Origin of the sequence: Pseudomonas sp. C1C7, assembly GCF_013359595.1 — a bacterium.
Taxonomy (GTDB): domain Bacteria; phylum Pseudomonadota; class Gammaproteobacteria; order Pseudomonadales; family Pseudomonadaceae; genus Aquipseudomonas.
Genome location: NZ_JABFMP010000019.1, coordinates 57,672 through 114,148 on the forward strand (window position 1 = coordinate 57,672; position 56,477 = coordinate 114,148).

A 56,477-nucleotide genomic window follows, 5' to 3' on the forward strand; every position below is an offset into this window, starting at 1 on the left:
AAAGGGGATCGCGTAACGCTGCCATCCGCCACACTCGCGCGATATCGCTCGCTCGTTCTCGCAACAGCAGCGGTGCATTCGCGCAGGCTTGCTCCAACGTCATCGGTCCGCTTACCAAAGCAAACGCGGCATCGATGCCATGGGCGTACAGATCCTGATAACCCTCGCCCAGAGAGCCGGCCATGACGATCACCGGCACGCCCTTTTCGCGAGCGATTTGCGCAACGCCAAACGGCGTCTTGCCACGCAAAGTCTGCGCATCGAATCGCCCTTCGCCGGTGATGACCAGATCGGCGCCTTCGACCGCTTCTGCAAGGCCCACCAGTTCAGCCACCACTTCCACCCCAGGCAAGAACTGCGCACCGAGAAACGCCTTGGCGGCAAAGCCCAACCCGCCGGCGGCACCGCTGCCCGGCTCGTCGCGCACGTCTTTGCCCAACACCTTCGCGCAGTGATCGGCGAAGTGTCCCAGCGCATGGTCCAGTCGCTGGACCTGCTCGGGCGAGGCGCCTTTTTGTGGGCCGAAAATCGCTGATGCGCCGTGGGGACCGCATAGCGGATTGTTCACATCGGCGGCAATGTCGAAACGCACATTGGCCACTCGAGGATCGATGTCGCTCAGGTCGATGCGCAACAGTTGCGTGAGCGCGAGGCCGCCCGGTGCCAGGGTCTGGCCTTGGGCATCGAGCAGTTTCACGCCCAGGGCTTGCATGGCCCCGGCGCCACCGTCATTGGTGGCGCTGCCGCCGATGGCGAGGATGATGCGTTGTGCACCGGCATCCAGTGCCGCGCTGATCAGTTCGCCGGTGCCGAAGGTGCTGCTGATGCAGGCATCGCGCCGGTCGACCGGGACCAATTGCAAGCCACTGGCTTCGGCCATTTCGATGATCGCGGTGTGACTGTGGGGCAACCAACCCCAGGCGGCTTGGACCGTCGTACCCAGCGGACCTCGCACTTGCGCATGCCGAAGCTGGCCATCGCACGCCGCCAGCACCGACTCCACCGTTCCCTCCCCGCCATCGGCCATCGGGCATTTGATCAATTGCGCATCGGGCCAGACCTCTGCCAGGCCGAGGGCAATGGCATCGGCCACGCCTTGAGCGCTGAGGCTGTCTTTGAACGAGTCAGGGGCTATCACGATTTTCATGGGAATTCTCCAGTTCCATTGCCCTCATGCTGCCAGCCGGCACGCGCAATAACGCCGGTCCGCTGCACAAGCGGCATTGAGGATTATTGTTCATTTCCACAAAACCGGAACTCACATAATCCCTGTCCCCTGTAGGAGCTGCCGAAGGCTGCGAGCTTTTGATCTTGATCCTGAAAAATCAAAAGATCGCAGCCTTCGGCAGCTCCTACAGGAAGATTTGACTACGGGACAGGGTCAGTCTGCGCAAGGAGCTGGACGCCGAGGTACAGGGCGAGCATGCCATCCAGGCGTAGTGGGTCGACGCCGCTGAGTTCGGCAATGCGCTCCATGCGATAGCGCAAACTGTTGCGGTGAATGCCCAGTGCGTCGGCGCAGGCCTGGCTCTGGCCGTCGTGGTCGCACCAGCTGCGCAGTGTCGCCAGCAACTGGCCGTTGCTGTCCTTGGCGATGACTTTGCGCAAGGGGTTGAGCAGCTCGTCCAGGGCATCGTCATTGCGGTGGCGCCAGAGCATCACCGGCAATCGATAGCGATTGAGCGACAGCAATCGTGAACGGGGCAACACTTCGCGACCGTAGGCCAGCAAGTCTGCGACTCGCCGATAGCAACGGCGCAAACCCGACAAGCCATCGGCCTGCCCACCCACCGCAATGCGCAAGATGTGCCAACCCAGGCCATCGAGTTTTTCCAGCAAGCGATCGTGCTCGATCGTCTGATGCGCCGGTCGACACCAAAGCAATGACGACGTGGCCGAACTCACGCACCAACTATCGGGGTAGCGCGATGTCAACCAGGCACTGAGTGCCTCGACCGTTTGCCCTGGCCCGTGCTCCATCCCCAATTCGAACAGATACGGCACCCGCGTCATTTGCGGCTTGAGCCCGAGCTGTTGTGCTTCATCGATCAGCCGAGGCGAATCCCCGCCCTCGCTGAGCAACAACGCCAGCAGATCATCGCAACGCTGTCGGCGCCATTGTTGTTCGGCTTGCTGGTTGCGCTGGCCCACCAGCATTTCGGCGGTCATGCGCACGAGGGCGGCGTAGGTGCGTAGCTGGTCGGGCTCGCCGGTGATGCCCAGTACGCCGATCAAACGCTGGTCGAGCATCAGCGGCAAGTTGATGCCCGGCTGCACGCCCTTGAGATGAATCGCCGTCTGCGCATCGATCTCCACCACGCGGCCGTTGGCCAGCACCAGTTGCGCACCTTCATGGCGGGTGTTGATGCGCTCCGGCTCGCCGCTGCCGAGAATCAACCCCTGGCTGTCCATGACATTGACGTTGTACGGCAGGATGGCCATCGCCCGGTCGACGATGTCCTGCGCCAGGTCGTGATCGAGTTCAAACATGGGGGAATCCTTGCAAGCGTGGTTGTTCACCCGCACAGGGCCTGGTGACAAACCCTGTGCTCAGGCACAAAGACAGCGACCACGAGGGTGGCCGAGACTCTCAGGGCGATCAACGTTACCCGTTGCATCGCAAAAAATCATAATAAAGAGAGAGCCCGCCATGTCACAGAGCGCCGCTGCTACCCAGGCCATCGTTGACGAAAAAAATGCCGTCTACAAACGCATTACCCTGCGTTTGATTCCCTTCATCTTCATCTGCTACCTGTTCAACTACCTCGACCGGGTGAACGTTGGATTTGCCAAGCTGCAGATGCTCGACGCACTGAAATTCAGCGAAACCGTGTACGGCCTCGGCGCCGGGATCTTCTTCATCGGCTACGTGCTGTGCGGCGTACCGAGCAACCTGGCCCTGACCAAATTCGGCCCGCGACGCTGGATCGCACTGATGATGATCACCTGGGGCACACTGTCGACTTGCCTGCTGTTTGTCACCACACCCACCGAGTTCTACACCTTGCGTCTGTTCACCGGCGCCGCCGAGGCCGGGTTCTTCCCCGGCGTGGTGCTTTATCTTTCGCAGTGGTTCCCGACCTTCCGCCGGGGCCGCATCATGGCGCTGTTCATGTCGGCGATCCCGGTGTCCGGTTTGCTGGGCAGCCCGTTTTCCGGCTGGATCCTCAACCACTTCGCCGCCGGCCAAGGTGGTCTGGCGGGCTGGCAGTGGATGTTTTTGCTGCAAGGCATTCCGACGGTGATCCTTGGGGCGCTGGCCTACTTCCTGCTCAGCGACAATTACGCCAACGCCAAATGGCTTACGCCGTTCGAGCGCTCGGTGCTGGAAGCCGACCACGCGCAGGACCTGGCGAACAAACCGAAAACAACCTCCGATTCACTGCTGGCGGTGTTCAAGAACCCGGCGATCTGGGCTTTCGGTCTGATCTATTTCTGCATCCAGAGTGGCGTCTACGCGATCAACTTCTGGCTGCCGTCGATCATCAAGAACCTGGGTTTCAGCGATAACCTGGTGATCGGCTGGTTGAGTGCGATTCCCTACTTGCTGGCGGCGCTGTTCATGCTGATGGTCGGCCGCTCGGCAGACCTGCGCAAGGAGCGCCGTTGGCATCTGGTAGTGCCGATGCTGATGGGCGCGCTGGGTCTGCTGATCGCGGTGAACTTCGCCGCCAACCCCGCCATCGCCATCCTCGGCCTGACCCTCGCAACCATGGGCGCCCTCACCGGCCTGCCGATGTTCTGGCCGGTGCCGACCGCCATGCTCAGCGCCGGCGCGGCGGCGGGTGGGCTGGCGTTGATCAATTCCATGGGGCAGATGGCGGGCTTTCTCAGCCCGTACCTGGTGGGTTGGGTCAAGGACAGCACCGGTTCGACCGATGCCGCGTTGTACCTGCTGGCGGGGGTGATTGTCTGCGGGAGCCTGCTGGCGCTGCGCATGACGCGCACGTTACGCAACCAGTGATGCTAAAGGGCGCCGGTCACCTGTTGTTCCGGCGCCTATTAGATCTGATAGTCGATCTGGCGTGCCCGCCCTCCTGCGCTAGCCTGAAATGTTGCGTCACAACGTTGTCGGACTCCGCTGTCTTGAATTCATGGAGATGAGCCCGAGTTTGTGAGAACTGAAATCTTCGGGCGGGAAAACAGCATGGATTTACTCACAGGCGTCGAAGCGGTTTGCAATCGGTTGGCCACCGACAACGGTTGGCACGCGCTGCTGTTGCAGCATGGACTCGACATCAAGGCTCGCCCTCTGGCGGCTGAGTTGAACAAACCTTTATCAGTGGACAGAAGCGTCAAGGGCTTCGAGGATTTTTCCTTGAATGGCCAACGCGCAATCGAGGCGCGAAGCCCTGCCCGCAGCCTTTTGTACCACGCGCTCGCATCGCCCAACGTCACCACGGCCCCGGACGGTGAACCGCTCCAGCTGTTCCCCACAGCCGGGGAAATAGAGCAGGTGTTGAACTACGTCTATGGCGTGCGACCGCCATCGCTGGCCGAGCTGCAACAGCAAGCCGGCGACGGCACGAAGCTGGCGATCGTGGTGTTCGCCGCCGAGTACCGGCCTGGGCCGGACACCGGCCATGAAAAACACGCCGACCTGTGTTTCTCCCGTACCGGAATTGCTCGCGTAGGCACGGCGCCAGCGCGTTATGACCCGGCGCGGCGCGGCTTTTTGCCTTGGCTGGAGAACGACCCGCAGGCCTTCTGCGTGACCCCGGCGCGCTATTACGCCTTTATCGCAATGGAGAAATCCGGCGCTGACCCTGGCTTTGGACCGTGGCCAGTTCAACCCGCAGATGAAGACCTGAGGTTCTGGGTGCCGCTGCACAAGTTGTTCGACGGGCCGGAATGTCTGGCTGATCTGGATCTGAAGATCGATCTGGAGACTTTTCATATCAATGAGAAAATCCGTCAGTTTCATCTCAAGTTCCCCATCGCCACCATCGGGCAGCCGGACCTCTCCAAACCCCCGTTCGTGATCACCGATGACCTCGTGCAATGGGCAGACGAACAGACTTTTGGCAAAGGCTTGTTAATGCCGGTCGTCAAGCCTCGACTGGTGGAAGAAGCCGTGCATGAAGGTCAGAGATTGTTTTTTTTCGTTCCGCCCAATCCCTCCTATGGTGGATACATCATCAACCGACGATTCAAACAGCGTGACGATGGCTCGATACAGGACCTCAATCTGGAGCCGGATGTCTTGCAGATCGTCAAGGATGGTAACTACAGGGCCCTGCATTTTATCGATTACACCGCCGAAGGTTGGGTTAGAGCGACGTGCAAACAACTCCCCGAACAGATGGACAGCGTGGCCGCTTACTCACTCGCTGCCGCACCGGATTTCTACCCTGAGTACGATCAACGGTCATTGCTTGAATGGAGCAATCGACAGTCATTTCCCCAACCTTTTTTTGGCGCAAATCCAAGGGTGCTTTCCGACAGGCGAGCGGCTGGAAATCCGGGATTGAAGGGAGACCATTTCCGGCCGGACGATAAAGGCATTACGGCCGCCGTCTCGCACGAGCTGGACAACGCGCAACCGTGCCGTCTGGATGACGTCGCGTCTACCCGCCGTCAATCATGGCTGTGTTATGCCGCGGCAGGTTTTTTCAGCCCGGGCTGGGAGATCAGTGGCAACAGTTTCAACCCCACGTTCTTCTGCGCTTATGAGTTGGGCAGCCCTTTTACCGAAGACGTCAGAATCTGCGCTTCAATCGGCGGTTATTGGCCCGCCGTATCGCCCGATAACACAAGAGCTTTTGAGCCAACCATCGGGTGGGTCCCAATCATTCCGTTGACGGATGAAGAAATCGGCGCTTGGGACGGCACCCCTCGCCCCCGCTTGCTGGAACAGCCCGATGGCAAACAAGTTGTTGAATACACCCATTACGAGTTCACCGATTTCACGAAAAGCGCGCTCGCCGGTCAGTTGTCCCTGCAACGCATCGCACAAACCAGCGACACGGATTACCAAGGGCGAATCCTGTCGATGCACAACGCATTCAAGTCGCTGGGCGCGACGACCCGACAGGAAAAAAACGCGTGGTCGGTTTTGTCCTTCAGGAAAGTCGAACGCCCCGACGCCCTCCTGGAGCAGGCAGAGTCAGCGACAGGCGCCGTGTTGCAAGCCCCCATCCATGGCTACCGAATCTATAAAAATGACATTCCTGCTACAACGACCCCACCCCATGATTTCACCAAGCGCCATGCCATCGTGGTTGAAATGGTGGAGCTGTTTCTGGATCCGACCACAGTGCTGATCAAACGTGAAGGCAGTTGCTGGCGGGTGCATCCGATTGAACCGTCATGACGCGTTGATCATCGGTGCCGGCCCGGCAGGCAGTGCGGCGGCGATTTTCTGCGCACAACAGGGTTTGAGCGTGGCGTTGCTCGAACAGTCGGCGATGTGCCGTGATCGCCCGGGTGAAACCTTGCCGCCGGGCATAGAACCGCTGTTATTGCAGTTGGGACTGGCCGATTTGCAGTCAGGCGGGTTCATTCGTCACAGCGGAAACTGGGTCCATTGGGGCGCCACGCCACGGTTCAGCGCTTTCGGGGGCCAGCCTGACGCTGCATGGCGCGGCTTTCAGATTCCTCGACGCTTGCTCGATGAGCTTTTACTCGATCGCGCCCTGGCCCTGGGTGTGTGCGTCGCAAGACCTTGCCAGGCCACCCGGATCATTTGTCGCGGCAACGCCGTGGTCGGCGTTGAATCAGACCAGGGGGTTTTCCAGGGTTTACATGTCATCGACGCCAGCGGTGCCAAGGGCTGGCTGGCGCGGCAACTGAAACTGGCGCGCCCGGCGTTTTCCGGTCCACTGTTGGCAACGTATGGCTATGGCAAGGGTGCATCGGCGGTGTGTGATGAGGCCCCCCATATCATGGCGGACGAGGACGGTTGGTGCTGGCTGGCGAAAATCGGCGCCGGCTCCTATGCCTGGACCCGACTGAACTTCACTCCCGCCCGATCCAATCTGAAACCGCCTTCACAATTTACACACTTGCATCAACTCTCCAGGGCTCGTGGCGCGGATGTGACCTGGCGGGCCTGCCATCAATGCGCCGGACCCGGGTATTTCATCGTGGGTGATGCGGCCTCAGTGCTGGATCCAGGAACCTCCCACGGCGTACTCAAGGCGATCATGTCGGGCATGATGGCCGCTCATGCCGTGGTCGAGAGCCTCACTCACCCTCACCAGCATCAAGCGATCCAGCATCAGTACAGACAATGGATGAACGATTGGTTCATGCGCGACATGAGAAAAATGCGCGAACTCTATGCCGCGCACCCCGCCCCCCCTGCATGGCTCACAGGTCTGCCCTCTGGTGCAGATAATTCATTTTGATACGCCGGACCTTTCTGGTATTTGATTGAGCCTTTCCCACAGGCAAAAGGATTTCCATATGAGCTACCGCACGCTGGGTCATTCGGGTTTGCAGGTTTCCACGCTGACCCTGGGCACCATGATGTTCGGCGAACAGACCAGCACCGAAGACTCCCTGCGGATCATCGACAAGGCCTGGGACCAGGGCATCAACTTCATCGATACCGCCGACGTTTATACGCAGGGTCGTTCCGAAGAAATCGTCGGCGAAGCGATTGCCAGTCGCCGCCACGAGTGGGTACTGGCCACCAAGGTCGGTTTCGGTCCGGTGGACGGTGTGCCCAATCGCAGTGGCCTGAGCCGCAAGCACATCTTCAATGGCATCGAGGCCAGCCTGGCGCGCCTGGGCACCGATTATCTGGACATCTACTACCTGCATCGCGAAGACCACAACACGCCGCTGGAGGTCACGGTGTCAGCAATTGGCGATCTGATTCGCCAGGGCAAGATTCGCTATTGGGGCCTGTCCAATTACCGTGGCTGGCGCATCGCCGAAGTCATCCGCGTGGCCGATGCATTGGGTGTCGACCGTCCCGTCATCAGTCAGCCGCTGTACAACATCGTCAATCGTCAGGCTGAAACCGAACAGATCACCGCCGCGCAAAACTATGGCCTGGGGGTGGTGCCTTACAGCCCGCTGGCCCGTGGCGTGCTGAGCGGCAAATACGCGCCGGATGTGAAACCTGACGCCAACAGCCGCGCCGGGCGCGCGGACAAGCGCATTCTGGAAACCGAATGGCGCGTTGAATCCCTGCGCATCGCTCAGCAGATTCAGCAGTACACGCAGGAGCGTGGCGTGGGCATCGTTGAGTTCGCGATTGCCTGGGTGCTCAACAACCGCGCTGTCACCTCGGCCATCGTCGGTCCGCGTACCGAAGCGCAGTGGGATGCCTACACTAAGGCGCGGGCGGTGAAAATCACGGCTGAGGATGAGGCGTTTATCGATTCGCTGGTGACACCGGGGCATGCTTCGACACCGGGGTTCAATGATGTGAGCCATTTCGTGTCGGGGCGTAAACCCCATCCCCTGTAGGAGTTGGCGCAGGCTGCGATCTTTTGATCCTTCCTTGAAAAAGATCGCAGCCTCGTTGCACTCGACAGCTCCTACAGAGGAAGCGATTGAAGATGTTGTAAATATTGATCATCCGGCCAATATTCAGCACAAAAACCACGTATCCTCCGCACCCCGTTTTACGTTCGACTTCGCGAGGACAGTTTGTCTAAAGGCATCGCTTTATCGGTTTCAGCCTCGGTGCTGTTTGCCGTCATGTATTACTACACCTCGCTGCTCACCCCTTTGAGCGGCGTGGAGATTTTTGGCTGGCGCATGCTGCTGACCGTGCCCTGCATGACCGTGTTCATGGTGGTGTCCGGTGAATGGCGGCGCGTGGTGGACCTGCTGCGTCGGTTCAGCGCACAGCCTAAGTTGCTTGGCATGTTGGTCGTGTCCGCGGCGTTACTGGGCGTACAGCTCTGGCTGTTCATGTGGGCGCCGCTCAATGGCTACAGCCTTGACGTGTCGCTGGGGTATTTCCTGTTGCCGTTGGCCATGGTCCTGACCGGGCGCATCGCCTACGGCGAACGGCTGTCGTACCTGCAAAAAATCGCGGTGTTCTTCGCCTGCCTGGGCGTGATCAATGAGCTGTATCAGGTCGGCGGTTTTTCCTGGGCCACGCTGGTGGTGGTCATCGGTTACCCGCTGTATTTCGTGGTACGCAAATGGCTGAAGACCGATAACCTTGGCGGGCTTTGGGTGGACATGACCCTGATGCTGCCGGTTGCGTATTGGTTTGTGCACGGCGGCGAACAGGGTTTCGGCGTGTTCGATCAGTACCCTGCCCTGACGTGGCTGATCCCCTTGCTGGGCCTGATCAGCGCCTCGGCGCTGGTGGTCTACATCATCGCCAGCCGCTTGCTGCCCTTCAGCCTGTTCGGTCTGTTGAGCTATGTGGAGCCGGTGCTGTTGCTCGGCGTGGCGTTGTTGCTGGGAGAAAGCATCAAGGCCGGGGAATGGCTGACCTACATCCCGATCTGGCTCGCGGTGGTGGTGCTGGTGTTTGAAGGGTTCAAGCATTTGATGCGGCAACGCAAACCCTGAATGTAAAAAAACCGGTCAATGACCGGTTTTTTTATTCATGCTCATTCGGCGTTCAACACACCTCGGCGAACCTGATCACGCTCGATGGATTCGAACAGCGCCTTGAAGTTGCCTTCACCGAAGCCGTCATCGCCCTTGCGCTGAATGAACTCGAAGAACACCGGCCCCATCAGGGTTTCCGAGAAAATCTGCAGCAGCAGACGCTTGTCGCCCGCGTCCGACGAACCGTCCAGCAGGATGCCGCGCGCCTGCAGTTCGCCTACCGGCTCGCCATGGTTCGGCAAGCGACCTTCGAGCATTTCGTAGTAGGTGTCCGGCGGTGCGGTCATGAAACGCATGCCGATGCTTTTCAGGTGATCCCAGGTCTTGACCAGGTCATCAGACAGGAACGCCACGTGCTGGATGCCTTCACCGTTGAACTGCATCAGGAATTCTTCGATCTGCCCCGCGCCCTTGGACGATTCTTCGTTCAGCGGAATGCGGATCATGCCGTCCGGCGCGGTCATGGCCTTGGAGGTCAGGCCGGTGTACTCGCCCTTGATGTCGAAGTAGCGAATCTCGCGGAAGTTGAACAATTTCTCGTAGAAATTCGCCCAGTAGGCCATGCGGCCGCGATACACGTTGTGGGTCAGGTGATCGATGATTTTCAGACCCGCGCCAACCGGGTGACGCTCAACGCCTTCGAGGTAAACGAAGTCGATGTCATAGATCGAGCTGCCTTCACCGAAACGGTCAATCAGGTACAGCGGCGCTCCGCCGATGCCTTTGATCGCCGGCAAGTGCAGTTCCATCGGGCCGGTTTCGATGTGAATCGGCTGGGCGCCGAGCTCCAGCGCGCGCTTGTAGGCCTTCTGCGAATCCTTGACTCGGAACGCCATGCCGCACACCGACGGACCGTGCTCGGCGGCGAAGTACGAAGCAACGCTGTGGGGTTCGTTGTTGAGGATCAGATTGATCGCGCCCTGGCGATACAGGTGCACGTCCTTGGAACGGTGGGTCGCGACTTTGGTGAAGCCCATGATCTCGAAGATCGGCTCCAGGGTGTTGGGGGTCGGCGATGCGAATTCGATGAACTCGAAGCCCATCAGGCCCATTGGGTTTTCGTATAGATCTGCCATGGTTGGCGCCTCATCATTCTGGTCAATTAACTGAAGGTTAGTTGCTGGAGATGCTGAGACCGGCGGGTGGCGCGCAGGAAATGCCCCGCACGCTGCGGGCGAGGAAATCACCGTAGATCAATTGAAACCCTAATAACTTCATGGTCGACCCAAGGCTCTTGCGGGCGAAGCTTCCGTTGCCGGAAGACGTATTCTTGTATGCGTAACCTGATTCTACACAGCGTAAATCAGTTTGTCCGCCTTCTGTATGAAATCCCCTTTTTCGACACCGAAGCAAGGGGTTTATTACACAGGAAAATCCCCAGCAGAATCAGCCCTCCTCCCAGGTACATCGCCAGGGTCAGCTGTTCGTCGAGCAACAGCGCGCCGAGGATCACCGCGGTCAGCGGGTTCAGAGCGATGAACACGCCGGAGCGGGTCGGGCCGATTTTGCGGATGCCGTCGTAATAGGCGATGTAGGCCAGCGCCGAACCCAATACGCCCAGATACAGCAGGCTCAGCCACTGTTGAGCACCAAGATTGGTGAGTGCAGTGACGCTCAACTCGCCACGAATCGCACTGGTGACCCAGAGCATCAGGGTGCCCAGCAGAATCGACCAGGTCACCGTCTGCACCGGCCCCAGGCTGTGGTTGAGCTCTCTGGAGAACAGCGAATAAACGCCCCAGCCCAGCACGCAACCGAAAATCAGCAGATCGCCGATCCAGGCATCGGCATTGTCGGCCAGCAGTTGCGGGTTGCGACTGACGATCACCACGCTCGCGCCGGCGATGCAGATTGCGATGCCGATGACTTTCGCCCGGCTCAAACGCTCCCTGAACAGCAGCCATGAAGCCAGGCCGATGACCGCCGGGTTGAGCGCCACGATCAGCGATGCCCGCGAAGCGTTGATGTAGTGCAGGCCATAAAAGAAGCAGAGGTTGTAGAAATAGATACCGAAGAAGCCGAGGATCGCCAGTTGCAGGCATTGCCGTGGGCTGGGCCGGGTCAGTGGTACGCGGGCCATCAGCAGGAACAGCAGCAAGGCCACGCTGGCCAGCAAAAACCGCAGGCTCGCGGCAAACAGCGGGCTAAGGCTGTCCGCCAGCAACCGCCCCGCGACGAAGGTGCCGCCCCAGATCATGGTGACCACCGCCAGCTTCAGATACACCGGCACATCAGAGGAACGGGTCGGGCTGTTCTCGCAAATCATCGGAAACGTCCTACATTGAAATTCCATTGGGTGACGTATGATTTGGCTAATACCCAGTCATCGTAAAATGAGTAAACACTCATGACCCTCACCCAACTGGAGATCTTCTCCACCGTCGCCGAACTCAACGGCTTCACGGCAGCGGCCCAGCGCCTGGGCATCAGCCAGTCCGCGGTGTCCCATGCGTTGAAATCCCTGGAGCGGGAATTGGGCGTGGAACTGCTGCGCCGCCATCAAACCCAGGTCGAACTGAGCGACATCGGCCAGCAGCTTCTGCTGCGTGCACGGGCCATGCTCGGCCTTGCCAACACCTTGCGCCAGGAAGCGGCGGATGCCCGGGGCATGAAGCGCGGGACGTTGCGCATCGGCTCGTTCGGCCCGACCTCGTCGATCAAATTGCTCCCATTGATTCTCAAGCAATACCGCGCTGCTCATCCCGGGATCGAAGTGCACATCGATGAAGGCCCGGACCGTCAGGTGATCCAGTGGCTGCAGGAGCGGCGTATCGACATCGGTTTTGTGGTGCTGCCTGACGAGCGCTTCGACACGGTGGCATTGCTCGAGGATCAGATGGTCGCGCTGCTGCCTGCCCATCATCCGCTGACCCACCGCGACAGCGTCAGTCTGAGCGACTTGTGTCACGACCCGTTCGTACTGACCGAAGCCGGCTCGTCGGAGCTGGTGTCACGGCTGTTCCATGGCGCGCGGCTGACGCCTAACATCCGCTTTCGCTGCTCGCAGTTGCTGAGCACGCTGGATACGGTGGGCCGTGGCGACGCCTTGACCGTGGTCGCCGAAAGCTCGCTGCCCGAGCACGACGAGCGCCGCTATGTGAAAAAACCACTCTCCCCGGTAGTCGCCCGGCAGATCGGACTGGCGGTGCTCGACCAGCGCCAGGCGTCACCGGCGGCCCTGGCCTTCATCAAACTTGCGCAACGGCTTGACTACAGATGAACGGCACAACTAACGGCGGCCAACTATCATGGCTGCAACTTGATCTCTTCATGGAGGGCGTTTTTCGCCGCCAGCATTCAAGAGCCCTACTTCATCGCCACAGGTTGCACAGATGCCACTGAAAGCAAAATCGCGCAAACGCAGCATCAGGAGGGCGGTGACCCTCGCAAGTGGATTGCTTCCGGTAGTGCTCGGTGTCGTGATTCTCTACATGCAGGCTGAACGGGCACTCAAGCACAGCGCGGAACATACGGCCGAAGAAGCGATTCAACAATTCGAACTGATGCTGGACAACACCGCCCAGTCCGCTCGCGAACTACTGCCATTGGCCGGGCAACGCTGCCTCGACGTTAATTTTGCCTTGCGTGAACAAGTCACCCGGCGTCCTTTCGTGCGCTCTACCAATCTGGTCTGGGACGACACGATTTATTGCAGCTCGCTGTTTGGCGATGTGAACGAAAAGACTTCCTCCGGCAACTACGACGGCGGCCGGCTGTTGTTGATGAAGGGCAACCCGGTCACGCCGGATACGGCTTTCCTGGTGTATCGACTGGGCGAAGGTAAACGCGGTGCGATGAGCACCCTGGACGGTTATCACCTCAGTAACGTGTTGCGCATGATCGGCAGCCATACCTTGCTGGTACTGCAAGTCGGGCCCAATTGGCTATCCGCCGACAACCAGTTTCATGAAGGCGCCCTGCCCGACTTTCCGGTTGCACAAACCCAACTTGATTCTTCGCGGTATGCCTTTGGCGTAAAGGCCGGTTTTCCCGAGGGCGAGACCTGGCGCTACATGAGCAGCGAATACCCGGCGCTGTTCAGCCTGCTGATCTTTTTCGGTGCCGTGTCCGCGCTGATCGGGCACTTGCTGCAGATGCGTTCGACGTCTCCGACCCATGAAATGAAACGCGCGATGGAGGCCATGGAGTTCGTTCCTTACTTCCAGGCCGTGGTGCATGGCGATACGAAGAAAGTCTCGGGCACCGAAGTGCTGATGCGCTGGAATCATCCCAAAGAAGGCCTGGTGCGTCCTGACCTGTTCATTCCCTTTGCCGAACATTCCGGGCTGATCGTGCCGATGACCCGCTCCCTGATGCAGCAGACGGCGGTCTTGCTCGGGCCGTTGTCTGCGTCATTCCGTGAGCCCTTTCATATCGGCATCAACATTACCGCCAGCCATTGCCAGGACCTGGAACTCATCAGCGATTGCCGGGAATTCCTCGCGCAATTCGCGCCCGGTTCCATCCATCTGGTGCTCGAGCTGACCGAACGTGAACTGATCGAACCCACTCCCCTCACCCATCAGCTTTTCGAGCAGTTGCGCGAGCTTGGGGTGAAGATCGCCATCGACGACTTCGGCACCGGTCATTCAAGCCTGGGTTACTTGCGCCAATTCAATGTGGATTATCTGAAAATCGACCAGAGCTTCGTTGCCATGATCGGAGTCGACGCGCTGTCCGGGCATATTCTGGATACCGTCATCGAACTTGCCTTAAAGCTCGACCTGGCAATGGTTGCAGAGGGTGTAGAGACCCAGGAACAAAGTGATTACCTGACCGCACATAACGTTAACTTCCTGCAAGGCTATCTGTACGGCCGTCCGATGCCTGGCGCTGAGTTCATTAGTGCATTAAGTGTCGATTAAGGGATGGACTCAAGCGACGAGACCACCATAAAACGCTCCGATTCGAATCGAAATACGGCGTCCTGTTACATGAAAAAAAAGACATGATTTACTCTGGGTGAATTAACAACTACAATTTTTTCCATGCCTGCGGTAATTTAGCGGGTAAGCGATTTAATCACAGAGTCGCTTCAAGGCTTTGGCTTATAGCTTTGTTTGCGGTTGGTTTCAGCCAAACACACTATTGGAGTAATCATATTGTCCAGACTCGCTGAATTTCGTGCAGCTGAAAAGGCCCTTCAAGAGCAGCTCAAGCAGCTTGAATCCCTGAAGAACGATGCCGGGCTCAAGAAAGAAATCGAATTCGAAGAAAAGCTCCAGAGCTTGATGAAAACCTACGGCAAGAGCCTGCGCGACATCATCGCCATTCTCGACCCGAATCCGGCCAAATCCGGTCTGCAGCAGGCCGCAGCGCCTAAAACCCGCCGTGCACGCGTGGTCAAGGTTTATCAAAACCCGCACACTGGCGAACTGATCGAAACCAAGGGCGGCAATCATCGCGGCCTGAAGGCATGGAAGGAACAATACGGTGCCGGTACCGTTGATTCCTGGCTGCGCGGCTAAATCCCCGTGCTATAAAAACAGCCCTGCGAATGCAGGGCTTTTTCATGAATACCATACAAATGCAACGATACTGGCGGATCAACTCGCTACTTGAAGATCAACTTTGTGCTTAATCCTTTTGGGTATCTAAACATTTCCCCATAGGTGCAAAGCCTGCAGCTACTAAAGTGTTTCAACTAAAGTTTCAAAGCGTTACGAGCTGTTTCTATTTCATCCTGACTCGCCTTATAAGCCTCGGCCTGCCCCGCGTACGAAAGAACGTAGGCCTTATCGGCATCCACCGCCGCCACCAAAGTTTGCGAAAGCACATGCCGACCGTTCTGAGTGATGGTGCAAGTGGTTTCCAGCGCCGATAAACGGCTCAAGGTCGCGGGATGAATGCGATTGCAGACACTTTGATAGCCGCCCTGGAAAAAGTCCTTTTGCACGGACTTGCGCATTTCCATCAAGACACCTTCAAGATTCACCTGATGTCCGCTCTGCACCTGTGTCATGGTCAACTCCATGACCATCACCGGCGTGCCACTTTGATCGTTTTTCACTGCGCGCTGGCGAGAGACCTTTGAGGCTGCGTTGTCTTGCGCTATTTCTTCAACTTGCCAGCCTGCAGGCCAGGTCATGACCGGGTCTTCAGCGTGAGCACTGACGGCGGCGAACAGCGCGCCTGCGAGAACAAAAACCGATGGAGCGAATCGAATCATTTCAATGAACACTCAGCTATTGAAGCCTGAAGTCTGAGCTCCGACCGACTGTCAGGCAATAGCCGACGGTTTTGCTTTGGTGATGCCCCAACCCTTGCGTATCATTGTCGCCATTCAATCGCCCCGCTTATTTTCGGAGGGCCCATGAGCCTGCAAGAACTGAACACCTTCCCCGGCGTAACCGCCCAGCCTGACGCCGCGACCCAGAAGTTTGTCTTCAACCACACCATGCTGCGGGTCAAGGACATCACCAAGTCCCTGGATTTCTACACGCGCATCCTCGGTTTCACCCTGGTGGAAAAGCGCGACTTCCCGGAAGCGGAATTCAGCCTGTACTTCCTGGCACTGGTCGACAAGGCACAGATCCCGGCCGACGCAACCGCCCGTACCGAGTGGATGAAGTCGATCCCCGGCATCCTCGAGCTGACCCACAACCACGGCACCGAGAACGACCCGGATTTTGCCTACCACAACGGCAACACCGACCCGCGCGGCTTTGGTCATATCTGCATTTCGGTGCCGGATATCGTTGCGGCCTGCGAGCGTTTCGAAGCGCTGGGCTGCGATTTCCAGAAGCGCCTGAGCGATGGCCGCATGAAGAGCCTGGCGTTCATCAAGGACCCGGATGCATATTGGGTTGAAATCATTCAGCCTGCACCGTTGTAACTGAAAATCAAAAGATCCACCCACAAAAAACCCCATGATCACTCATGGGGTTTTGTGTTTTTCAGCCCTGCCTTTATGCCGGCGCCGAAGTGCGGATCAGGTGATCGAACGCACTCAGCGAAGCCTTCGCACCCTCGCCCACCGCAATCACGATCTGCTTGTACGGCACAGTCGTCACGTCACCGGCGGCGAACACACCCGGCAGCGAGGTCTCGCCACGGGCATCGACGATGATCTCGCCGCGAGGCGACAGCTCGACGGTGCCTTTGAGCCAGTCGGTGTTAGGCAACAAACCGATCTGCACGAAAATGCCTTCGAGGCTGACCGTGTGGAACTCGCCCGAATCGCGATCCTTGTAGACCAGACCGCTCACCTTCTCGCCGTCACCCTTCACTTCGCTGGTCAGCGCGCTGGTGATGACATTGACGTTGGGCAGGCTGAACAGTTTGCGTTGCAGCACCGCATCGGCGCGCAGCTTGCTGTCGAATTCCAGCAGCGTGACATGGCTGACGATACCCGCCAGGTCGATCGCCGCTTCGACGCCGGAGTTGCCGCCGCCGATCACCGCCACGCGCTTGCCCTTGAACAGCGGGCCGTCGCAGTGCGGGCAGAAACATACGCCCTTGGCTTTGTATTCCTGCTCGCCCGGTACGCCCATTTCTCTCCAGCGGGCACCGGTGGCGAGAATCAGCGCCTTGGTTTTCAGGCTGGCGCCGCTTTCGAAGTGCACTTCGTGCAACTCGCCCGGGTTTTTCGCCGGGATCAGCTTGGTGGCACGCTGCAGATTCATGATGTCGACGTCGTACTGCTTGACGTGCTCTTCCAGGGCGCTGGCCAGTTTCGGCCCTTCGGTCTCCTGCACGGAGATGAAGTTTTCGATGGCCATGGTGTCCAGCACCTGACCGCCAAAACGTTCGGCCGCGACACCGGTGCGAATGCCTTTGCGAGCCGCGTAGATCGCTGCCGAAGCACCGGCCGGGCCACCGCCGACCACCAGCACGTCAAAGGCATCCTTGGCGCTGATTTTCTCGGCCTGACGCTCGGCGCCGCTGGTGTCGATCTTGGCGAGGATTTCTTCCAGGCCCATGCGGCCCTGGCCGAACACTTCGCCGTTGAGGTAAATGCTGGGCACCGCCATGATCTTGCGATCATCGACTTCGGCCTGGAACACCGCGCCGTCGATGGCGACGTGGCGAATGTTCGGATTCAGCACCGCCATCAGGTTCAGCGCCTGGACCACGTCCGGGCAGTTCTGGCAGGACAGCGAGAAGTAGGTCTCGAAGTTGAACTCGCCCTTGAGCAAGCGGATCTGTTCGATCACTTCGGCACTGGCTTTCGATGGGTGGCCGCCGACTTGCAGCAAGGCCAGCACCAGCGAGGTGAATTCGTGGCCCATCGGGATGCCGGCGAAACGCAGGCTGATGTCCTGGCCTGGGCGATTGATCGAGAACGATGGCTTGCGTGCATCGTCACCGTTATCGAGCAAGGTAATTTGGCTGGAAAGACTGGCAACGTCTTTCAACAGTTCGAGCATTTCACTGGATTTCGCACCGTCGTCGAGAGAAGCAACGATCTCGATCGGTTGGGTGACCCGTTCCAGGTACGATTTCAACTGGGCTTTAAGATTGGCGTCCAACATACGGGCGATTTCCTTTATCAAATTCTTTGCATAAAAAAACGCCCGAGCGAATCTCGCCCGGGCGTTTTCAGGGGCGGTGCAGCTTACTTAAGTAGGTGCGGTAGTCCGCCCTGTGAAGCGTGTCACTGACTTAGATCTTGCCGACCAGGTCCAGGGACGGAGCCAGAGTGGCCTCGCCTTCTTTCCACTTGGCTGGGCAAACCTGGCCTGGGTGGGCAGCGACGTACTGGGCAGCCTTGATTTTGCGCAGCAGTTCGGAAGCGTCACGGCCAACGCCGCCATCGTTCAGTTCAACGATCTTGATCTGGCCTTCAGGGTTGATCACGAAGGTGCCACGGTCAGCCAGGCCAGCTTCTTCGATCAGCACGTCGAAGTTGCGGGAGATGACGTGGGTCGGGTCGCCGATCATGGTGTACTGGATCTTGCCGATGGCTGGCGAAGTGTTGTGCCAGGCAGCGTGAGCGAAGTGAGTGTCGGTGGAAACGCTGTAGATCTCGACGCCCAGCTTCTGGAATGCGTCGTAGTTGTCAGCCAGGTCTTCCAGTTCGGTCGGGCAGACGAAGGTGAAGTCGGCTGGGTAGAAGAACACCACAGACCACTTGCCTTTCAGGTCAGCGTCCGACACTTGTACGAAGTCGCCGTTTTTGTAGGCGGTAGCTTTGAACGGTTTAACTTGGCTGTTGATGATAGGCATCGTTGACTCTCCGTCAGGGGTTGTGAAGTTGATGGCGCTCACTCTAACCACTCGACGGACGGTTGGCTCATTGGCAAACCTGATGCTGGTGATTGGGTTTCGCTATTAGCCAAGGGTATTAATAGAAGAAAACGATCTCTTCACCGGCGGACGGCGCAAACCCTGTGGGAGCGACACCAACCCCGTAGGAGCGAGGCTTGCCCGCGAATGTTGGTCAACGATGACGCGGGCAATCAGACTGTTCGCGTTTTTTCACCGAGCCTGGCCATGCCCTGGAACGGGTTGACCTCGATATAACGCATCGCCGACTTCATGTCCTTCCACCCCACATAACTCATCAGCGACTTCAAGTCCCACCCCGACTGGTGCGCCCACGAAGCAAACCCCCGACGCAGGGAGTGGCTGGTGTACTGCTCGGCGGCAATCCCTGCCCGGCTCAACGCCTGCCTCAACAGGGGAATCACACTGTTGGCATGCAACCCCTCCTCGCTCAGATTCCCCCACCGATCAATCCCGCGAAACACCGGCCCACGCACCAGCGCAGCTTCACTGACCCAATCGATATACGCCTGCACCGGACACAAACGCTGCAACGCCGGCGTCTGATAGGTCTTGCCCAGGTTCTCCCGGTCACTCTTGCTGCGCGGCAGATACAGGGTGATGCCGGTGCCGGCACTGACTTGCACATGCTCGATCTGCAAGCGGCACAACTCATCGCTACGAAAACCGCGCCAGAACCCCAGCAGGATCAGCGCGATATCACGCTTGGCGCGCAGCAGCGCGGGACGATCGTCTTCGGCCATGGCGACTTGTTTCTCCTGCTCCAACCCGTCGATCACCTGCTCCAGATGCTGAAGCTGCAACGGCTCGGCCTGCTTCTCCTGAGCCGGATGCAACGCGCGAATACCCTTGAACACCTTGCGCACCACCGGCGCCTTGGTCGGGTCGGCAAAACCCTGGCTGTTATGCCACTGCGCCAGCGCCGACAGACGCAGCTTCAAGGTGTTGATCGACAGCACGCCGGCGTGAGCGACCAGATAGCGCGCGACGCTGTCGCCGGTGGCGGGCAGGAAACCGCCCCAGGTCACCTCGAAGTGCTCGATGGCGGCTCGATAGCTGCGACGGGTGTTGTCGCGGGTTGCGGCTTGCAGGTAACGATCGAGATCGCTCATGGAAATGTCCTACAGAGGGCGTGGTGTACTGAAATGGCGTGTCAAAGACTCTGGAATCGTTATGACACGGGGTAATACCAGTATATCCCGTGTGAATAATCATCCGTATTTATCTATTTTATTTGAGTGGTACAATGTGTTTTTACGTAGTACGTACCACATGCAAAAGCAGCAGGAGAAATCATGGCCCGTGGCGGTGTAAACAAGGCGGTCGTTCAGGCTGCACGTCTGGCGATCCTCGCCCGCGGTGAAAACCCAAGCATCGATGCCGTGCGCATCGAAATGGGCAATACCGGATCGAAAACCACAATTCATCGCTATCTGAAGGAGTTGGGGGAAGACCTCAAGCCGGCGGAGGCAGAACCGGCCGAGCCCGTCGACGATGAGTTGCTGGCCCTGGTTTCACGCCTGGCGCAACGCTTGAAGGAGCAGGCTCAGGAGCCGATCGATCAGGCTCGCGAACAATTCGAGACGCAACGCAAGGCACTGGAAACCCAGCTTGAAGAAGCCCGGGAAGCCAACACCGAACTGCACCAGCAATACGAAATCCAGAGCCTGGCGCTGACCCAGGAATCCGAGGCGCTGCACGAAACCCGCGCCCTCCTCCAGGCCGAACAAACCCGCAATGCCGGACTGAATCAGGCGCTGGCCGATTTCGAATTGCGCTTGCAGGACAAGGACGAGCAGATCCGCTCGCTGGAAGAAAAGCACCTGCACGCCCGCGACGCCCTCGAGCACTACCGCAATGCCGTCAAGGAGCAGCGCGAGCAGGAACACAGTCGCCATGAAAGCCAGGTGCAGCAGTTGCAGATGGAGTTGCGCCAGGCCCAGCAAAGCGCGCTGGTGCGCCAGGATGAAATCACCCAGTTGCACCGCGACAACGAGCGCCTGCTGACTGAGAACCGCGGCACCTTGCGCGAACTGGGCTCGATGCAGGAACAGCTCAAGCAGAGCAACACCCGCCAGGATCAGTTGCTTGAGCAGATCACACGGGTCGACGGCGAACGCACCCTCCTCCAGGAACGCTTGCGCGTGGCCCTGCTGGAAAGTCAGTCGTTGAAACAGAATATCGACGAGCAGGCGCAGCTCAACAAATCACTGGAGAGCCGATTGACCAAGGCCCAGGCGGACCTCGACCAGGAAAGCGTGCGTCTGGCGGCGGCCCTTGAGGCCGCAGCGCCAGACGCAGCGAAGGACGCTTAACCGGCGACCGGCGTACGCATGGTGACGAATTCTTCGGCGGCCGTCGGGTGCACGCCGATGGTGTCGTCGAAGTGGCGCTTGGTGGCGCCGGCCTTCAAGGCGATGGCGAGGCCCTGGACAATTTCACCGGCATCCGGCCCGACCATGTGGCAACCCAGCACCTTGTCGGTCTTGGCGTCCACCACCAGCTTCATCAGCGTGCGCTCCTGGCATTCGGTCAGGGTCAGCTTCATCGGCCGGAAACGGCTTTCGAAGATCACCACCTCATGCCCGGCATCGCGCGCTTCTTCTTCGGTCAGACCGACGGTGCCGATGTTCGGCAAGCTGAACACTGCCGTCGGGATCATCTTGTAATCCACCGCACGGTACTGCTCAGGCTTGAACAGACGCCGCGCCACGGCCATGCCTTCGGCCAGGGCCACGGGTGTCAGTTGCACCCGACCGATCACGTCGCCCAATGCGAGGATCGACGGTTCGGCGGTCTGGTACTGATCGTCGACCTCGACGAAACCCTTCCTGTCGAGTTTGACCCCGGTGTTCTCAAGCCCCAGATTGTCCAGCATCGGACGCCGCCCCGTGGCGTAGAACACGCAATCGGTTTCGAGCTGACGACCATCCTTGAGCGTCACTTTCAGACTGCCATCGGCCTGTTTGTCGATACGCTCAATGTCCGCATTGAACTGCAGATCCATGCCGCGCTTGGTCAACTCTTCCTGCAGATGCTTGCGCACCGAACCGTCGAAGCCACGCAGGAACAGTTCGCCACGATAGAGCAAGGTGGTCTGGGCGCCGAGACCGTGGAAGATGCCAGCGAACTCGACCGCGATATAGCCACCGCCCACGACGAGTACGCGTTGTGGCAGTTCTTTAAGGAAAAATGCCTGGTTGGAACTGATCGCCAGTTCATGACCCGGAATCTCCGGAATCTGCGGCCAGCCACCCGTGGCGATCAGGATGTGTTTGGCGCTGTGGCGCTCGCCATTGATCTCGACAGTATGCGGATCGACGATTTTCGCGTGCCCTTCATGCAGGGTCACGCCACTGTTGACCAGCAGGTTGCGATAAATGCCGTTCAGGCGATTGATCTCGCGATCCTTGTTGGCGATCAGCGTCGCCCAGTCGAACTGCGCCTCGTCCAGGCTCCAGCCGAAACCCGAGGCCTGCTCGAAGTCTTCGGCGAAGTGCGCGCCGTAGACCAACAGCTTTTTCGGCACACAGCCGACGTTCACACAGGTGCCGCCCAGATAGCGGCTCTCGGCCACCGCCACCTTCGCACCGAAACCGGCGGCAAACCGAGCCGCCCGCACACCGCCGGAACCGGCACCAATCACATAAAGGTCAAAATCGTAGGCCATCGTCTATCTCCTCGGCAGGTGAACAGCATACCCGCAGTCGTTCACAGGGCAAGGGTTGCCAACAATATGGGCGCGGAAAATGAAAAAGCCACCCGGAGGTGGCTTTTCAGTACAAGCAAGCTGGCGCGCTATCAGTACGCCTTGCCAGTCTTGTAGAAGTTCTCGAAGCAGAAGTTGGTCGCGTCGATGTAACCTTCGGCGCCGCCGCAGTCGAAACGCTTGCCCTTGAACTTGTAGGCCATTACGCAGCCGTTCTGGGCCTGTTTCATCAGGGCGTCGGTGATCTGGATTTCACCGCCCTTGCCTGGCTCGGTCTGTTCGATCAGGTCGAAGATGTCCGGGGTCAGGATGTAGCGACCGATGATGGCCAGGTTCGATGGCGCATCTTCCGGCTTTGGCTTCTCGACCATGCTGTGAACGCGGTAGATGTCGTCGCGGATCATCTCGCCGGCGATCACGCCGTACTTGTTGGTTTCCTGCGGGTCTACTTCCTGGATGGCCACGATCGAGCAGCGGAACTGCTTGTACAGCTTGACCATCTGGGTCAGTACGCCGTCGCCTTCGAGGTTCACGCACAGGTCGTCCGCCAGCACCACGGCGAACGGCTCGTCGCCGATCAGCGGACGACCGGTCAGGATCGCGTGGCCCAGGCCTTTCATTTCGGTCTGGCGGGTGTAGGAGAACGAGCAGTTGTCGAGCAGTTTGCGGATACCGACCAGGTATTTTTCCTTGTCGGTGCCCTTGATCTGGTTTTCCAGCTCGTAGCTGATGTCGAAGTGGTCTTCCAGGGCGCGCTTGCCGCGACCGGTCACGATGGAGATTTCATTCAACCCGGCATCCAGTGCTTCTTCGACGCCGTACTGGATCAGTGGCTTGTTTACCACCGGCAGCATTTCTTTAGGCATGGCTTTAGTCGCTGGCAGGAAGCGAGTACCGTAACCGGCTGCTGGAAACAAGCATTTCTTGATCATATAAGTCCTTGAAAGGGCTGTGTGTACGAGTTCGGCGCAGTCTAATCAGGCGGCGTGCACCTTACAATGCCCGCGCTGGCTAACCGATGCCATCATAGGAGAAATATTTGGGCGGATAGTTCCGCCAAGGTGAAGTTCCTCCGTCAGCAACCTGTTAGTGATAGCAGAGACCGGCAGGATTGCACGCTTGTCGCCTGAACAGGTTGGGGCATTAAACGCTATGATTGCGACAATTCAACCAGCCAACGAGGCAGATAGATGTCGGCAGCAAAAATCGTCAACGGGTACCTGATCAACAAGACCAACGACGGCCAATGGTCGATCAACAGCGCGGCTGGCGAGAAAATCGCCGGGCCATTCCCCACCGAAGCCATGGCGGTGGAAGTGGCGGCGGTGCTGGAGCTTGAGCATCCGGAACCGAAGAAGCGCGGCAAGGACAAAAACTGATCCCTGCAATGCCCGAATTGAAACGCTCCCTGTAGGAGCTGCCGAGTGCAACGAGGCTGCGATCTTTTGATTTTCAAAAAAGATCAAAAGATCGCAGCCTCCGACAGCTCCTACAGTGGCTTATCGCCACAACCTTTTGCCCGCGACGCTGTCACAGGCTTTGCCCATCCCCTTTCGATGACACCGACATGACCAAATTCTTGCCACTGATCGCGGTACTGGCCCTGAGTGGCTGCGCGACGTCCGAACCCACCTACCTGAACAATGGCGAACAAGGCCTGGCCATCGACTGTTCAGGCGAAGCCAACTCCTGGGCGAGCTGTTATGAAAAGGCCGACGCGTCCTGCGCGGGCACCGGCTACCGCATCGTCGGCACCGATGGCACGCCGGCGCCGGACGAGAGCGACAAGACCCTGGGCGTAGACGTCGGCAACTACAAGAACCGCAGCGTCGTGGTGGTCTGCAAGTAAGGCGCCCTGCCTCCGTTATGCAAATGCCGCCCGTTTGGCGGCATTTATTGTGAATATCGGCTGTCGATCAGCCAGAAATGCACGCATTCGCGGCATTCTGCACATCCTTTGGACGCACCGGCACGTTGGACATGCTCTCATGCAACTTGATGCTGCTGCCGCCCGAACGCTCTTCGATATCGAATACTGCCGTCGGACCCGATGACAGTTTCTGCGGCACGATCACCCGCACCCCGTCCTTGTGCGGTTCGATCTGCAACGCTCCGCGACTGCTGGCGAGCTTTTCGCTCAGGCATTGCGCGTACTCATGGGGTTTCTTGCCGGAAATCACGTTCATGGTGGGCAGCGTCTGGTTGATCTCCGAGACGCTTGCGCAACCACCCAATGCCAAGACCATTGGCAGACCCCACACACCCCACTTCATACCAAACCTCCGATAAAGACCCTCCGACAGCACAAACCTGGTTTTTCTCCGGGGTCGACTGCATTTATCTGCACCCTACGCCCCGGAACGTCTCTAAATTGTCAAAGCAGCGTCAGGCAACAGGATATTTCCGCCTGCGGGCTGATAAACTGCGCCCCATCGTTTTGATTTTGTAGAAAAAGCCCTTCCGGAGGCGCCCACATGAAATTCATTCACCAGCGCGAGCACCTCAACGAGGACGACATCGTCGTCATTCAATGCTCGCAGACCTGCAACATCCGCCTGATGAACGACGCCAACTTCCGCAGCTTCAAAAATGGCGGCCGTCACACCTATCACGGTGGCGCATTCGACAAATTCCCCGCGCGCATTACCGCGCCGAGCACCGGTTTCTGGAACATCACCATCGACACCGTCAGCCGTCGGGCGATCAGCGTGACCCGCAAGCCGAACCTGACCCACTCGATCAAAATCATCCGCCGCTCGGCCACCAAGCTCAGCTGAACATCGCCTTCCCGCTCCTGAACAGAGCCCCAGACAGACAGGTACGACCGTGGCCCAGACAACCAAATACGTAATCAAGTACAAGCTCAACGGCGAACGCCGCTTCGAATTCGCCCAGCTGGAAAACGGCACCCAGGAAGAAGCCAAGGCCGCCTTGGACGCCTTGCACGGCCAGGGCGACGATGTCATCAGCGAAATCAGCGTCAGCAAGGCGCTGTAATTCGCAGTTCGACCGCAAGCGACGGAGTGTCCGCGCCCACAACCCGTCGCAGACTGCTCGCCTCAATCACGTGAGGCCCGCCAATGAGTGAGCAATACCTGAACAGGCTGAATTGGCCGTCGCTGGAACAGCAACTCGATCAGGACGGCTGTGCGGTCATCCCTTCGCTGTTGAGCCACAAGGCCTGTGACGAACTCAGTGCCTTGTACGGCCAATCCGATCCCTTTCGCACGCAAGTGATCATGGCCCGCCACGGCTTCGGCCGCGGCGAGTACAAGTACTTGCGCTACCCCCTGCCGGACCTGGTCGCGCGCCTGCGCAGTGCGCTGTATCCGCGATTGGTGCCGATCGCCAATCGCTGGTACGAGCATATGGGCCTGCCAGACCGTTTTCCTGACAACCACACAGCCTTTCTCGAACGTTGTCATGCCGCCGGTCAGCAACGCCCTACACCACTGTTGCTGCAATACGGTCCGCAGGACTACAACTGCCTGCATCAGGACCTGTACGGCGAGCACGTTTTCCCACTGCAGGTCGCGATTCTTCTGTCAGAACCGGGTGAAGACTTTACGGGTGGCGAATTCGTCCTGACCGAACAACGTCCGCGCATGCAATCGCGCCCGCAGGTGGTGGGCCTCAAGAAAGGGGATGGTTTGATTTTTGCCGTCAACCAGCGACCGGTCCAAGGCACCCGCGGCTTTTACCGGGTCACCCTGCGCCACGGCGTCAGTCGCCTGCACAGCGGCAAACGCCATACCCTGGGCATAATTTTTCACGATGCGTCATGACCATGAACCCGATGACCTTTGACCTGTTCGCCGACGCCGAGCCGGAGCAACAGCCGCGGCGCGAACAGATCGGCGAACAATCCTGCGTATTGAGGGGCTTTGCCCTGCCCTGGCTGGACCGCTTGCTGCCGGCACTGGAAGCGGTGCTGGCGGCTGCGCCCTTGCGGCAAATGGTCACCCCCGGCGGTTTCACCATGTCGGTGGCCTTGAGCAGTTGCGGCACGTGGGGCTGGACCACCGATCGCAGCGGCTATCGTTACACCCGCGACGATCCGCAAACGGGCCTGCCGTGGCCGTCGATGCCGGAGGTGTTTTTCCAGTTGGCGCAGGCGGCGGCACGGGACGCGGGGTTTACAGACTTCGAGCCCGATTCCTGCCTGATCAACCGCTATGTCCCAGGCGCAAAGATGTCGCTGCATCAGGACAAGGACGAAAAATCCTACGCAGAGCCGATCGTCTCGGTGTCGCTGGGATTGCCGGCCATGTTTCTGTTCGGAGGGTTCGCAAGGGGCGACAAAAGCCAGCGAGTGCCGTTGCTGCATGGCGACATCGTGGTCTGGGGCGGCGTGGATCGCTTGCGTTATCACGGCGTCCTGCCGATCAAGGACGGGCAGCACTCGATCCTCGGCGAGCAGCGGATCAACTTCACGTTTCGTCGGTCGCATTGAAGGCTCGTTGAACGCTCGGAATTTGACCGCAAGCGCCGGAGTGCCGGGGCACTTGCAGGTGATTAATCTGTGCTGAACGGGTCAACGGATACAAAGCCATGACAAGCCAAACGACAAAAATCAGCACCGAGAACGATCCACGCTGGGCCGCCGTTGTCGCACGCGATCCACAGGCGGACGGGCAGTTTGTCTACGCGGTGAAAACCACCGGGATCTACTGCAACCCCAGCAGCCTGGCGCGCTTGCCCAAGCCGCAGAACGTCGAATTCTTCGATACTGCCGAACAGGCGCAGGCGGCGGGTTATCGCCCGAGCAAGCGTGCGGCGAAGGATCAGAGTGATCTGGCGGCGCAACATGCCGCGACGGTGGCTGCCGCTTGCCGCCAGATCGAAACGGCCGAGGAACTTCCGGCGTTGAACGACCTGGCCCAGGGCGCCGGCTTGAGCAGCTTTCACTTTCACCGGGTGTTCAAGGCCGTGACCGGCCTGACGCCCCGGGGTTACGCCGCCGCCCATCGTTCGCGCCGGGTGCGGGAGCGGTTGACGGATGGCCGTTCGGTTACCGACGCGCTGTACGACGCCGGCTTCAACTCCAACAGCCGCTTTTATGAGGCGGCGGATCAGGTGCTGGGCATGAAACCCGCCGATTACCGCGCCGCCGGGCAGAACAACGACATTCGATTCGCCGTCGGCCAGTGCTCCCTCGGGGCGATTCTGGTGGCGCAAAGCGAGCGTGGGGTGTGCGCGATTCTGCTGGGGGATGATCCGCAGCAACTGGTCTGCGACCTGCAGGACAAGTTTCGCCGCGCCAATCTGATCGGCGCCGACAAGGACTTCGAACAACTGATCGCCAGGGTCGTGGGTTTTATCGAGGCGCCGGCGTTGGGCCTGGATCTGCCGCTGGATGTACGCGGCACGGCGTTTCAGGAGCGGGTCTGGCAAGCGTTGCGGGAGATTCCCGTGGGCAGCACCGCCAGCTATGCCGACATTGCGCAGCGCATCGGCTCACCGAAAGCCGTCCGCGCCGTAGCCCAGGCCTGCGGTGCGAACAGCCTGGCGGTCGCGATTCCCTGTCACCGCGTGGTGCGCAGCGATGGCAATCTGTCCGGGTATCGTTGGGGCGTGGAGCGCAAGCGCCAACTGCTCGACCGGGAACACCCCGACCTGTAAACACACGGACCTGTGGGAGCAAGGCTTGCCCGCGAATAGGCCAGAGAGGCCTCTAAAAGCTTCGCGGGCAAGCCTCGCTCCTACGGGGTGGGAGTGTCAGTGGTCAACGGTTTACGTCCACCACCACCCGCCCGCGCAATTGCCCGGCCAGCAGCCGTGGCGCCATTTCGATCACTTCGCTCAAGCCGATTTCGTGGCTGATCAACGCCAACAGCTTGAAATCCAGATCCTGCGCCAGTCGGCGCCAGGCCTCGATCCGCCGGGCCTTGGGCTGCGTGACACTGTTGATCCCCGCGAGGGTCACGCCACGCAAAATGAACGGCGCGACCCTCGCCGGGAAATCCATGCACTGGGCCAGGCCACAAGCGGCCACCGTGCAATGTCCTTCACCCGCACCCCAACCATTGAGCCATTTCACCCAGGCTCCGGGTTTTTCCATTACCGGCGGCTATGCTTTTTTCGCGGTGGTCAAAAACCGCGAGAACGGTCCTGTCGATGGAGTTGACCATGTCCTGCCTTCGTTCGTTTGCCGCGGTACTGATGCTCTGCCTGATGAGCCTTACCAATATCCAGGCCGCACCTGCGCAGCCCCCGGCACCCGATGCCCCGAGCTGGCCGCAGGTGCTGAACAACGATGATGCCAAACTGACGATCTACCAGCCGCAACTCGACAGTTGGGACGGTTACACCCTGCTGGCCCGGGCCGCGGTGGAGGTCACCGACAAGGACGGCAAATCCACCTTCGGCATTGTGCACTTCAGTGCCCATACGCTGGTGGACAAGGCCACCCGCTGGGTCGAACTGGATCAGTACACCATCACCAAAGTCGATTTCCCCTCCGCCGCGACGAACCTCGACAGCTGGATGCAAGAGCTGAAAAACGATGCGCTGAACCGCAAGAAAACCATTTCCCTGGATCAACTCGAAGCCGCACTGGGCACGGTCGCCGCCGAGCAGAAGGCAAGCAGCGACCCCATCGACAACACGCCGCCCACCATCATCAGCTCCGAAGTGCCGGCCATTCTGGTGTACATCGACGGCGAGCCGGTGTATCGCCCCGTCGAAAGCACTGTGCTGCAACGGGTGATCAACACCCGGCCGCTGCTGCTCAAGGATGCCCAGGGCAAACATTATCTGCATGTGTTCGACGGCTGGATGGCGGCGGATGCGTTGAGCGGCCCCTATACCCCGTTAGCGTCACCTTCGGCTGATCTGGAAAAAGCCAGGAAGGCCGCGATCCAGAGCCGTCAGGTCGACCTGCTGACAGGCCAGAGCGATCCAAAGGACAAGATCCCCAGCCTGGCCAAACCGCCCGTGCCACAGATTCATGTGGCGACAAAACCCACGGAATTGATTGTCACGGACGGCGCCGCGCAATGGCAGCCGATCCAGGGCACGCAACTGCTTTATGTGATGAACACCACCGGACACATCTTCAAGGAGATCGGCGACCAGAACAGTTACCTGCTGATCTCCGGTCGCTGGTTCCGCGCCCCTGACATGCAAGGCCCCTGGACCTTCGTGCCGGCGGACAAGTTGCCGGCTGACTTTGCCAATATTCCTGACGACAGCGCCAAGGAGAACGCCAAGGCTTCGGTGGCAGGCACACCGCAAGCGAAGGAAGCGGCGATTGCCGCCAGCATTGCGCAAACCTCGGCCGTCAAGAAGAGCCAGTTGAAAATGACGGCGCCGCAATTCGACGGCCAGCCGCAACTCAATGGCATCAAGGGCACGCCGTTGCAGTACGTGGTGAACAGCCCGACACCGATCATCATGGTCGACGCCAAGAGCTGGTACGCGGTGGAGAACGGGGTCTGGTTCGTCGCCACCTCGGTGCAGGGCCCGTGGACAGTCGCCACCTCGGTGCCGGCCGTCATTTATTCGATTCCCCCCAGTTCCCCCCTGCACTACCTCACCTACGTCAAAGTCTATTCAGCCAGCGGCGACGTCGTGGTAGTGGGCTACACACCGGGCTATCAGGGCTCAACCCTGGATCCGGACACGGGCGTGGTGGTGTACGGAACGGGTTACTACTATTCGCCATGGGTCGGCACGGTCTGGTACGGCCCGCCGGTGACTTACGGTTTCGGCGCGGCGATTCGCTACACGCCTTGGACCGGCTGGGCGTATGGCTACGGATTTGGCTGGAGCTGGGGCGGCAGTACCGTGGCCGTGGGTTGGGGCTGGGGCGCTTATCCGTGGTGGGGCAATTACGGTTGGGGCTACGCCTGGGGCCCCCATCTATACCCGGCGCCGATGCCCTGGGGCGGCGTCGCCTACGGTTATCACGGCGGTGCGGTGGCCTGGGGACCCGGTGGCTGGGCCGGCACCTCCGGCAACATCTACCGTCAATGGGGCGATAGCGCCTCGGTCAGTCGCTACAGTGGCGGGTACAACGCCTGGACCGGTAATCGCTGGGCCGGACAGGTCGGCGCCTCCTACAACTCGCGCACCGGCGTCGCCGCTGCCGGTCAACGAGGGGCCGTGGAGAATGTCTATACCGGCAACTACGCGGCCGGGCGCGAAGGTGTTGCCACGGGGCCCAACGGTGGAGCCATCGCCGGCCAGCACGTGACCGCGGGCAACGTGTACACCGGCAATCAGGTCAACGCCAATCGTGGCGCGGTCTACAACCCCAATACCGGCAACACCACCGATTACCGCAGCGTGCGCGGCCCCAACAGTGGCGCCGCGCAGATCGGCAACAACGTTTACGCCGGCCACGATGGCAACGTCTACAAGAAGACCGATGATGGCTGGCAATCGATGGTCGGCGGCACCAACCGCCTCAATTCGGCCAATACGACGCAAGTGCAAAATCTCAACCGCGACTACCAGGCCCGCTCGTTCGGCAATGAACGGATGAACAACTTTCAGAACTCGTCCCAGTTCATGAATCGCTCGTTTGGCGGGGGTGGTGGCGGCGGATTTCATCGACGCTAAACGCAATTCTGCTTCCACTGCAGGAGCCGAGCTTGCTCGTGATGGATTCTGGAACTGCGCGGGGGTCTGGTTCCCCACGTCATCGTTGACCACCATCACGAGCAAGCTCGCGCCTCCAGGGTCGGGGGCAACGAGGCTTGGCCAATGGGTACGGATCGCCGTTAAACTGATCGCCGCTACTCCCCTGCCCGGTTTCCCAGTCGGAGAACTCTCACCATGAGCCAATGGCCAGACACCCGCATTCTTGACCTGCTCGGCATCGAACTGCCCATCATCCAGGGCCCCATGGCCGGCGCCACCAATTCGTCCATGGTCATCGCCGCCTGCAATGCCGGCGGCCTGGGTTCGATGCCGGCGGCCATGCTGAGCATTGACCAGTTGCGCGACGAGCTGACAACCATCCGCCAACACACCCAGCGTCCGATCAACGTCAACTTTTTCTGCCACCAACCGCCGCCGGTGGACGAGCAGCGCGCGCGGGAATGGAAAAATCTGCTGGAGCCCTATTACCGCGAGCTGGGCGTCGACTTCGATGCGCCGACACCGGTGTCCAACCGCGCGCCGTTCGACGTCGCGGGTTGCGAAGTGATCGAGGCGTTTCGCCCCGAAGTCGTAAGTTTTCACTTTGGTTTGCCGGAGAAATCCCTGCTCGATCGGGTCAAGGCCACAGGGGCGAAGGTGTTGTCTTCAGCCACGACAGTCGAAGAAGCCATCTGGCTGGAAGAGCACGGCTGCGATGCGATCATCGCCATGGGGTACGAAGCAGGCGGGCATCGCGGGATATTTCTCAGTGAAGACTTGAGCAGCCAGATCGGCACCTTCGCCCTGGTGCCACAGGTTGTGGACGCGGTGAAGGTGCCGGTGATAGCCGCAGGTGGCATCAGCGATGGTCGTGGAGTGGCGGCGGCGTTCATGCTGGGCGCTTCGGCGGTGCAGGTGGGGACGGCTTATCTGTTCACTCCGCAAGCCAAGGTCAGCGCCTCGCACCACAAGGCACTGCGCACGGCCCAGGCCAGCCAGACTGCCGTGACCAACCTGTTCACCGGTCGCCCGGCGCGGGGGATTCTCAACCGGGTCATGCGCGAGCTTGGGCCGATCAGCGACAAGGCGCCGGCGTTCCCCCTCGCGGGTGGTGCGCTGATGCCGCTGCGGGCCAAAGGGGAAGCGGATTTCAGCAATCTGTGGGCCGGGCAGGCGTTTACCCTGGGCGTTGAGATGACGAGTGAGGAGTTGACCCGGCGGTTGGCGGAGGATGGGTTGGCCAGGTTGACTCACCGCTAAATCCGCAACCACTGTCTGACTCACGATAGCCTGTGGAGGGCTTGAACTGTGGCGTAAGCAAACAGTCCATTCCGTTTGCAGGCATTTCGCTATATATTCCGTTATATAACGAATCACCCCCTCGTAACACCTGCTTATAACGGAGCCGTTTCATGACCATTCGTGCCTCACGTTTTGCCCCTGGTTGCCTGGCCACCCTTCTCTCTGTACTCGCCTTCGGCTCCGCCCAGGCCGATGAGGTCCAGGTCGCTGTCGCTGCCAACTTCACCGCGCCGATCCAGGCGATCGCCGCCGATTTCGAAAAAGACACCGGCCACAAGCTGGTGACTTCGTTCGGTGCAACCGGTCAGTTCTACACCCAGATCAAGAACGGCGCGCCGTTCGAAGTGTTCCTTTCGGCGGACGACACCACCCCGGAAAAACTGGAGAAGGAAGGCGATACCGTCAAGGGCTCGCGCTTCACCTACGCCATCGGCACCCTGGCACTGTGGTCGGCCAAGGAAGGTTATGTCGATGCCAAGGGTAAAGTACTGAGCGACAACCAGTACCAGCACCTGTCCATCGCCAACCCGAAAGCCGCGCCTTACGGCCTGGCAGCGACCCAGGTCCTGGCCAAGCTGGGCCTGACCGACAAGGTCAAGGACAAGATCGTTGAAGGCCAGAACATTACCCAGGCCTATCAATTCGTTTCCACCGGCAACGCCGAGCTGGGCTTCGTCGCCTTGTCGCAGATTTACAAAGACGGCAAAGTCGCCAACGGTTCGGCGTGGATCGTTCCGGCTGACATGCACGACCCGATCAAACAGGACGCGGTGATCCTCAACAAGGGCAAGGACAACCCGGCAGCCAAGGCGCTGGTTGACTACCTCAAGGGCCCGAAAGCCGCTGCCGTCATCAAATCCTATGGTTACCAGCTCTAAATGACCCTGACGAGTGCCGATTTTTCCGCCATCTGGCTGACCCTGAAACTGGCGTCCCTGACGACCGTCATCCTGTTGGTGATCGGCACCCCGCTGGCGTTGTGGCTCTCGCGCACCCAATCCTGGTTGCGCGGTCCGGTCGGGGCGATCGTCGCCCTGCCCCTGGTTCTGCCGCCCACGGTGATTGGCTTTTATCTGTTGCTGGCCCTCGGTCCCCACGGGTTCATCGGCCACTTCACCCAGTCACTGGGGCTCGGCACCCTCACTTTCAGTTTTGCAGGTCTGGTAATCGGCTCGGTGCTGTACTCGATGCCGTTCGTGGTCCAGCCGCTGCAAAACGCTTTTTCCGCCATCGGCACCCGTCCGCTGGAAGTGGCCGCCACCTTGCGCGCCAATCCCTGGGATACCTTTTTCAGCGTGACCCTGCCGCTGGCCCGCCCCGGCTTCATCACCGCCGCCATCCTCGGCTTCGCCCATACCGTGGGTGAGTTTGGCGTGGTGCTGATGATCGGCGGCAACATTCCCGACAAGACCCGCGTGGTGTCGGTGCAGATCTACGATCACGTCGAAGCCATGGAATACGCCCAGGCCCATTGGCTGGCCGGGGCGATGCTGGTGTTCTCCTTCGCGGTGTTGCTGGCGTTGTACTCCAGTCGCAAAACCAAAGCAGGCTGGAGCTGATCGATGATTCAAACACGCTTGAAATTGAGCTATTCGGGCTTTGCCCTGGATGTCGACCTGCAGCTGCCCGGCCGTGGCGTCACTGCGTTGTTCGGCCACTCAGGCTCGGGCAAGACCACCTGCCTGCGTTGCATCGCGGGCCTTGAACGTGCCGAACAGGGCTTCATCCAGGTCAATGACGAGGTCTGGCTCGACAGCGAACGGCAGATCTTCGTCCCGCCGCACAAACGTGCCCTGGGTTACGTGTTCCAGGAAGCCAGCCTGTTTGCGCATCTGTCGGTGTTGGCGAACCTGGAGTTCGGGCTCAAGCGCATCCCCAAAAACCAGCGCCGTGTCGACATGGCCCATGCCACCGAGCTGCTGGGGATCGGCCATTTGCTCGATCGTCATCCGCAACACCTGTCCGGCGGCGAACGGCAACGCATCGGCATCGCCCGCGCCCTGCTCACCAGCCCGAAACTGCTGCTGATGGACGAGCCACTGGCGGCGCTGGACTCCAGGCGCAAAAGCGAGATCCTGCCTTACCTGCAGCGGCTGCACGACGAACTGGATATTCCGGTGCTGTACGTCAGCCACTCCCAGGATGAGGTGGCGCGGCTGGCTGACCACATCGTGCTGCTCAGCGAGGGCAAGGCCCTGGCCAGCGGCCCTGTCGGTCAGACTCTGGCGCGTCTCGATCTGCCACTGGCCATGGGCGATGACGCCGGTGTGGTAATCGAGGGTCGCGTCAGCCACTACGATGCCGACTACCAGTTGCTGACCGTGCAATTACCCGACACCGACCTGAACCTGCGCGTGGCTCATACACCGATGGCGCCGGGTCAGACATTACGCTGCAAGGTTCAGGCGCGAGATGTCAGTCTTAGCCTGCACAACGCCGAGCACAGCAGCATCCTCAATCGACTGCCGGTGACCGTGGTCAGCGAAATGGCAGCCGATAACGCCGCCCACGTGCTGCTGCGCCTGGATGTGGCGGGAACACCGCTGTTGGCGCGCATTACCCGCTTCTCCCGCGACCAGCTCAAGGTACAGCCCGGTCAGCCGCTGTGGGCGCAGATCAAGGCAGTGGCCGTACTGGCATAAAAGTCATTGGCACGACCGCCAAGGCGTGGGGTCAATGGCTTTAACGGCCCCTGACTCCACGCCAAGGACAATCGCCATGCCCGACGCCCTGCCGCCCGATCTGCGCTACGTCGATGACACACTGCCCGGTATCACCCGCAAGAAACTGCGGGGCAAGTTCCAGTATTTCGATCCGGCCGGCCAACGCATTACCGATCAGCAAGAAGTTCATCGCATCAACGCACTGGCAGTACCGCCCGCCTACACCGATGTGTGGATCTGCGCCGATCCGCGCGGTCACCTGCAAGCCACCGGCCGCGATGCTCGAGGCCGCAAACAGTACCGCTATCACCCACGCTGGCGGGAAGTGCGCGATGGCGACAAGTACTCGCGCCTGCGGGATTTCGGCCTGGCGCTGCCCAAATTGCGTAAAAAGCTGGAAGCCCTCTTGGCAGAGCCGGGGTTCAGCCGCGACAAGGTCATGGCCACCGTGATCACCCTGCTCGATGCCACGCTGATTCGCGTCGGCAACACTCAATACGCCAAGGAAAACCGGTCCTACGGGCTGACCACCCTGCGCGATCGTCATGTCCAGATCAACGGCAGTGCGATCAAGTTTCAGTTTCGCGGCAAAAGTGGCGTTGAACACCAAATCACGGTGAAGGATCGTCGGCTGGCGCGGATCGTCAAACGCTGCCAGGAAATCCCCGGGCAGAACCTCTTTCAATACCTCGACGAGGACGGCGAGCGGCACAGCGTCACTTCTGCCGACGTCAACGCCTACCTGAAAACCCTGACCGGTGCCGATTTCACCGCCAAGGACTATCGCACCTGGGCCGGTAGCGCCCTGGCACTTTCGGTGCTGCGTGAACTGCAATGGCAACCTGAATCGGAAGCGAAACGGCAGGTGGTGGAGATGGTCAAAGACGTCTCCAGACAACTGGGCAACACGCCGGCCGTGTGCCGCAAATGCTATATCCATCCGGCTGTGCTCGAGGGTTTTCCGCTAGGCCGGTTGGCCGAACTGCCACGGCCGCGGGTGCGCAAGGGCTTACGCGCCGAGGAAGTCGCGCTGGCGATGTTGCTGGAGAAACTGGCGTCAGAGCCGACGAGTTGACCTGTCTATTTTTTGCACGATTACAAATGACTTCTATATTTGATCTGTACATGAATCAGCTGCGGTGAAGCCATGGAAGACATTTTTGTCGTCAAGCGCTGCAATAAAATCATCATCCATGGCCGCCGGGCCGGCGAAACCGGTCACCCACCACCCGATGCCGCTGTCTGGTACCGCATTTACGATACCCGCACCAACGGCTATTTCGGTGACGGCTTTGAACTTGAAGAAGACGCGCAGCGCGTCTGCCGCCAGCTGAATGCCAGATCACAGGTAACGGCCCGCCAAGGCTGAGGAGCCTTGACGTGCCTGCTACGGGTCTATACTGAGGAAAGCTGAGGTTTTCAGCTTCAATCGGTAGCAAGCTCGCCCCAAGCGGGCTTTTTACTGCCCTCAGGTGTCCTCAACGGAGGTGCTTCCCATGTCCGAAAAAGAGTCCATCACCACCCTGCTCACCTTGCTCGATTCCCGTCAGGTTCGCCTGGCAGCTGCCTGCAAGGAAATCGCCGATTGGGTCGATCATCAAGGCGGACATCCGACCGCCCTGCGAATTCGCGATCGCCTGAACGACATCGAAAAGGATACTCCCCTGATCCGCAACACCCTGTCGGCACTCAAACCTGTCGACCGGCCACTGCCACGGTTCAGATGAGCCTTTGATGCAAGCAAACGGTGCGACACCGCAGGCGTGACTGACGACATTTTCGTCAGCCAGCCCGTGTCTGCTTGCCCCACTGACCACTCCTCCCGATATAAAACAGCCCAGCCCCGTGCTGGGATTTTTTTTGCTCGAATTCCACTCAATGAACGTCGCCAGCCCCGTGGGGTCCAACGATCACACGTCACGAGGAGACGTCCCGATGGTTACCCACTTCAAAGTCAGCGGGCACCTGGCCTGCGGTCACAAAGGCAACAACCTCGTTTCAACCCGTGAACTGAACCGGGTCAAATGCAGAAGCTGTCGCAACACCGACGCCTACAAAGAGGCGCGCAAGACCCAGCGCAACGCCGCGCGACGCGCCGCCCGCAAAGCCAGGCTCACCCCAACCGCGACCGACTGGCGCCAGGCCTGGACCGAACGAATGGTGGCCATGCCCGGCCTGCAAAGACTTCCCCGTGGTTTCAGTGGCCAGCCTTTCGTGTAACTGACAGCATCCGGCGGCCGATCACCACGGCCGCCGGTTGGTTGCGTCTGGAAACGTTCTACTACAACGCGGAAAATCTGGCGCAAGCCAGGATCGATTGCGAAACCGGCGGCGGTAGCTGGAAAGTCAGGTAATTGGGTTTCAAGCCGGCGGCTGCATGATTTCGCGCAGTGACATGCGCTTGAACGTTTCGACCAACCCCCGCCCTTCCTGCGGCTCACAGGAGATGGCGAGGCGCACGGTCGCTTCCCCCAGATGCCAGATCAGGAACGCCGACTGGCGAACCTTCTGCGCATCACAGTGCGGGTACACCCGCAGCATCGCCTCGGCCAGCACATCGCCGGCTTCACGGCTTTCTTGCAGTTCCAGCGCCAGCAGCTGCTTGTCGGCCTGCATGCCGCACCAGATGTCACGCATCGCCGGTGTCGCCAGCACGATCTCGTAGTACTGATCCAGCAGGTCTGAAAAAGCCGCCTGCAGCCCCTGCGCGTCCTCTACCGCACCCAACGCCTGTTCGATGCAGCAACGGCATTCGGCGTTGTAACGCTCGGCCAGGGTCTGGATCACCGAGCTTTTATCGGGGAAATACTGATACAGCGAGCCGATGGAAATCCCCGAACGCTCGGCGATTTCACTCATTTTCAGCTGATCGCTGCCCTTGGTCGCGATCAAATCCGTCGCCACGCCAAGGATGCGCTCCTGACGTTCGCGGCTGCGTTGCTGCGTGGGGTTGCGGCGAGTCGGCTCGACAGGCTGTTCGAGGACTTCACTGGTCTTCTTCGGCACGACGTTGCTCCCCCGATCTGAAACATGACATTGACTCACCTTAGCACTCGACTTCAATGGACCCAAGAGCTCGCGCCCGTCCGTCGGGTTGTACTCGTCATCAATTGACGACAAAACATGAGGGTCTATCATCTTTTAAACGTGAGGACTACTCACATTAGCGAGAGAGATGAACGCGATGAACAGCCATCAACAAACGATCCTGGTTCTCGGCGCCACTGGCAAAACCGGCCGGCGGATCGCTCAGCACCTCGAGACGAGCGGCCATGACGTGCGCTTCGGCTCGCGCAGCGCAACGCCATCCTTTGACTGGGAGGACCGTTCGACCTGGGCAGCAGCCCTCGACGGCGTTCAGGCGACGTACATTTCCTTTCAACCGGATCTCGCCGTACCCGGCGCCCTGGAGACGATCCAGGCATTCACCCGGCAGGCGGTGCAAAGCGGCGTCGGCAAGCTGGTCTTGCTGTCGGGTCGTGGAGAAGCGGAGGCGGAACAGGCCGAGCGTGTCGTGCAAAACAGCGGTGTCGACTGGACCATCCTGCGAGCCAGCTGGTTTTGCCAGAATTTCAGCGAGGCGCATTTCCTTGAACCCATCCTGCAAGGCGAACTGGTACTGCCCGTCGGCGATATCGCCGAGCCTTTCGTCGACGTGGAAGACATCGCCGAAATCGCCGTCGCCGCGCTGACTCAACCTGGCCACAGCGGCCAGCTCTACGAACTCACCGGTCCTCAAGCGCTGACCTTTGCCCAGGCCGTCGCCGAAATCGCCCGTGCAACCCGGCGCGATATCCGTTTTGTCACAGTGTCGGCAGAAGCTTATGGGCAGGCGCTGAAACAGGAGCACATGCCGGCCGAGGTGACTGATCTGGTGTTGTATTTGTTTACGACGGTGCTCGATGGTCGCAACACACCCGTTGCCGATGGCGTGCAGCGCGCGCTGGGGAGACCCGCGAGAAGCTTTACAGATTATGTCCAGCGTACGGCAACGTCAGGGGTCTGGAGCCAGCAGTAACAAGTGTCGACGGGCTGCATGGCGACAACCGATTTCCTCGACTAGGGTCTTTTGCGTATTCAACTGCGGCGCCTTCATTGGCAGGAGCCTGATAAGGAGGAAGCGATGTCATCCATTCGTAATGCCGAGCAAACGTACCGCCGATGGTCCAGCCCGATCCTGCTCGAACTCAAGGAGCGAGAGCATCAACTCGACCCGCTCGATCGTGAAGCGTTGCAAAACATCTTGTTGGAAAGGCGATTGATCAACAGCGGCAACCCTGACGGCAACGAACGGCGCAAGGCCGGGCTGGACAGACACGTCTGAAAAAACCGCAGGAGCGAGATAGCTCGCTCCTGCGGTTTTCCGCTTGTCCGGTGGCCGGCACCTTTTCCCATCCCCCTCCTTCCAACGCTATACCCTCCCCGCGCGTGGAAGACTCAGACGATGAACAGATCAATGGCTGCTCTTACCTTGGTAGGCCTGCTGTCGAGCACCTCACTCCCTGCATTGGCGACCGAAACCACCTCCCAGGGATCCGCCGTGCCACCGGCGGCCATTCCAGGGCTCAACCAGGCTCAGGGCGCCGAGTCCAAGGAGGACAAAGCCAATAAAAAAGGCGAGGAAGCGGCAGGGTCCAACTCGGGCACCGATGCGCAAACTCAGAAGAAAGAAGCAGAATCCTCCAGCAGCTCAGGGCAAGAGGCGAAACAACAAGGCGAAGGCTGAACAGCCTCGAACGCTAATCTGGGAGCATTTGGAATCGCCTGAATTTGCGGGTGAGCTTTTTCCCTGCCTGAAACACATCCGGTAATCTTCGGGTGCATACTAAGCTAGTCTTTCCACTCTAAAACAGAATCGAACGATCTCCTCTTTCCTCTTTCGAGAGTACGTGAACGTGAAAGGCAGATTGATTGGCGCTGCTGCGCTCGTGGCCTGTGTATGTGGCCTGGGTTACGGATTCAGTACATGGCAGGACAGCAAGAGCCGGCGACAGGATGAGCTTTGCCATGTGGCCCAGGAGCATCTCAAGGGCGTAGAGATCCAGGCTCGCGCCATGGCCGCTGGTTTGTCCGTCGAAGATTACGCCGAAGCAGAAAAAGCCGACGTCGGCAAACTCATCCACGCCCTGGATACCGCCAACACCAAGGAAGAGGTGGAAGCCGTCATTTCGGAACACTCCGCCACCGTCGAAGCCAAGGTCGCGGCAACCGATGCGGAAGTGAAGTCCCGGGGCGAACAACCCTTCCTCGGCCAACAGCGCAAAGAGCAGCGCATCACCACCGACGTCAAACAGGAAATCCAGCGCGCCGAGAAGGCTGTCAGCACGGCGTGTGAGTGAAGCCCCATTGCAAAATTGCGGACCAGAAACAAACAAGGGTTTGCATCAGCTTTCGCCCGCAAACCCTTGATTTAAAATGGTGCCCGAAGCCGGAATCGAACCGGCACGCCCTTACGAGCGGGGGATTTTAAGTCCCATGCGTCTACCAGTTTCGCCATTCGGGCGGTAGCGCGGTGAATCAGAGGGTGGAAATATATACATCCCGGTCTGGTGAAGCAAGGTCGCATGTGTGATTTGCGAGACTAAATCATGCTGAGAGCAAAAATAAAAAACTTCTTAAATCATGAACCTACGCAACATATTTCGGATTCGCGCCAGGTTTTGGCGATCATGCGACCGCTACTTTTGCGCTGCTATCAAGACTTCATTGCCAACGACATCGCCTGGAGTACAGGTATCCCTGAAAGTAGCGGGAAACTCGTCAGCACCAGACGTTCTGATTGGCAGAACCCCAGACGTTCCTGAAGACAATAAAAAACCCCGTAGATCATCGATCTACGGGGTTGTTTATAGTGGAGGCCGAGGTCGGAATCGAACCGGCGTAGGCGGATTTGCAATCCGCTGCATAACCATTTTGCTACTCGGCCTCAAAACATTTGCTGTCAGTAGCAACAACATCAAATGCGTAAAACTTGGAGCGGGAAACGAGACTCGAACTCGCGACCCCGACCTTGGCAAGGTCGCGCTCTACCAACTGAGCTATTCCCGCGTCTTGGTGTGGCGCATTCTATAGATTCCAGAAGCCCCGTCAACCCTTTGATTCAAAAAAGTTTTATTTCTTTTCAACGTCGGTCTTCAGATGCGGCCAGGCAGCCCGCAAGTATTGGACCATGGACCACAAAGTGAGGCCCGCGGAGACCATCAGCAAGGCGTAACCGAGCAACACCCAGAAGCTGAAGTCTTTCGGATTGGCCAGCAGGATCACCAACGCCAGCATCTGCGCGGCGGTTTTCCATTTGCCCAGGTTGGACACGGCCACATGGGCACGAGCGCCCAGTTCGGCCATCCATTCGCGCAGAGCGGAAACCACGATCTCTCGACCGATGATGACCGCTGCCGGCAGCGTGAGCCAGAAATTGCCGTGTTCCTGCACCAGCAGCACCAGCGCAACGGCGACCATCAGTTTGTCGGCAACCGGATCGAGGAATGCCCCGAACGGTGTGCTTTGCTCCAGACGGCGGGCCAGATACCCGTCCAGCCAGTCCGTGGCAGCGGCAAACGCGAAGACCGAGGCTGACGCCAGGTAACTCCACTGGTAAGGCAGGTAGAACAGCAAAATGAAGATCGGAATGAGCAGAACGCGTAGAACGGTAATCAGATTAGGGATATTCATCGGCACAACTGGCTACGAGGTGAGGTGGCATTCTACTCGCTGTGCAGATTTGCATAAATCAACTCGGCGAGCTTTTTACTGATCCCGGGTGCTTTGGCGATCTCTTCGATGCTGGCACGAGACAGCTCCTGCAATCCACCAAAATGTTTCAACAAGTCGCGGCGGCGTGTCGGCCCTACCCCGGCAACGCCCTCGAGCGTAGACGTACGACGGGTTTTTCCGCGGCGGGCGCGATGCCCGGTGATTGCAAAGCGGTGAGCTTCGTCGCGAATCTGCTGGATCAAATGCAGCGCGGGGGAATCGCCGCGCAAGGTGAATTCGTGGGCGGCGTCATTGAGGTACAGGGTTTCGAACCCGGCCTTGCGCGTCGCACCCTTGGCCACGCCGAGCAGGATCAGGTCCGGCACCGCCAGCTCATTGAGCACATCACGGGCCATGGACAACTGTCCCTTGCCGCCGTCCACCAACAGGATATCGGGCAACTTGCCCTCCCCGTCCTTCAACTTGCTGAAGCGTCGGGTCAGCGCCTGGTGCATCGCGGCGTAGTCATCGCCGGCTGTCACGCCTTCGATGTTGTAACGACGGTAATCGGCCTTGATCGGTCCTTCAGGGCCGAACACCACGCACGAGGCCACGGTCGCCTCACCACTGGAGTGACTGATGTCGTAGCACTCCAGGCGCTGTGGTGGTTCGTCCAGCTTCAGCACACTGGCCAGATCATCGAAGCGCGCGGTGATGTGCTGACGATTCGCCAGGCGCGCGGCCAGCGCCTGCTCGGCATTGGTCACCGCCAGCTGCTGCCAGCGCGCACGCGTGCCACGCACCCGATGACTGATGGTCAACTCGCGACCGCGCAGCTCGGCAATGGCTTCTATCAGCGCTGGAAAGTCTTCGTGAACCACGTTGACGATCAGCTCGCTCGGCAGGTCGCGTTCGGGACTGCTGACAAAGTACTGACCCAGAAACGCGGCCATGACCTCGCAAACGTCTTCCTCGATACCAACCTGCGGGAAAAAGTTCTTGCTGCCCAGCACCCGCCCGCCCCGCACGCTGATCAAATGGACGCAGGCGCCACCCGGGTTGACGAACGCCGCGATCACATCGACGTCGCCACTGCCGCCTTCCATGCTCTGCTGATCCTGGACCCGACGCAGCAGCGCGATCTGATCACGCAATTCGGCGGCACGCTCGAACTCAAGGTTGATCGCGGCTTCTTCCATCGCGCCCGATAACTCATCGCTGAGCGCGTTACTGCGGCCCTCGAGGAACATCACCGAGTGCCGTACGTCCTCGGCATACACCTCAGGCTCGACCAGACCGACACAAGGCGCCTTGCAGCGCTTGATCTGGTACTGAAGGCAAGGACGCGTGCGGTTCTTGTAATAGCTGTCTTCGCACTGGCGAACGAAAAAGGCCTTTTGCAACAGGCTCAGGCTTTCGCGGATCGCGCCGGCGCTAGGGTAAGGACCAAAGTATTTGCCCTTGGCCTTCTTCGCACCGCGATGAATGCTCAGGCGCGGGAACTGACCATCGGACAGGAAGACGTAGGGATAGGATTTGTCGTCGCGCAGGAGGATGTTGTACGGCGGCCGCCATTCCTTGATCAGCGTCTGCTCAAGCAGCAGCGCCTCGGTTTCGTTGGCGGTGATGGTCGTCTCGACCTGGGCGATGCGTGCAACCAGCGCTGCGGTCTTGGGTGCCAGGCCGGTTTTGCGGAAATAGCTCGACAGGCGACTCTTGAGGTTCTTGGCCTTGCCGACATACAGCAGGCGCGCATCGCTGTCGAACATGCGATACACACCGGGACGCCCACTGACGGTTGACAGGAAGGCACTTGGATCAAAGATTTCGGTCATTTTCAGAGGCTGGCATCTACCATGCCGTGACGAACCGCCAGCAGCGTCAACTCGACATCACTGCTGATCGAAAGCTTTTCGAAGATGCGGTAACGGTAGGTATTCACGGTTTTCGGCGACAGGCATAGCTTGTCGGAAATGATCTGGACCTTCTGGCAGCCGACGATCATCAACGCGATCTGGATCTCGCGCTCGGACAAGGCATCGAAGGGCGAGTCATTGGTTGGCTGGAAGGATTTGATTGCCAGCTGCTGGGCAATCTGCGGACTGATGTAGCGCTGACCGGCAAAGACCAGTCGAATGGCCTGGACCATTTCCGGCAGACCCGCGCCCTTGGTCAGATAGCCTGCGGCGCCGGCTTGCAGCAAACGTGTAGGAAACGGGTCTTCCTCGCACACCGTTACCGCGACGACCTTGATGTCCGGATGGCTGCGCAGCAGTTTGCGCGTGGCTTCAAGACCACCGATGCCGGGCATCTTGACGTCCATCAAGACCACATCGGGTTTGAGTTCGCGCGCCTTGAGCAACGATTCCTCACCCGATTCAGCCTGGCCGACCACTTGCAGGCCATCGATGTCAGCCAGCATTCGTGTAATGCCCGTACGAACGAGATCATGGTCATCGACCACTAGCACCCTAATCAAGCAGACACCTCGCAATTTGGTCTTCGTGGGTTGTCGCCACCTTAGCAAAAAGGAACTGGCAGACCTAGCGGAAAGCGTCACATAAAAAGTTTCCAGTTATCTTGCAAAGCCCTGTGCCAAGCGTGTTTCAGGCAAATCCGTGATCGGTGTCGCGCTGCATTCTCAGGAAACACGGGTCCTTGCCGACCACTTGTAGTCCCTTTCTTTCATACAACGCTCGCGCCGGATTATTTTCGAAGACCGTCAGACGCAATGCCGGACGTCGCTCCCGGCAGGCGATGGCATATGCCTGATCGATTGCCCAGGATCCGGCGCCCTTCCCGCGAAAGGCTTCGGCGATCTGCAGCTCACGGATGTAGAGCGCCCTGGCATCGCGGCTCAGGCTGACGAATCCCAGCCGATCCTCACCGCGCACGATGATGCGGTTGTCGCGCCCGGCCCAGGCAACATCGAATGCTTCGTCCTGCCACAGCAAATCATGCTGAATGTAATAGCGCAGCATATTGCTGCAGGTCAGTTCGCGGGCGAACACCAGATCGCCGTCAGTGGCTGCACGCCATTGGAATTCCATCACGCCTCAGTGACCTGATTGCACAAGCCCCAAGTGTGTCACACCCGCCATGTTGCTCAAGCCATAGAAAACGCCGCCTGCGATCGATAGCAATTTCTGATTGAATCCTCGTACCGGGCTCTAGTAAGCTCGGTGCATCCATCGGAGACAAACCATGTTCAACGCCCTCTCACAGCTACGTACCGCCAGCGCTCCGCGCTCGGTTTCGGCTGCCCGGGCGAACGGTGTTTGCGCTCCGGTCAGCTTTTATTTTGGGTATTGGTTTAGCCACTGGCGCGCCTGATACCCACACGGCGCCCACTTTGAACGGGTCGCCACCAGAGATTTCTCAACCCCCGGTCGGCCTCCCGACCGGGGGTTTTGTTTTTTCAGCCCTTAACTTTTTGTTGCAGCACACCAGACATACAGAGGATCAGCACCATGAACTACGCCACTTATTACCGTTACGACAGTTTTACCGCCTGGCGATTTACCACCCTCCGCTCGGGACAGCCTGCCGCCTCCGATCGGTCACCCACAGGTGGCAAGCACACACACGCAGCCAATCCGGCCAATTGTCGACCCCCCCTATAGGCCGAGCGCGCGGGAGCGAACCCGCCGCCAGCCAGGAAGCCTGAACATGAACTCGTCCGTCTCTGCTTTGCCGCTGTCCACCCTGAGCCCTGCCAACGAAGCGCTGACCCTGCGTCTGCCCAGTTCGTTGCAACTCAAACAGCAACTGCCGCTCTCCAACGCCCTGACCCGGCAAGTCGACGCCCACCGCCAGGCGGTCCGCGCGATTCTCGACGGTGAAGACTCCCGTCTGCTGGTCATCGTCGGGCCCTGCTCGATCCACGATCCGAAATCCGCGCTCGAATACGCCGCCAACCTGGCCCGCCTGTCCGCCGAGGTCAGCGATGAAATGCTGCTGGTGATGCGCGCCTACGTCGAAAAACCCCGCACCACGGTGGGCTGGAAAGGCCTGGCCTACGATCCGCATCTGGACGGCAGCGATGACATGGCCGGCGGCCTGACCCTGTCCCGCGAACTGATGCGTGAAATGCTGATGCTGGGCTTGCCGGTCGCGACCGAGCTGCTGCAACCCATGGCCGCCGGCTACTTCGATGACTTGCTCAGCTGGGTCGCCATTGGCGCCCGCACTACCGAATCGCAGATCCATCGCGAGATGGCCAGCGGCCTTAGCATGCCGGTCGGTTTCAAGAACGGCACCGACGGCGGCGTCACGGTAGCCAGCGATGCCATGCGCTCGGCAGCTCATCCGCATCGCCATTTCGGCGTGGACAGCCAGGGCCACCCGGCGATCATCCAGACGCCCGGCAACCCGGACACTCATCTGGTCTTGCGCGGCGGCCACAACGGCCCGAACTACGACCGCGCCAGCGTGGCGAAGGTCAACGGCGACTTGAGCAAACTGAAGATCCCGGGGCGGATCATGGTCGATTGCAGCCACGCCAACAGCGGCAAGGATCCGCTGCGCCAACCAGCAGTGTTCAACGACGTGCTGGAGCAACGCCTGCAAGGTGATCGCTCGCTGATCGGCATGATGATCGAGAGTCACTTGTTCGAAGGGTGCCAGGCTATTGGTCCATCGATGAAGTATGGCGTGTCGGTTACCGATGGTTGCCTGGGGTGGAGCGGGACGGAGCAACTATTGCGCGATGCTGCTCAGCGGTTGCGGTCCTGATATCTGATCGAACAGGCGACAGGGACGTTGTGGCGAGGGGCTTGCCCTCTCACCACAGATAAGTGTTCGACTTGGCTGGCCGGTACTGAGTCAGTCCCCCGCCTTTTCAGCACCTGTTTATTCCGTTTTCGCCCGCCAACCGCGTCCTTTTCATACACCGCAGGCAACCCTGCCTGCTTTAGAGTGAGCCGCAAGGCACCACCCTGAATGCCAGAAAAAGGACTTTGAACATGCAACGGAATGCACACACTCGCCACCCGATTCTGCTGGTCCACGGGCTCTTCGGCTTTGACCGGATCGGCAACTTCGAACTCTTCCACGACATCAAGCAGGCTTTAAGGAACGCAGGCGCCCGGGTCTTCGTCCCTCACCTGTCGGCCACCCACAGCAACGAAGCTCGCGGCGAACAGTTGCTGGTGCAGATCAAGCGGGTTCTGCAAGGCATGGGGGCGAACAAGGTACACCTGATCGGTCACAGCCAGGGCGCTCTGGCGGCTCGCTATGCCGCCGCGGTGGCGCCGGAATCGGTAGCCTCGGTGACGTCCGTCAGCGGGCCGAATCACGGCTCGGAGCTGGCGGACTACCTGCGCAAGGCCCTCGTCCCCGGACACCTGCCGGAACACGTCGCCGAAACAGTCGCGACGCTGTTCGCAGAATTCCTGGCATTACTGGGCGGTCACCGCCAAATGCCACAGAACGCCCTCGCCGCGCTCAATGCCCTGACCACCGAAGGCGTGGGCGCATTCAATCGCAAATACCCCCAAGGACTGCCGAAGAACAGGGGCGACAACGGCTGCGAACTGGAAAACGGCGTGCGCTACTACTCCTGGAGCGGCACCTTGCAAGGCAGCGTCCTCGAGGGTGGACTCAAAGTCGTCAATCCGCTGCACAACTGCCTGCGCGCCTTTTCCCGATACTTCGTCCACGAAACCGAGCACAACGATGGCCTGGTCGGACGCTACAGCTCGCACCTGGGCACCGTCATCCGCTCCGATTACCCCCTCGATCATCTGGACACCCTGCGCCAGACCGGCATCGTGGCGGCACAAGCCGTCGACTCGATTGACCTCTACGTGCAACACGCCGAACGCCTGAAAAAAGCCGGCCTCTAGCCTGTAAACACCCTGCAGGCCCCACGCAATGGAACTTTGAGGAGAAATCGCTCACTGAATCCGGTAGGCTCCCCACTTTACCGAACATTGAAAGGAGTATTTCCCCATGGCTAAAGCCACTGCCCGCCACATCCTCGTTTCCAGCGAAGCCAAGTGCAACGAGCTCAAGGCCCAGATCGAGGCTGGCGCAGACTTCGCCGAAGTCGCCAAAGCCAACTCCACCTGCCCGTCCAGCCGCCAGGGCGGTGACCTGGGTTCGTTCGGTCCAGGCCAGATGGTCAAGGAATTCGACACCGTGGTCTTCAGCGCACCGATCAACGTCGTGCAAGGCCCGGTCAAGACCCAGTTCGGTTACCACCTGCTGGAAGTGACCAGCCGTCAGGACTGATCGACGCCCGGTTTTCGCTCACGACGGCCCGCCTTTTGGTGGGCCGTCGTGTTTGGGATGCGAATTCGGCTGGCGAGGGACGCGCCGCTAGCGTACAAATTGTCGTTATCGACCACCCGGCTCTAAGGCTGACAATGCGACTGGCTTTCCCAACTGTATTTTTCACTGCCGTGGCCCTGCTCCTGGGCGCCGCCGGCGTGAACGCCGCACCGCAACATGCGTTGACTGTCTACGGCGAACCGGCCAAGTACCCCGCCGGCTTCAGCCACTTCGCCTACGCCAATCCGCTTGCCCCCAAGGGCGGCACGATGCGTCGCTCGGCGATTGAAATCGGTCTTTTCGATCATGTCCTGCCTTATATCGACAAGGGCATCGGCGTCACCCAGATCGACGGCCTGCTCTACTCGCCCCTGGCCCAGCGCTCGCTGGATGAGCCCTACACGGTGTATGGCCTTGTCGCCAAACAGATCGAACGCTCCGATGACGGCCTGTCCCTGCGCTTCTATCTGAACCCCAAGGCACGCTTCGCCGATGGCAAGCCGATCACCGCCGAAGATGTGCGCTACACCTTCGATCTGCTGATGACCCAGGGCAGCCTGCGCTATCGCACGCAATTCGCCGACGTCAAAGGCGTTGAAGTGGAGTCGCCTCTGACTGTGCGCTTCGACTTCAAGAACAACGAAAACCGCACCCTGCCTCTGGACATTGCGACCCTGCCGGTGTTTCCAGAGCATTGGTGGAAGACCCGCGATTTCGCCGGCGGCGGTGGCTATGAGGCGCCGCTGGGCAGCGGGCCGTACCGGGTGGGCAAGGTCGACTCCGGGCGCAGCATCACCTTCGAACGCAACCCCGACTGGTGGGGCAAGGACCTGCCGGTCAGCCGCGGGCTCTACAATTTCGATCATTTCAGCATCGAGTATTTCGGCGATACCGATGTGGCGCGCCAGGTCCTGCGCGGTGGCGCCTACGACTACAACCGCGAGTTTTCCGCCACCGGCTACTCCATCGGCTATGACAGCCCGGCGCTGAGCGACGGTCGTCTGCAAAAGGCCCACCTGGCCACCGAAGCGCCGCAGCCGAGCCAGGGTTTCGTGTTCAACCTGCAAAAACCGATGTTCCAGGATCGCCGAGTGCGTCAGGCGCTGGTGATGCTCTGGGATTTCGAGTGGAGCAACCGGCAGATGATGCGCAACCTGTACATCCGCCAGCAGAGTTTCTTTTCCAACACCGAACTCGCCGCCCGCCAATTGCCCGATGCCGGCGAGCGGGCGATTCTCGAGCCCCTGCGCGGACAGATCCCCGACGAAGTCTTCACCCAGGTGTTCGAAGCGCCCAAGACCGACGGCAGCGGCGTGATTCGCGACAAACAGCTGCAAGCTTTGGCCTTGCTCGAACAGGCCGGCTGGAAACCCGACGGAGATCAACTGGTCAACGCCGAGGGCGAACCGTTGAGCTTTACCTTCCTGGTCAGCCAGAACGGCATGGATCGCCTGCTGCTTCCCTATAAACGCACCCTCAAACAGATCGGCATCGACCTGAACATCCGCCGCATCGACGCCTCGCAATATGTGAACCGCCTGATGAGCCGCGACTACGACATGATCGTCACCGGCTACCCGGTCACCACCTCCCCCGGCGGCGAACTGTTCAACTATTTCGGTTCTGCCTCGGCCAATGACCCTGGCTCCAACAACTACATGGTGCTGAAGAACCCGGCGGTGGACACCCTGATCAACGGTCTGGTGCGCGCCGACAACAAGGCCGACATGCTGCGTTATGCCCACGCGCTGGACCGGGTGTTGCAATGGAACTACTACTGGATTCCCAACTACTACCCGCCAGGAACCTCCACCGTGTGGTGGAACCGCTTCGGCATCCCGAACGTGCAGGCCAGCAATGACGAAGCCATCGAGAGCTGGTGGGAAGTGAGCACCACGCCCCTGACCAACCAGCAAATGACCGCCGAACGCATTCGCCGTGGCAGCCCCGGAGGACCGCACTGATGTGGGCTTACATACTGCGGCGTCTGCTGCTGATCATCCCGACGCTGTTCATCATTCTTCTGGTCAACTTCGTCATCGTCCAGGCCGCGCCGGGCGGGCCCGTGGAACAGGCCATCGCCCACCTGCAAGGCATCGGCGGCGTGACGGCCGGCGGCAGCTCCGGTGAAACCGGCAGCGGCACGTCCCGGGCCAGTCGCGGCCTGGACCCGCAACTGATCAAGGACATCGAAAAACAGTACGGCTTCGACAAGCCGGCCCATGAGCGGCTGTGGCTGATGATCACCAGCTATGCACAACTGGACTTCGGCAAGAGCTTCTTCCGCGGCGCCACCGTCACCGAGCTGATCCTGCAGAAGATGCCGGTGACCATTTCCCTCGGGCTCTGGGCGACGCTGATCACTTATCTGGTGTCCATCCCGCTGGGCATCCGCAAGGCGGTGCACCACGGCAGCCAGTTCGATATCTGGAGCAGCACCGCGATCATCATCGGCTATGCAATGCCGGCGTTCCTGTTCGCGATGTTCCTGATCGTGGTCTTCGCCGGCGGCACTTCGCTGAACTGGTTCCCGGTACGCGGGCTGGTCTCCGACAACTTCGACTCGCTGTCGACCCTGGGCAAGGTCACCGACTACTTCTGGCATCTGGTGCTGCCGGTAACCGCGTTGGTGATCGGCGGTTTCGCCACCCTGACCATCCTGACCAAAAACTCCTTCCTCAACGAAATCACCCGCCAATACGTGGTCACCGCCCGCGCCAAGGGCCTGAGCGAGCAACGGGTGCTGTACGGTCACGTGTTCCGCAATGCCATGCTGCTGGTGGTGTCGGGGATTCCCCAGGCCTTCATCAGCGTGTTTTTCGCCGGTTCCCTGCTGATCGAAGTGATCTTTTCCCTCGATGGCCTGGGCCGCATGAGTTACGAGGCGGCGGTTTCCCGGGATTACCCGGTGGTGTTCGGCTCGCTGTTCATCTTTACCCTGTTCGGTCTGCTGATAAAACTGGTGGGCGACCTGTGCTACACCCTGGTCGACCCACGCATCGACTTCGCCGCGAGGAACGCCTGATGCTCAAGCTTTCGCCGCTCGGCCGTCGTCGTTTCGAGCGTTTCAAGAAAAACCGTCGCGGCTGGTGGTCGCTGTGGCTGTTCATCGGCCTGTTCCTGCTGACCCTGGGTGGCGAGTTGATCGCCAACGACAAGCCGCTGGTGGTCAGCTATCAGGGCCAGTGGTACTTCCCGGTGTTCAAGCGCTACACCGAGCAGGCATTCGGCGGGCAGCTGCCGTTCCAGGCTGACTACCGCAGCGACTACGTGCAGAAGCTGATCAAGAAGGACGGCGGCTGGTTGCTGTTCCCGCCGATTCCGTTCAGCGACGACACGCCCAACTACGACCTGAACAAACCGGCCCCCAGCCCGCCGTCGAACGTGAACTGGCTGGGCACCGACGATCAGGCGCGGGATGTGCTGGCCCGGGTGATATTCGGGGCCCGCGTGTCGATTCTGTTTGCCTTGATGCTGACCTTCGTCAGTGCGCTGATCGGCATCGCCGCCGGTGCCTTGCAGGGCTATTACGGCGGCTGGGTCGACTTGCTCGGACAGCGCCTGCAAGAGGTCTGGTCGGGGCTGCCGGTGCTGTATTTGCTGATCATCCTGTCAGGCTTCGTCGAGCCCAATTTTTGGTGGTTGCTGGGGATCATGGCGCTGTTTTCCTGGCTGGCGCTGGTGGACGTGGTCCGTGCCGAGTTCCTGCGCGGGCGCAATCTGGAATACGTCAAGGCTGCCCGCGCGCTGGGCCTGACTGACCACAAAGTCATCGTGCGCCACATCCTGCCCAACGCCATGAACGCCACCTTGAGTTACCTGCCGTTCATTCTGACCGGCGCGATTTCGACCCTCACCGCCCTGGATTTCCTTGGCTTCGGCATGCCCGCCGGCAGCGCTTCCCTGGGCGAACTGATCGGTCAGGGCAAGCAGAACCTGCAAGCGCCGTGGCTGGGGCTGACGGCGTTTTTCACCCTGGCGTTGATTCTTTCCCTGTTGGTATTCATCGGCGAAGCCCTGCGTGACGCCTTTGATCCTCGATCCTGATCCGGACTGTAGACATGAGCCTTAACCTGATCGAAATCCGTGACCTCAGCGTGGCCTTCAGTGGCCAGACCGTCGTGCGCAACCTGTGCCTGGACATCCGCCCCGGCGAATGCCTGGCGCTGGTGGGCGAGTCGGGCTCGGGCAAGTCGGTGACCGCCCACTCGATTCTGCAGCTGCTGCCGCAAAGCGGCACCGAAACCAGTGGCAGCATTCGCTATCGCAGTCAGGAACTGGTGGGTGCCGATGCGGCCAAACTGCGCCAGTTGCGCGGCAACCGCATCGCGATGATCTTCCAGGAGCCCATGACCTCGCTCAATCCCTTGCACAGCATCGAAAAGCAGATCGGCGAAACCCTGCTGGTGCACAAGGGTATGGCGGGCAAGACGGCGCAGGCGCGCATCCTCGAGTTGCTGCATCTGGTGGGCATCAAGAATCCCAAGGAACGCCTCAAGGCCTATCCCCATCAATTGTCCGGCGGCCAGCGCCAGCGGGTGATGATCGCCATGGCTCTGGCCTGTGAGCCGGAACTGCTGATTGCAGACGAGCCCACCACCGCGCTGGACGTCACCGTGCAGCGCAAGATCCTGCTGCTGCTCAAATCTCTGCAGCAGCGACTGAACATGTCACTGCTGCTGATCAGCCACGACCTGAATCTGGTGCGCAGCATCGCCCAGCGCGTCTGCGTGATGAAGGCCGGCGAGATCGTCGAACAGGCGCCCTGCGAAACCCTGTTCACTGAGCCCAAACACCCTTATAGCTGCGTGCTGCTCAACGCCGAGCCCGAAGGCGAAGCGCTGCCCCGGGACGAGCGTGAGAACGTGTTGGAGGTGGACAACCTGGAGGTGCAGTTTGCCGTCAGTGGCGGACTGTTCCAGCGCAAGACCTACCTCAAGGCCGTGGACGGCATTAGCCTGAACGTGCAGCGCGGCAAGACCCTGGGCATCGTCGGCGAATCCGGCTCCGGCAAGTCGACGCTGGGCCAGGCGATCCTGCGGTTGCTCGATTCACAGGGCAGCATCCGCTTTCAGGGCCAGGCGCTGGATGGCCTGACGCAGAAGCAGCTGCGACCCTGGCGCAAGCAGATGCAGGTGGTGTTCCAGGACCCGTTCGGCAGCCTCAGCCCACGGATGTCCGTGGAGCAGATCCTGTGCGAAGGCCTGGAGGTACACAGTGATCTGAGCAACGAGGAATGCAACGCCGAGGTGACCCGGGTGTTGCAGGAGGTCGGCCTCGATCCGAAAAGTCGCCATCGCTACCCTCACGAATTCTCCGGCGGCCAGCGCCAACGCATCGCCATCGCCCGGGCGCTGGTGCTCAAGCCGGCGCTGATCCTGCTGGACGAACCGACCTCGGCTCTGGATCGAACCGTACAGAAACAAGTGGTCGCCCTGCTCCGCCAGCTCCAGGAAAAACATGGCCTGACCTATCTGTTCATCAGCCATGACCTGTCCGTGGTCCGTGCCCTGGCCCACGACATGATCGTGGTCAAGGATGGCAAGGTGGTGGAAAGCGGTGCCAGCCATGAGGTATTCGAATCGCCGCAGCATCCGTACACCAAGGAGCTGTTGGCGGCGGCGCATTTGGGGCAGGCATAATCCGTTGCATGATTTGACACCGCAGCGCGGCCTTCGCGAGCAAGCCCGCTCCCACATTTGGAATGTATTGCCCTGTGGGAGCGGGCTTGCTCGCGAATAGGCCGGCACAGGCACCACAAAACCAGGATCAGCACCCATGAACACCACCGAAAGCCTCAAGGACTACCAGCGCGTCCGCCTGCTGGCGATCCGCTCTCTGTTCGAGATCATCGAGCAGTCGAGTGAAGGCACGGTGATCGTCGACCGCGACGCCAACATCGTCTGGATGAACGAACGCTACGCCCGGCGCTTCGGCCTGCCCTCGGCCGAAGGCGCCATCGGCAAGGCCTGTGAAAGCGTGATCCCCGGCAGCCTGTTGCGCGAAGTGGTGCGCACCGGCCGGCCGATCCTGCTGGACATGCAGGACACCCCCAAGGAACCGCTGGTGGTCATGCGCCTGCCGATCCACGATGATGCCGGCGAGGTGATCGGTGCCATCGGCTTTGCCCTGTTCGACGAGCTGCGCAGCCTGTCGCCCATGCTCAAGCGCTACATGAGCATGCAGGAAGAACTTGCTTCCACGCGCTCGCTGCTGCGGGCGCGGCAGACCAAATACAACTTCGCCCACTTCATCGGCACCAGCGCCGCCAGCCTGGAAGTCAAACGCCGCGCCCGACGCAGCGCCAGCACCGAATCACCGGTCTTGCTGCTGGGCGAAACCGGTACCGGCAAGGAGTTGCTGGCCCAGGCGATCCACAACGCCTCGCCCCGTGCGCACAAGGCCTTTGTCAGCATCAACAGCGCGGCAATCCCCGAATCGCTGCTCGAAGCCGAGTTCTTCGGCACCGCCCCCGGCGCCTTCACCGGCGCCGACCGCAAGGGCCGCGCCGGCAAGTTGCAGATCGCCCAGGGCGGCACGCTGTTTCTCGATGAAATCGGCGACATGCCCCTGCCGCTGCAAAGCAAGCTGTTGCGGGTATTGCAGGAAAAGGAATTCGAACCGGTGGGCTCCAACGAGGTCATCCAGAGCGACGTACGCGTCATCGCCGCGACCTCCACCGATCTTGAAGCCGCGATCAAACGCGGCGAGTTTCGCGCCGACCTGTATTACCGCCTCAACGTCCTGCCGATCCAGGTACCGCCGTTGCGCGACCGTCTCGATGATTTGCCTGCACTCAGTGAGGCGATTCTTGAAGAGTTGCGCAGCCAGCATGAACTTAATGGCGAAGCGTTGGCGTTGCTGGGCCAGCATGCCTGGCCTGGGAATATTCGCGAATTGCGTAATGTGCTGGAGCGGGCGGCGTTGCTCAGTGATGACCTGCGGCTTTCCGTGGCGGATATACGGGCGGCGATTGGGACTTTTACTCCGGTTGAGCGGGTAGCGACGGTGACCCTCGAACCGTTGGAGCACGAGACGTTCAGCGCGGCGCGGGAGCGGTTTGATCGGCAGTTGATTGAAACCACCCTGGCGCAATGCGGGGGCAAGGTGATCGAAGCGGCGGCGCGGCTGGGGCTTGGACGGTCGACGTTGTACAAGAAGATGGTGGCGCTGGGGATTGCAGAGTCTCAATAGCGAGACAAAAATCTCTGGTTAGAGATTAATTTTTTATATCAAAAGATCGCAGCCTTCGGCAGCTCCTACACGGGATTTCCGCGTTCCCTTGCAGGAGCTGCCGAAGGCTGCGATCTTTTCGCTCCAAAAAAATCTCCAAACGGAGACACAAATCTCGCAACAATCCCCACCAATAAAATTAAACCCTTATATTTCAATAATTTACGATTTTGGCATAGATCTCGCTATAGCCCCCTCCTACAAAGCTTCACCTATACAAAAATAACAATCCCAGGAGACACACCATGAGTGTGATCATTGCCTTGGCGGCCCTCGCGCTGCTGATGCTGGCTGCTTACCGCGGCTATAGCGTTATCCTTTTTGCTCCAATCGCCGCTCTCGGCGCCGTTCTGCTCACCGACCCTTCCGCCGTTGCGCCCGCCTTCACCGGGGTGTTCATGGAGAAGATGGTCGGGTTCATCAAGTTGTATTTCCCGGTGTTCCTGCTCGGTGCGGTGTTCGGCAAGTTGATCGAGTTGTCGGGTTTCTCGCGCTCCATCGTCGCTGCGGCCATTCGTTTGCTGGGCACCCGCCAGGCGATGCTGGTGATCGTGCTGGTCTGCGCCCTGCTCACCTATGGCGGCGTGTCGCTGTTCGTCGTGGTGTTCGCGGTCTATCCGTTTGCCGCCGAGATGTTCCGCCAGAGCAATATTCCCAAGCGCCTGATTCCGGCGACCATCGCCCTGGGCGCGTTCTCGTTCACCATGGACGCCCTGCCCGGCACCCCGCAGATCCAGAACATCATTCCCAGCACCTTCTTCAACACCACCGCCTGGGCGGCGCCCTGGTTGGGTGTGATCGGCACGATCTTCGTGTTTTGCGCCGGGATGCTATTTCTCCAGCGCCAGCGCAACAAGGCCCAGCGTGCGGGTGAAGGTTATGGCACGCAGCTGCGCAACGAGCCGGAAACCGCTGCCGACCTGAAGCTGCCCAATCCCTGGATCGCCCTGTCGCCGTTGCTGGCCGTGGGCATCATGAACCTGCTGTTCACCCAGTGGATTCCGCAGTGGTATGGCAAGACCCACAGCCTGGCCCTGCCGGGGATGGCCGCGCCGGTCACCACCGAGATCGCCAAGCTCACTGCCATTTGGGCGGTTCAGGCCGCGTTGCTGGTGGGCATTCTCATGGTGCTGGCGTTCGGCTTCACGGCGATCAAGAGCAAACTGGCCGAAGGCAGTAAAAGCGCGGTCAGCGGTGCGCTGCTGGCGGCGATGAACACGGCGTCGGAATACGGCTTCGGTGCGGTGATCGCCTCGCTGCCA

General features: G+C 59.9%; 55 protein-coding genes, 3 tRNA genes and 1 pseudogene (2 of these 59 cut by a window edge). 39 read left to right on the forward strand and 20 right to left on the reverse strand.

What is annotated here, in order from left to right; all coding sequences use genetic code 11:
* Both HNO86_RS16930 and HNO86_RS16935 read right to left on the reverse strand, forming a co-directional pair.
* Positions 1–1,147, reverse strand: the 5' portion of a protein-coding gene (locus HNO86_RS16930; RefSeq protein ID WP_175378088.1) for a glycerate kinase. It extends 2 nt beyond the left edge of the window; the window shows 1,147 of its 1,149 coding nt (coding positions 1–1,147); its start codon is at positions 1,145–1,147; only part of the stop codon is in view: it crosses the left edge, with 1 base visible at position 1.
* A gap of 221 nt (positions 1,148–1,368) precedes the next feature.
* Entirely contained in the window at positions 1,369–2,490 is a 1,122-nt protein-coding gene (locus tag HNO86_RS16935; RefSeq protein ID WP_175378089.1) for a sugar diacid recognition domain-containing protein, read from the reverse strand.
* A gap of 160 nt (positions 2,491–2,650) precedes the next feature.
* Here HNO86_RS16935 and HNO86_RS16940 point away from each other — a divergent pair, with 160 nt between their 5' ends.
* The 5 genes from HNO86_RS16940 (at position 2,651) to rarD (ending at position 9,486) form a co-directional block, all read left to right on the forward strand.
* Positions 2,651–3,964: an MFS transporter gene (locus HNO86_RS16940; RefSeq protein WP_175378090.1), complete on the forward strand. Its 1,314-nt coding sequence runs from the start codon at positions 2,651–2,653 to the stop codon at positions 3,962–3,964.
* Between the two features lie 183 nt (positions 3,965–4,147).
* Entirely contained in the window at positions 4,148–6,313 is a 2,166-nt protein-coding gene (locus HNO86_RS16945) for a hypothetical protein (RefSeq protein WP_175378091.1), read from the forward strand.
* A gap of 4 nt (positions 6,314–6,317) precedes the next feature.
* Positions 6,318–7,349: an NAD(P)/FAD-dependent oxidoreductase gene (locus tag HNO86_RS16950; RefSeq protein ID WP_256672663.1), complete on the forward strand. Its 1,032-nt coding sequence runs from the start codon at positions 6,318–6,320 to the stop codon at positions 7,347–7,349.
* Positions 7,350–7,407: 58 nt separating this feature from the next.
* A complete protein-coding gene (locus tag HNO86_RS16955) occupies positions 7,408–8,421 on the forward strand; it encodes an aldo/keto reductase (protein WP_175378093.1) in 1,014 nt (337 codons plus the stop codon).
* 183 nt (positions 8,422–8,604) lie between these two features.
* Positions 8,605–9,486, forward strand: coding sequence for an EamA family transporter RarD (gene rarD / locus HNO86_RS16960; protein WP_175378094.1), 882 nt, complete (start codon positions 8,605–8,607; stop codon positions 9,484–9,486).
* A 41-nt stretch (positions 9,487–9,527) separates the two neighbouring features.
* On the opposite strand, the gene hppD is transcribed toward rarD, so the two are convergent.
* Both hppD and HNO86_RS16970 read right to left on the reverse strand, forming a co-directional pair.
* On the reverse strand, positions 9,528–10,604 hold the full coding sequence (gene hppD / locus HNO86_RS16965) for a 4-hydroxyphenylpyruvate dioxygenase (RefSeq protein ID WP_175378095.1): 1,077 nt from the start codon (positions 10,602–10,604) through the stop codon (positions 9,528–9,530).
* Between the two features lie 227 nt (positions 10,605–10,831).
* Complete coding sequence (locus tag HNO86_RS16970; RefSeq protein ID WP_175378096.1) at positions 10,832–11,794, reverse strand: DMT family transporter; 963 nt, start codon at positions 11,792–11,794, stop codon at positions 10,832–10,834.
* An 81-nt stretch (positions 11,795–11,875) separates the two neighbouring features.
* On the opposite strand from HNO86_RS16970, the gene HNO86_RS16975 reads away from it, so the two are divergent.
* The 3 genes from HNO86_RS16975 to HNO86_RS16985 all read left to right on the forward strand — a co-directional run bounded on the left by HNO86_RS16975 (position 11,876) and on the right by HNO86_RS16985 (position 14,996).
* Entirely contained in the window at positions 11,876–12,748 is an 873-nt protein-coding gene (locus HNO86_RS16975) for a LysR family transcriptional regulator (protein WP_175378097.1), read from the forward strand.
* A 112-nt stretch (positions 12,749–12,860) separates the two neighbouring features.
* On the forward strand, positions 12,861–14,393 hold the full coding sequence (locus HNO86_RS16980) for a cyclic diguanylate phosphodiesterase (protein ID WP_175378098.1): 1,533 nt from the start codon (positions 12,861–12,863) through the stop codon (positions 14,391–14,393).
* Positions 14,394–14,630: 237 nt separating this feature from the next.
* Complete coding sequence (locus HNO86_RS16985; protein ID WP_175378099.1) at positions 14,631–14,996, forward strand: histone-like nucleoid-structuring protein, MvaT/MvaU family; 366 nt, start codon at positions 14,631–14,633, stop codon at positions 14,994–14,996.
* 176 nt (positions 14,997–15,172) lie between these two features.
* Here HNO86_RS16985 and HNO86_RS16990 read toward each other — a convergent pair whose 3' ends face one another.
* Positions 15,173–15,697: a DUF4946 domain-containing protein gene (locus HNO86_RS16990; RefSeq protein WP_175378149.1), complete on the reverse strand. Its 525-nt coding sequence runs from the start codon at positions 15,695–15,697 to the stop codon at positions 15,173–15,175.
* A 144-nt stretch (positions 15,698–15,841) separates the two neighbouring features.
* On the opposite strand from HNO86_RS16990, the gene gloA reads away from it, so the two are divergent.
* A complete protein-coding gene (gloA, locus tag HNO86_RS16995; RefSeq protein WP_175378100.1) occupies positions 15,842–16,363 on the forward strand; it encodes a lactoylglutathione lyase in 522 nt (173 codons plus the stop codon).
* 73 nt (positions 16,364–16,436) lie between these two features.
* Here gloA and ahpF read toward each other — a convergent pair whose 3' ends face one another.
* The 3 genes from ahpF to HNO86_RS17010 all read right to left on the reverse strand — a co-directional run bounded on the left by ahpF (position 16,437) and on the right by HNO86_RS17010 (position 19,868).
* Positions 16,437–18,002: an alkyl hydroperoxide reductase subunit F gene (gene ahpF, locus HNO86_RS17000; RefSeq protein ID WP_175378101.1), complete on the reverse strand. Its 1,566-nt coding sequence runs from the start codon at positions 18,000–18,002 to the stop codon at positions 16,437–16,439.
* Positions 18,003–18,132: 130 nt separating this feature from the next.
* On the reverse strand, positions 18,133–18,696 hold the full coding sequence (gene ahpC / locus HNO86_RS17005) for an alkyl hydroperoxide reductase subunit C (RefSeq protein WP_095194743.1): 564 nt from the start codon (positions 18,694–18,696) through the stop codon (positions 18,133–18,135).
* Positions 18,697–18,929: 233 nt separating this feature from the next.
* On the reverse strand, positions 18,930–19,868 hold the full coding sequence (locus HNO86_RS17010) for a site-specific integrase (RefSeq protein ID WP_175378102.1): 939 nt from the start codon (positions 19,866–19,868) through the stop codon (positions 18,930–18,932).
* 183 nt (positions 19,869–20,051) lie between these two features.
* Here HNO86_RS17010 and HNO86_RS17015 point away from each other — a divergent pair, with 183 nt between their 5' ends.
* Entirely contained in the window at positions 20,052–21,071 is a 1,020-nt protein-coding gene (locus HNO86_RS17015) for a DNA-binding protein (protein ID WP_175378103.1), read from the forward strand.
* On the opposite strand, the gene gorA is transcribed toward HNO86_RS17015, so the two are convergent.
* Both gorA and galU read right to left on the reverse strand, forming a co-directional pair.
* A complete protein-coding gene (gene gorA, locus HNO86_RS17020) occupies positions 21,068–22,426 on the reverse strand; it encodes a glutathione-disulfide reductase (RefSeq protein WP_175378104.1) in 1,359 nt (452 codons plus the stop codon). The genes HNO86_RS17015 and gorA overlap by 4 nt on opposite strands.
* A gap of 131 nt (positions 22,427–22,557) precedes the next feature.
* A complete protein-coding gene (gene galU / locus HNO86_RS17025; RefSeq protein ID WP_095194738.1) occupies positions 22,558–23,397 on the reverse strand; it encodes a UTP--glucose-1-phosphate uridylyltransferase GalU in 840 nt (279 codons plus the stop codon).
* Between the two features lie 258 nt (positions 23,398–23,655).
* Between galU and HNO86_RS17030 the strand changes: the two genes are divergently transcribed.
* Together HNO86_RS17030 and HNO86_RS17035 are read left to right on the forward strand one after the other, a co-directional pair.
* Positions 23,656–23,844 (forward strand): hypothetical protein, encoded by a 189-nt coding sequence (locus HNO86_RS17030; RefSeq protein WP_175378105.1) that lies wholly within the window; start codon positions 23,656–23,658, stop codon positions 23,842–23,844.
* 188 nt (positions 23,845–24,032) lie between these two features.
* Positions 24,033–24,314 (forward strand): hypothetical protein, encoded by a 282-nt coding sequence (locus tag HNO86_RS17035; RefSeq protein WP_175378106.1) that lies wholly within the window; start codon positions 24,033–24,035, stop codon positions 24,312–24,314.
* 67 nt (positions 24,315–24,381) lie between these two features.
* Here the strand turns inward: HNO86_RS17035 and HNO86_RS17040 are convergent, their stop codons facing one another.
* A complete protein-coding gene (locus tag HNO86_RS17040; RefSeq protein WP_175378107.1) occupies positions 24,382–24,738 on the reverse strand; it encodes a hypothetical protein in 357 nt (118 codons plus the stop codon).
* Positions 24,739–24,939: 201 nt separating this feature from the next.
* Between HNO86_RS17040 and HNO86_RS17045 the strand changes: the two genes are divergently transcribed.
* The 5 genes from HNO86_RS17045 (at position 24,940) to ada (ending at position 28,087) form a co-directional block, all read left to right on the forward strand.
* Complete coding sequence (locus tag HNO86_RS17045; protein ID WP_175378108.1) at positions 24,940–25,242, forward strand: DUF1883 domain-containing protein; 303 nt, start codon at positions 24,940–24,942, stop codon at positions 25,240–25,242.
* Between the two features lie 49 nt (positions 25,243–25,291).
* The gene (locus tag HNO86_RS17050) at positions 25,292–25,462 is read left to right on the forward strand and encodes a hypothetical protein (protein ID WP_175378109.1); all 171 of its coding nucleotides are present in this window, start codon (positions 25,292–25,294) and stop codon (positions 25,460–25,462) included.
* An 83-nt stretch (positions 25,463–25,545) separates the two neighbouring features.
* Complete coding sequence (locus HNO86_RS17055) at positions 25,546–26,250, forward strand: 2OG-Fe(II) oxygenase (RefSeq protein ID WP_175378110.1); 705 nt, start codon at positions 25,546–25,548, stop codon at positions 26,248–26,250.
* Positions 26,251–26,252: 2 nt separating this feature from the next.
* Positions 26,253–26,918 (forward strand): DNA oxidative demethylase AlkB, encoded by a 666-nt coding sequence (gene alkB / locus HNO86_RS17060; RefSeq protein ID WP_175378150.1) that lies wholly within the window; start codon positions 26,253–26,255, stop codon positions 26,916–26,918.
* Positions 26,919–27,016: 98 nt separating this feature from the next.
* Complete coding sequence (gene ada / locus HNO86_RS17065; RefSeq protein WP_175378111.1) at positions 27,017–28,087, forward strand: bifunctional DNA-binding transcriptional regulator/O6-methylguanine-DNA methyltransferase Ada; 1,071 nt, start codon at positions 27,017–27,019, stop codon at positions 28,085–28,087.
* A 103-nt stretch (positions 28,088–28,190) separates the two neighbouring features.
* Here ada and HNO86_RS17070 read toward each other — a convergent pair.
* Positions 28,191–28,466, reverse strand: a pseudogene (locus HNO86_RS17070) (oxidoreductase); the annotation flags it as partial.
* A 128-nt stretch (positions 28,467–28,594) separates the two neighbouring features.
* Between HNO86_RS17070 and HNO86_RS17075 the strand changes: the two are divergent.
* The 9 genes from HNO86_RS17075 to HNO86_RS17115 all read left to right on the forward strand — a co-directional run bounded on the left by HNO86_RS17075 (position 28,595) and on the right by HNO86_RS17115 (position 37,236).
* Positions 28,595–31,030, forward strand: a complete 2,436-nt coding sequence (locus tag HNO86_RS17075) for an autotransporter (RefSeq protein ID WP_175378112.1) — start codon at positions 28,595–28,597, stop codon at positions 31,028–31,030.
* 216 nt (positions 31,031–31,246) lie between these two features.
* Positions 31,247–32,311 carry a nitronate monooxygenase family protein gene (locus HNO86_RS17080; protein WP_175378113.1) on the forward strand — a complete coding sequence of 355 codons (1,065 nt, stop codon included), beginning with the start codon at positions 31,247–31,249 and terminating at the stop codon, positions 32,309–32,311.
* Positions 32,312–32,463: 152 nt separating this feature from the next.
* A complete protein-coding gene (gene modA, locus HNO86_RS17085; RefSeq protein WP_175378114.1) occupies positions 32,464–33,231 on the forward strand; it encodes a molybdate ABC transporter substrate-binding protein in 768 nt (255 codons plus the stop codon).
* On the forward strand, positions 33,232–33,912 hold the full coding sequence (modB, locus tag HNO86_RS17090) for a molybdate ABC transporter permease subunit (protein ID WP_175378115.1): 681 nt from the start codon (positions 33,232–33,234) through the stop codon (positions 33,910–33,912).
* Between the two features lie 3 nt (positions 33,913–33,915).
* Entirely contained in the window at positions 33,916–34,995 is a 1,080-nt protein-coding gene (gene modC / locus HNO86_RS17095) for a molybdenum ABC transporter ATP-binding protein (RefSeq protein WP_175378116.1), read from the forward strand.
* 76 nt (positions 34,996–35,071) lie between these two features.
* On the forward strand, positions 35,072–36,091 hold the full coding sequence (locus tag HNO86_RS17100) for a DNA topoisomerase IB (RefSeq protein ID WP_175378117.1): 1,020 nt from the start codon (positions 35,072–35,074) through the stop codon (positions 36,089–36,091).
* A gap of 72 nt (positions 36,092–36,163) precedes the next feature.
* Positions 36,164–36,385: a hypothetical protein gene (locus tag HNO86_RS17105; protein ID WP_175378118.1), complete on the forward strand. Its 222-nt coding sequence runs from the start codon at positions 36,164–36,166 to the stop codon at positions 36,383–36,385.
* A 127-nt stretch (positions 36,386–36,512) separates the two neighbouring features.
* The gene (locus HNO86_RS17110; RefSeq protein ID WP_034147138.1) at positions 36,513–36,743 is read left to right on the forward strand and encodes a hypothetical protein; all 231 of its coding nucleotides are present in this window, start codon (positions 36,513–36,515) and stop codon (positions 36,741–36,743) included.
* A gap of 208 nt (positions 36,744–36,951) precedes the next feature.
* Positions 36,952–37,236 (forward strand): hypothetical protein, encoded by a 285-nt coding sequence (locus HNO86_RS17115; protein ID WP_175378119.1) that lies wholly within the window; start codon positions 36,952–36,954, stop codon positions 37,234–37,236.
* A gap of 141 nt (positions 37,237–37,377) precedes the next feature.
* On the opposite strand, the gene HNO86_RS17120 is transcribed toward HNO86_RS17115, so the two are convergent.
* On the reverse strand, positions 37,378–38,022 hold the full coding sequence (locus HNO86_RS17120) for a TetR family transcriptional regulator (protein WP_175378120.1): 645 nt from the start codon (positions 38,020–38,022) through the stop codon (positions 37,378–37,380).
* A gap of 178 nt (positions 38,023–38,200) precedes the next feature.
* On the opposite strand from HNO86_RS17120, the gene HNO86_RS17125 reads away from it, so the two are divergent.
* The 4 genes from HNO86_RS17125 to HNO86_RS17140 all read left to right on the forward strand — a co-directional run bounded on the left by HNO86_RS17125 (position 38,201) and on the right by HNO86_RS17140 (position 40,355).
* The gene (locus HNO86_RS17125; protein WP_175378121.1) at positions 38,201–39,034 is read left to right on the forward strand and encodes an NAD(P)H-binding protein; all 834 of its coding nucleotides are present in this window, start codon (positions 38,201–38,203) and stop codon (positions 39,032–39,034) included.
* 105 nt (positions 39,035–39,139) lie between these two features.
* Entirely contained in the window at positions 39,140–39,340 is a 201-nt protein-coding gene (locus HNO86_RS17130) for a hypothetical protein (protein ID WP_175378122.1), read from the forward strand.
* Positions 39,341–39,460: 120 nt separating this feature from the next.
* Positions 39,461–39,742: a hypothetical protein gene (locus HNO86_RS17135; protein WP_175378123.1), complete on the forward strand. Its 282-nt coding sequence runs from the start codon at positions 39,461–39,463 to the stop codon at positions 39,740–39,742.
* Positions 39,743–39,911: 169 nt separating this feature from the next.
* Complete coding sequence (locus tag HNO86_RS17140) at positions 39,912–40,355, forward strand: hypothetical protein (RefSeq protein WP_175378124.1); 444 nt, start codon at positions 39,912–39,914, stop codon at positions 40,353–40,355.
* 77 nt (positions 40,356–40,432) lie between these two features.
* Here the strand turns inward: HNO86_RS17140 and HNO86_RS17145 are convergent.
* The 7 genes from HNO86_RS17145 to HNO86_RS17175 all read right to left on the reverse strand — a co-directional run bounded on the left by HNO86_RS17145 (position 40,433) and on the right by HNO86_RS17175 (position 44,759).
* Positions 40,433–40,519: transfer RNA gene (locus HNO86_RS17145), tRNA-Leu, on the reverse strand.
* 349 nt (positions 40,520–40,868) lie between these two features.
* Positions 40,869–40,942: transfer RNA gene (locus tag HNO86_RS17150), tRNA-Cys, on the reverse strand.
* Between the two features lie 46 nt (positions 40,943–40,988).
* Positions 40,989–41,064, reverse strand: a tRNA-Gly gene (locus HNO86_RS17155).
* A gap of 63 nt (positions 41,065–41,127) precedes the next feature.
* Complete coding sequence (pgsA, locus tag HNO86_RS17160; RefSeq protein ID WP_175378125.1) at positions 41,128–41,688, reverse strand: CDP-diacylglycerol--glycerol-3-phosphate 3-phosphatidyltransferase; 561 nt, start codon at positions 41,686–41,688, stop codon at positions 41,128–41,130.
* Positions 41,689–41,720: 32 nt separating this feature from the next.
* Entirely contained in the window at positions 41,721–43,544 is a 1,824-nt protein-coding gene (gene uvrC / locus HNO86_RS17165; protein ID WP_175378126.1) for an excinuclease ABC subunit UvrC, read from the reverse strand.
* Between the two features lie 2 nt (positions 43,545–43,546).
* Positions 43,547–44,188 (reverse strand): UvrY/SirA/GacA family response regulator transcription factor, encoded by a 642-nt coding sequence (gene uvrY, locus HNO86_RS17170; RefSeq protein WP_008015884.1) that lies wholly within the window; start codon positions 44,186–44,188, stop codon positions 43,547–43,549.
* A gap of 127 nt (positions 44,189–44,315) precedes the next feature.
* A complete protein-coding gene (locus HNO86_RS17175; protein WP_175378127.1) occupies positions 44,316–44,759 on the reverse strand; it encodes an N-acetyltransferase in 444 nt (147 codons plus the stop codon).
* A 619-nt stretch (positions 44,760–45,378) separates the two neighbouring features.
* On the opposite strand from HNO86_RS17175, the gene HNO86_RS17180 reads away from it, so the two are divergent.
* The 9 genes from HNO86_RS17180 to HNO86_RS17220 form a co-directional block, all read left to right on the forward strand.
* Positions 45,379–46,443, forward strand: coding sequence for a 3-deoxy-7-phosphoheptulonate synthase (locus HNO86_RS17180; RefSeq protein ID WP_175378128.1), 1,065 nt, complete (start codon positions 45,379–45,381; stop codon positions 46,441–46,443).
* Positions 46,444–46,673: 230 nt separating this feature from the next.
* Entirely contained in the window at positions 46,674–47,555 is an 882-nt protein-coding gene (locus tag HNO86_RS17185) for a triacylglycerol lipase (protein WP_175378129.1), read from the forward strand.
* Positions 47,556–47,661: 106 nt separating this feature from the next.
* Positions 47,662–47,943 carry a peptidylprolyl isomerase gene (locus HNO86_RS17190; RefSeq protein ID WP_175378130.1) on the forward strand — a complete coding sequence of 94 codons (282 nt, stop codon included), beginning with the start codon at positions 47,662–47,664 and terminating at the stop codon, positions 47,941–47,943.
* Positions 47,944–48,077: 134 nt separating this feature from the next.
* Positions 48,078–49,946 carry an extracellular solute-binding protein gene (locus HNO86_RS17195; protein ID WP_175378131.1) on the forward strand — a complete coding sequence of 623 codons (1,869 nt, stop codon included), beginning with the start codon at positions 48,078–48,080 and terminating at the stop codon, positions 49,944–49,946.
* The gene (locus HNO86_RS17200; protein WP_175378132.1) at positions 49,946–51,007 is read left to right on the forward strand and encodes a microcin C ABC transporter permease YejB; all 1,062 of its coding nucleotides are present in this window, start codon (positions 49,946–49,948) and stop codon (positions 51,005–51,007) included. The genes HNO86_RS17195 and HNO86_RS17200 overlap by 1 nt, the downstream gene beginning before the upstream one ends.
* Complete coding sequence (locus tag HNO86_RS17205) at positions 51,007–52,029, forward strand: ABC transporter permease (RefSeq protein ID WP_175378133.1); 1,023 nt, start codon at positions 51,007–51,009, stop codon at positions 52,027–52,029. Before HNO86_RS17200 ends, HNO86_RS17205 begins: the two co-directional genes overlap by 1 nt.
* Positions 52,030–52,043: 14 nt before the next feature.
* Positions 52,044–53,624 (forward strand): ABC transporter ATP-binding protein, encoded by a 1,581-nt coding sequence (locus tag HNO86_RS17210; protein WP_175378134.1) that lies wholly within the window; start codon positions 52,044–52,046, stop codon positions 53,622–53,624.
* 136 nt (positions 53,625–53,760) lie between these two features.
* Positions 53,761–55,176: a sigma-54-dependent Fis family transcriptional regulator gene (locus HNO86_RS17215; RefSeq protein ID WP_175378135.1), complete on the forward strand. Its 1,416-nt coding sequence runs from the start codon at positions 53,761–53,763 to the stop codon at positions 55,174–55,176.
* A gap of 284 nt (positions 55,177–55,460) precedes the next feature.
* A protein-coding gene (locus HNO86_RS17220) for a GntP family permease (protein ID WP_175378136.1) crosses the window boundary here: on the forward strand, positions 55,461–56,477 show its 5' portion. It continues 375 nt past the right edge of the window; only the first 1,017 of its 1,392 coding nucleotides appear in the window; its start codon is at positions 55,461–55,463; the stop codon falls past the right edge of the window.

Excerpts from the sequence above, each read along its gene's own strand:
- HNO86_RS16935 (WP_175378089.1), bottom strand. The coding sequence starts at position 2,490 with ATGTTTGAACTCGATCACGACCTGGCGCAGGACATCGTCGACCGGGCG.
- HNO86_RS16940 (WP_175378090.1), top strand. The coding sequence starts at position 2,651 with ATGTCACAGAGCGCCGCTGCTACCCAGGCCATCGTTGACGAAAAAAAT.
- HNO86_RS16945 (WP_175378091.1), top strand. The coding sequence starts at position 4,148 with ATGGATTTACTCACAGGCGTCGAAGCGGTTTGCAATCGGTTGGCCACC.
- HNO86_RS16955 (WP_175378093.1), top strand. The coding sequence starts at position 7,408 with ATGAGCTACCGCACGCTGGGTCATTCGGGTTTGCAGGTTTCCACGCTG.
- hppD (WP_175378095.1), bottom strand. The coding sequence starts at position 10,604 with ATGGCAGATCTATACGAAAACCCAATGGGCCTGATGGGCTTCGAGTTC.
- HNO86_RS16970 (WP_175378096.1), bottom strand. The coding sequence starts at position 11,794 with ATGATTTGCGAGAACAGCCCGACCCGTTCCTCTGATGTGCCGGTGTAT.
- HNO86_RS16975 (WP_175378097.1), top strand. The coding sequence starts at position 11,876 with ATGACCCTCACCCAACTGGAGATCTTCTCCACCGTCGCCGAACTCAAC.
- HNO86_RS16980 (WP_175378098.1), top strand. The coding sequence starts at position 12,861 with ATGCCACTGAAAGCAAAATCGCGCAAACGCAGCATCAGGAGGGCGGTG.
- HNO86_RS16990 (WP_175378149.1), bottom strand. The coding sequence starts at position 15,697 with ATGATTCGATTCGCTCCATCGGTTTTTGTTCTCGCAGGCGCGCTGTTC.
- gloA (WP_175378100.1), top strand. The coding sequence starts at position 15,842 with ATGAGCCTGCAAGAACTGAACACCTTCCCCGGCGTAACCGCCCAGCCT.
- ahpF (WP_175378101.1), bottom strand. The coding sequence starts at position 18,002 with ATGTTGGACGCCAATCTTAAAGCCCAGTTGAAATCGTACCTGGAACGG.
- ahpC (WP_095194743.1), bottom strand. The coding sequence starts at position 18,696 with ATGCCTATCATCAACAGCCAAGTTAAACCGTTCAAAGCTACCGCCTAC.
- HNO86_RS17010 (WP_175378102.1), bottom strand. The coding sequence starts at position 19,868 with ATGAGCGATCTCGATCGTTACCTGCAAGCCGCAACCCGCGACAACACC.
- HNO86_RS17015 (WP_175378103.1), top strand. The coding sequence starts at position 20,052 with ATGGCCCGTGGCGGTGTAAACAAGGCGGTCGTTCAGGCTGCACGTCTG.
- gorA (WP_175378104.1), bottom strand. The coding sequence starts at position 22,426 with ATGGCCTACGATTTTGACCTTTATGTGATTGGTGCCGGTTCCGGCGGT.
- galU (WP_095194738.1), bottom strand. The coding sequence starts at position 23,397 with ATGATCAAGAAATGCTTGTTTCCAGCAGCCGGTTACGGTACTCGCTTC.
- HNO86_RS17030 (WP_175378105.1), top strand. The coding sequence starts at position 23,656 with ATGTCGGCAGCAAAAATCGTCAACGGGTACCTGATCAACAAGACCAAC.
- HNO86_RS17035 (WP_175378106.1), top strand. The coding sequence starts at position 24,033 with ATGACCAAATTCTTGCCACTGATCGCGGTACTGGCCCTGAGTGGCTGC.
- HNO86_RS17040 (WP_175378107.1), bottom strand. The coding sequence starts at position 24,738 with ATGAAGTGGGGTGTGTGGGGTCTGCCAATGGTCTTGGCATTGGGTGGT.
- HNO86_RS17045 (WP_175378108.1), top strand. The coding sequence starts at position 24,940 with ATGAAATTCATTCACCAGCGCGAGCACCTCAACGAGGACGACATCGTC.
- HNO86_RS17055 (WP_175378110.1), top strand. The coding sequence starts at position 25,546 with ATGAGTGAGCAATACCTGAACAGGCTGAATTGGCCGTCGCTGGAACAG.
- alkB (WP_175378150.1), top strand. The coding sequence starts at position 26,253 with ATGAACCCGATGACCTTTGACCTGTTCGCCGACGCCGAGCCGGAGCAA.
- ada (WP_175378111.1), top strand. The coding sequence starts at position 27,017 with ATGACAAGCCAAACGACAAAAATCAGCACCGAGAACGATCCACGCTGG.
- HNO86_RS17075 (WP_175378112.1), top strand. The coding sequence starts at position 28,595 with ATGTCCTGCCTTCGTTCGTTTGCCGCGGTACTGATGCTCTGCCTGATG.
- HNO86_RS17080 (WP_175378113.1), top strand. The coding sequence starts at position 31,247 with ATGAGCCAATGGCCAGACACCCGCATTCTTGACCTGCTCGGCATCGAA.
- modA (WP_175378114.1), top strand. The coding sequence starts at position 32,464 with ATGACCATTCGTGCCTCACGTTTTGCCCCTGGTTGCCTGGCCACCCTT.
- modB (WP_175378115.1), top strand. The coding sequence starts at position 33,232 with ATGACCCTGACGAGTGCCGATTTTTCCGCCATCTGGCTGACCCTGAAA.
- modC (WP_175378116.1), top strand. The coding sequence starts at position 33,916 with ATGATTCAAACACGCTTGAAATTGAGCTATTCGGGCTTTGCCCTGGAT.
- HNO86_RS17100 (WP_175378117.1), top strand. The coding sequence starts at position 35,072 with ATGCCCGACGCCCTGCCGCCCGATCTGCGCTACGTCGATGACACACTG.
- HNO86_RS17105 (WP_175378118.1), top strand. The coding sequence starts at position 36,164 with ATGGAAGACATTTTTGTCGTCAAGCGCTGCAATAAAATCATCATCCAT.
- HNO86_RS17110 (WP_034147138.1), top strand. The coding sequence starts at position 36,513 with ATGTCCGAAAAAGAGTCCATCACCACCCTGCTCACCTTGCTCGATTCC.
- HNO86_RS17115 (WP_175378119.1), top strand. The coding sequence starts at position 36,952 with ATGGTTACCCACTTCAAAGTCAGCGGGCACCTGGCCTGCGGTCACAAA.
- HNO86_RS17125 (WP_175378121.1), top strand. The coding sequence starts at position 38,201 with ATGAACAGCCATCAACAAACGATCCTGGTTCTCGGCGCCACTGGCAAA.
- HNO86_RS17130 (WP_175378122.1), top strand. The coding sequence starts at position 39,140 with ATGTCATCCATTCGTAATGCCGAGCAAACGTACCGCCGATGGTCCAGC.
- HNO86_RS17135 (WP_175378123.1), top strand. The coding sequence starts at position 39,461 with ATGAACAGATCAATGGCTGCTCTTACCTTGGTAGGCCTGCTGTCGAGC.
- pgsA (WP_175378125.1), bottom strand. The coding sequence starts at position 41,688 with ATGAATATCCCTAATCTGATTACCGTTCTACGCGTTCTGCTCATTCCG.
- uvrC (WP_175378126.1), bottom strand. The coding sequence starts at position 43,544 with ATGACCGAAATCTTTGATCCAAGTGCCTTCCTGTCAACCGTCAGTGGG.
- HNO86_RS17175 (WP_175378127.1), bottom strand. The coding sequence starts at position 44,759 with ATGGAATTCCAATGGCGTGCAGCCACTGACGGCGATCTGGTGTTCGCC.
- HNO86_RS17180 (WP_175378128.1), top strand. The coding sequence starts at position 45,379 with ATGAACTCGTCCGTCTCTGCTTTGCCGCTGTCCACCCTGAGCCCTGCC.
- HNO86_RS17185 (WP_175378129.1), top strand. The coding sequence starts at position 46,674 with ATGCAACGGAATGCACACACTCGCCACCCGATTCTGCTGGTCCACGGG.
- HNO86_RS17190 (WP_175378130.1), top strand. The coding sequence starts at position 47,662 with ATGGCTAAAGCCACTGCCCGCCACATCCTCGTTTCCAGCGAAGCCAAG.
- HNO86_RS17195 (WP_175378131.1), top strand. The coding sequence starts at position 48,078 with ATGCGACTGGCTTTCCCAACTGTATTTTTCACTGCCGTGGCCCTGCTC.
- HNO86_RS17200 (WP_175378132.1), top strand. The coding sequence starts at position 49,946 with ATGTGGGCTTACATACTGCGGCGTCTGCTGCTGATCATCCCGACGCTG.
- HNO86_RS17205 (WP_175378133.1), top strand. The coding sequence starts at position 51,007 with ATGCTCAAGCTTTCGCCGCTCGGCCGTCGTCGTTTCGAGCGTTTCAAG.
- HNO86_RS17210 (WP_175378134.1), top strand. The coding sequence starts at position 52,044 with ATGAGCCTTAACCTGATCGAAATCCGTGACCTCAGCGTGGCCTTCAGT.
- HNO86_RS17215 (WP_175378135.1), top strand. The coding sequence starts at position 53,761 with ATGAACACCACCGAAAGCCTCAAGGACTACCAGCGCGTCCGCCTGCTG.